Below are 54,920 nucleotides of genomic sequence, written 5' to 3'. Positions count from 1 at the left end.
TGTCGTTCTCGACGCGCTTTTGCGCCTGCGCCTGCTCGCCGCCGATCTGCGCGGGATTCAACGCCGGATTCAGCGACGGATTGAGCGCGAGATTGCGCTTGGGATTCAGCGCATCGCCGGACGTGGCCGCTTGCGTCGCGTCGCGCGGCGCGCTCTTTGTGGGCTTGGTGGACTTCGTCGGCTTCGGCGCGGTTTTCGTCGACCTCGCAGCCGTCGCCGCCTTCGCGGGCGGCACGAGCGAGAGCGGATCGAAGTTCGTGAGCGCCGCCTTCAGCGTGTAGCTGGAATTCGCGTCGTGCTTGAGCGCGCCCGACAGGTCGATGTGACCCGCGCCCGAAGTCAGCCGCACGTCGTTGAACGAGAGCCGCGCCGGGTCCTGCGTGATCTTGCCTTGAAGACGCAGCGCGGCCTTCGGATCGGCGAGATCGAGCGTGACGCTCTGCGTGTCGCTGTTCAGACGCACGCCGATCGGACCCGCCAGCTGCGTCGGCAGCACGCTCGCCTCGATGGCGTTGAGGTCGAGGCCCGCCACCTTGAGGTCGAAGCGCCCATTGCCGCCCGCCAGCGCGCCGCCGCCCGTGATCGTCGCGTTCTTGACGAGCCGCACGTTCAGATTCGAGAGGCGCTGCGCCTTGGCGTCGAGCACGACGTCGGTGTGCGCGTCGATCAGCGGCAGCAGTTGCTGGTCGATGGCGCCCGGCTTCGCGTTGACGATGGAGACGCTGCCCGCGACCGTGAAACCGGCCGCGTCGCTGTGCGCCGCGGCGGCGGACGCGGCAACCGGCGCCGACGCCATCGCCACCGCGGAAGCCGCCGAAGCGACCACTGCACCGGACGCCGCCGACGCCACGGAAACCGAAGCCATCGCCGACACCGAGGCCGCCCGCACCGCCGACGCCACCGCCTGCGGGCTCGCCGCCGCCCCACCCTGCGCCGTCTGCACCGGCTGCAACTGCGCGCGCAGCGCGAGGTCGGCGAACGGCGCGCCGGGCGCAAAAGCTTGCGGATTGACGTGATCGAAGGCCAGCGTGGCGCGCTGCAAAGGCACGGCGGCGAACGGCGTCGCTTCCACGTGCGCATGGCCCGTGAGCTTCATCCCGGTCGCCTCGATCTCCGCGGTGAGCGCCTCGAGCGAGCCGCCGAGCCTCGCGTTCACCTGCACGTCCTCGCCGTTGACCTTGCCCGCGTAGCCCGCGTCGCCCGAGAGCGCGAACGGTTTGACGCCGTCGAGTTTCGCGCTGGCGCTCACCGCGCCGAACGGCGTATCGAGGCGCTCGACGGCGGCTTCGTGATGGCGTCCGTCGCTGCGGCCATGAAACTGGAAGCGCGAAAATTCGGTCGCCGACGTGCCCTGATGCAGCGTGAGCTTGTCCACCTGCACGTCGCGGATGTCGATGGCGAGCGGCAGACGCAGATCGTCGGGCAGCGACATCGGCCCGGACGACGGCTCGTTCGACGGCACGATGCGCAGATCGACATCGCCCACGTGCAGATAGTCGATGACGAAGCGCCAAGGCTTGCCGTGCGGCATCTCCAGCACCCACTGGCCGCCGAGGCGATCGACGCTCGCCGTGGTGCCGTCGCTGCCGCGCCAGGCGACGTTGGAGAAGCGCACGCCGCTCGCGAGCGTGCCGCCTTCGAGCGTGCCCGACAGCTTGCCGTCGAGGATCTTCACGGCCGCGCGCCACGCGTAAGCGGTGCCTCGCTCGGTCGTCAGCACGCCATACAGGAGTCCCGCGACGAGCGCGACCAGCAGCACCGGCACGGCAATCGCCCAGGCCAGCGCTTTCCAGAGCCGACGCGGGCGGCGCGGCGGCGGGGGCGTGTCGCCACGTTCGCCGCTTTCGCCCGCTGCGTCACCATTGCGATCTTCATCGCGCGGCGATTCCGGCGACGGCGCACCGCCGCCCGGCGGCGCGGCCATCGGCGTCCAGGCTCGCGAACCGGCGGGCAGCAAGAAGGAAAGGATCGCGCGCATCGTCATCAGAAGGCGATCCCCAGCGTCAGATACGGCCGCACGCGGCGTTCGCGGAAGCCATAAGCGAGGTCGAGATTGACCGGGCCGACGGGGCTGCGCCAGCGTGCGCCGAGACCCGCGCCCGGATAGAACACTTTCTCGCCCCAGGTATCGGTCGCGGTGCCGACGTCGAAGAACGCCGCGCCGCCCCAGTCGTGCGTGAACCAGTGCTGATACTCCGCCGAAGCGGTCACGAGATATTTGGCCGGCAAGATCGAGCCGTCGACATCGTTACCGATGCTCTGGAAGCCGTAACCGCGCACCGAGTTCGAGCCGCCCGCGCGGAACAGCAGCGACGCGGGCACATCCTGCGAACTGCTCGACGTGAACACGCCGCCCAGCTCCGCGCGGAACAGCATGAGGTCGCTATGGCCGATCGGCAGGTATTGCTGGCCGCGCATGTAGCCGCGGAAGAAGGTGGCGTCGGCGAGCGCGCCCTTCACGGCGAAGCCCGCCTCCACGCGAATCAGGTTGCCCGAGCGCGGAAACAGCGGGTCGTCGACGTTGCGGCGCGTCCACGACCATTGCGGCACCAGCGCGCGGCTCGTGGTCGGCGGCCCGGCGTTCTGGTCGAGCCGGTCCTGGTAGTAGAGCAGCGAATACGCGTAGTCGATGTTCTGCGAGGTGCGCGTGCGCTGCACGCCCGCGCGCAGGCTGTAGATCCGCGTGTCGGACACATCCGTCGTGGTGTAGGACGCGAGCGCGCTATTGGTCCACGCGCGCGGCCCCGGCGGCATCGACAAGGTCACCTGCCCGTACTGCTGGATCTGGTCCAGACGCCCCTGCACCTGGAACGGCCAGGCCTTGCCGAAGGTATCGAGATACGAATACGAGCCCTGCACGTGCGCGCCCGTATCAGTCGAATAACCCACGCCGCCACGGAAATTGTTGTACGGATACTCGCTCACCTTCACGTGCAGCGGCGTGTTGAGCGGCTTTTGCGTGTTGTCGTCGACGTCGATGGCGACGCTCGCGTAGTACGGCGTGTTCTGGAGCTGACGCTGTAGCTCGGTTACGCGGTTGACGTCGTAGATCTCGCCGGGCGACAGCGGATTCACGTCGGTCACGATCTTTTCCGGATAGCGGCGCGGTCCGGACACGTCGAGCGCGCCCATCGTGAAGGTCGGGCCGCTGTCGAACGTGACGGCCAGTTGCGCGTCGTGCTTGAGCGGATCGACGCGCGCTTCCGAACGCGCGATCTTCGCGCCCAGATAGCGCCGCGCCTGCAAGGCCCGCAGCGACGCGTTCTTGGCGTCGTCCCAGCCGGACTGCGTGAAGGCGTCGCCCGTGTGCAGCGAGAAGGCGAAGCGCGTGGCGTTTTCCTGCGCCTTGTCCTCGGTCAGCACGGGGCCGCGAAACGTGAGCGTGACCGCCGAAATCGTCGTGCGCGGCCCCGGATCGACGCTCACCGTCACATGGCGGCGGCCGTTTTCGTCGCTGCCGACGTCGGTGCGCACGACCGGCGTGAAATAGCCGTCGGTGGACGCGAGATCGCGCACCTGCTGCGGCGTGGCCGTGACGAGGAATTCGAACTGATCTTCGCTGATGTCGGCGCGCGTGGCGAAGCGGGCGATGTCGAGGTGCGCTTCGAGCAGCTTGCGCAGTTCGCGCGGCGAGGCGTCGACCTTGACGTCGTAATAGGTGCGCGCGCGCGACCAGGGCAGCAGGCTCGCCAGATCCGCGTGCGCGGGCGTGGCGGTCAGCGCGCTCAGCGCCGTGCCGAGAGCAAAGCACGCCGCGACGCGGCGAGCAAAGTGATGGGGTCGATTGACGGAAAAACTCGCGAAGATTTTTGCGATAGCGTGGCCGGAAGCGTGGGTCGAGTGGCGTGTGGCGAGCGGTTTGTCACGCTGTGCGCGCTCTGCCACACGGCGGGCGGCGTGCCACGGCCGCGCCGCCCATACGGGACGCCGCCATGCGCGCAATGCTTCGATCAGCCATCCCGCCAAACAGGACCTCCAGACGTTATTTCGTTCACTTCGGTTCGCTTCGCTGCGGTTCGCTGCGGTTCGCTTCGCATCGGTTCGCTACGGTTTGCTTTCGTGCGGCTCGCGCCGCCGCGCGGACTGCGCGCAGACCCAAACGCGCTATTTCACCACATCAGCGCTCCAAAACCCCAGGACGAGGCGCAAAGTGGACCGCAAGCCACGCGGACGGCCAATGCCGCCCTTCCTGCGCAGACGCATCGCGTGCCTTCGACGCGCCGCCCGCCCGGATGTTCCGCGCCCGCCGCTTGCGGTAAAATTGCCGCCGACACGAACATCGGCGGCTGTCAGAAACAGCTGCCTCACTCGACGGACGTCAGCCATGTATCAGTCGGACATCACCCAGTTCCTGACCCAACTCAAGCAGCAGAAGCCGCAGCTCGAAGAGCAGCAGCGCAAGGGCCGCTCGCTCCTGTGGGACAAGCAGCCGATCGACCTCGACGAACGCGAGCGCCAGCAGGCGTCGCGCGTCAAGCAGACGCCCTACGTCTACTACCAGAACTTCTGATGGCTGAAGCCGACGGGGCCGAAGGCGCCAAGGAGGCCTTGACGCCTCCACCCGGCGCCGAGGCGGCGCATTCCGCGGCGCACGCGGCCGGCCATCCGGCCGCGCCGGCGAATCCGCAAGCGCTGGCCGCCCCCGCCACCGACTCGACGCCCGACACGATCGACGGCGTCGCGTTCGCTCGCCTGTACGGCGAGCCGCTTTTCAAGCTGCCGCAGGATCTCTATATCCCGCCCGATGCGCTCGAGGTGTTCCTCGAAACGTTCGAAGGTCCGCTCGACCTGCTGCTCTACCTGATCCGCAAGCAGAACTTCAACGTTCTCGACATTCCGATGGCGGAGGTCACCGTGCAGTATCTCGGCTACGTCGAGCAACTGCGCAAGACCAATCTGGAACTGGCGGCGGAGTATCTGCTGATGGCGGCGATGCTGATTGAGATCAAGTCGCGCATGCTGCTGCCGGTCAAGAAGGCCGACACCGGCGAGGAAGCCGAAGATCCGCGCGCCGAACTCGTGCGCCGCCTGCTGGAATACGAGCAGATGAAGCTCGCCGCGCAGCGCATCGACAAGCTGCCGCAACTCGGCCGCGACTTCATGCGCGCCGAGGTCTATATCGAGCAGAGCATCACGCCGCGCTTCCCGGACGTGGACGCCGTCGACCTGCGCGCCGCGTGGGCCGACGTCATCAAGCGCGCGAAGCTCGTGCAGCACCACAAGATCTCGCGCGAGGAACTGTCGGTGCGCGAGCATATGAGCACGATCCTGCGCAAGCTCCAGGGCGCGCGCTTCATGGAATTCTCGGAACTGTTCGACGTCACGCGCGGCGTGCCGGTCGTGGTCGTGAACTTCATCGCCATGCTCGAACTGTCGCGCGAATCGCTGATCGAAATCACCCAGCCCGAGCCGTTTGCGCCCATCTACGTGCGCCTCGCCTATCTGCCGGTTTAACCCGGTTTAAGTCGCGCCAAATTCCGCTCAAGCAGCCAAAATCACGCCTCGCCACGCACCTTCCCGGTGCGCGCGAAGCGGCTGCGCGCGCCTGCGACGTTCCGTCCCCATCAATATTTCACGCCGCCGGGCCAGGATAATCCCGTAGCCGAAGGCGCTGCGCGGCCCGGTCAAATCCTCTACAATCGCCCGCGCCTGCTCCTGACAGGGGTTGGCACGCCATCCGGCCGGCTCGCCCGCGCGAGCGCCGGTTGCCGCAACCTACGTCTTGCCCCGCGCGAGGCATAACGCATCCGATCATGAAAGTCATCAGCTCGATTCAGGAACTGCGCGACCAGCTGCGCGGCCAAAACCGCACCGCGTTCGTGCCGACCATGGGCAACCTCCACGAAGGCCACCTCTCGCTGATGCGCCTCGCGCGCCAGCATGGCGATCCGGTCGTGGCGAGCATCTTCGTCAATCGTCTGCAGTTCGGTCCGAACGAGGATTTCGACAAATACCCGCGCACGCTGCAAGACGACATCGAGAAGCTGCAGAAGGAAAACGTGTACGTGCTGTTCGCGCCCACCGAGGCCGACATGTACCCGCAACCGCAGGAATACCGCGTGCATCCGCCGCATAACCTCGGCGATATTCTCGAAGGCGAATTCCGCCCCGGTTTCTTCGAGGGCGTCTGCACGGTCGTGATGAAGCTGATGTCGTGCGTGCAGCCGCGCGTGGCCGTGTTCGGCAAGAAGGATTACCAGCAGCTGATGATCGTGCGCGCGATGTGCCAGCAGTTCTCGCTGCCGACCGAAGTAATCGCCGCCGAAACCGTGCGCGACGACGACGGCCTCGCGCTCAGCTCGCGCAACCGCTATCTCACGCAGCCGGAACGCGCCGAGGCGCCGCAACTGGCGGCCGTGCTGCGCGCGATTCGCGAGTCGGTGCTCGCGGGCCGCCACGATTATCCGCAACTCGAACTGGACGCCATGGCCACGCTGGCCGCGCGCGGCTGGAAGCCCGACTACATCTCGATCCGCAAGCGTGCGAACCTGCTGCCGCCCGCACCGGGCGAGACCGGCGCGCCGCTCGTCGTGGTGGCCGCCGCAAAACTCGGCGCGACGCGCCTGATCGACAACCTGGAAATCTGAGCGCCACGCCGCTCGGACATCCGCTCCGGTTCCAACCCATCGAATGCCGTGCGGCGGGCCGCCTGCCCGTCCGCCTGAGGAGACGCACCATGCAACGCCACATGCTCAAGTCGAAGATCCACCGCGTCGCGGTCACGCACTGCGAACTGCACTACGAAGGTTCGTGCGCGATCGACGAGAATCTGCTCGAAGCCGCGAACATCGTCGAAAACGAGCGCATCGACATCTGGAACATCAACAACGGCGAGCGCTTCACGACCTACGCGATCAAGGGCGAACGCGGCAGCGGCATGATTTCGCTAAACGGTTCGGCCGCGCGCCGCGCGCAACTGGGCGACCTTGTGATCATCGCGGCCTTCGCGAACGTCGAAGAAGAAGAACTCAAGGCGGGCTGGAAGCCGGACCTCGTGTTCGTCGACGAAAACAACCGCATCAAGGGCAGCCGCGACCACGTGCCGACCCAGGCCTGGAGCTGAACGGCGGCGGATTGTGATCCGCTTCCGGGCGATGGCTGGCTAGCTGACTGAGTGACTCACTAACAGATTGGCTGGCTTTGCTACGGCAAACGGCGCGCGTTCTGCGCGCCGTTTGCATTTCCGGCGGCGCGTGCGGATCGGCGCGCGGGTGCGCTTATGCGCTTATGCGCTCACTTCGCGTTGAGCCAGCTGATGATCGGCTGCCACTGGTCCAGATCCTTCTCCACGCGGCTTTTCGCGACGTCCCAGAGCGTGAGCCCGTGCGCGGCGAGTTGCACGTAGTTTTGCGTGTCGCGCAGATAGCCGAGCACCGGCAAGTCGAGCCCTTCGACGAAACGCTGCAACTGCTCCGCCGAGCGCGTGCGCGCATCGACGCGCATGCCCACCACGCCCACCTGAATCGCGCCCTTGCGCACCGCCTTTTCCTTCGACAGCCGGTCGAGGAAGTCTTTCGTGGCGAGAATGTCGAACATGGACGGCTGCAGCGGCACGATCACCTTGTCCGCCAGTTCGATCACCGTGGCGAGCCGGTTGCCGTGCAGACCCGCGGGCGTGTCGATGACGGCGTGCTCGAGGCCCTTGGGCGGCTTCTGTGGATGGTCCAGATCGACCGGCCAGCTCTCGATGGCGGGCAGCGTCGCGGGCCGCAGGTCGAGCCACGCATGCGACGACTGCTGCCGGTCGAGGTCGGCGAGCGCGACCCACTCGCCTTGCGCCGCGAAATAGCCGGCCAGATTGGTGGACAGCGTGCTTTTGCCGACGCCGCCCTTGGGGTTCGCCACCACGATCACCGTCATGAATGCTCCCGTCAGGAAGGCTGGCACACGGGCCAGCCGGTTTGCCGATTCTGCTGCTTGTGCGTGTTGATACGTGCCTATACGTGCCGATATGAGCGTGCGCGTGCTCGTACCGACAGTGCGCATCCCGCGGACTTCGGCACGCTTGCGGGCCGCCGCCAGGCGCCCCACGGTCGCGCCGCGTGGCCTGGAGCCGTCTGCAAAGCTGGCCGCGCAGCAGCGCAACCGTCCGATAATATCGGCAAATGCCGTGGCGCCGAAGCCCCCGACGGCGTCAGGGTGGCGCAGCATCGAGCCTCAAACCGGCTTTCCGTGCGCATCCGGACCGCATGAAAACCGTTGCGGCGCCCCGCCTGGCCGGGCTCCGGCCTTGCCTCGACTTCACTTCCCCCCCCATCCAAGGAGACATGCCCCCATGAGCACGCTGCGCCCCGAGATCACCCTCGCCTCCCTGCACGAGCGCCAGCAAGGCCGGCTGCCCGACCTGCTCGGATTTCGCGCGGTGGCGCTCGAGCAAGGCATCCTGCGCGCCGAGCTCGATATCCGCAGCAATCTGCTTGCGCCCAACGGCTTCCTGCACGCCGCCACCGTGATTGGTCTCGCCGATACGGCCTGCGGCTACGGTTGCTACGCGCATCTGCCGCCTACGGCGAAGAACTTCACGACCGTCGAACTCAAGAGCAACTTCGTCGGCACCGCGCGCGAAGGCACGCTGAGCGTGGTCGCGACGGGTGTGCATCTGGGCCGCAGCACGCAGATCTGGGACGCCACCGTGACCGGCCCGGACGGCAGGACCACCGCGCTGTTCCGCTGCACGCAGATGGTGTTGTACTGACTGATGCTGACCGACGCGCCCTCGTTCAGCGCATCGCGCCGTACAGGCGGTCGAGGTCGAGGCTTGCGGCCAGCGTGTCGGCAAGCCGCTCCAGCGACGCCTCGCGCAGCGCCGGGTAATCCACGCTCTGCGCCGCGTCGAGCCCGGCCCAGCGCAGCAGCGCGGCGCACGCCTCGGGCGTGTCGAACAGGCCGTGCACATAGGTCGCGAGAATCTGGCCGTCCGCCGATTGCGCGCCGTCCAGGCGCGGTTCGCGCTGCGCCTCCGGCGTTTCTTGCACCTCTTGCGCCTCTTGCGCCTCGCCCTCGATCGAGTCGATCCGCAGCGCCGGTTGCGCCAGCGCCGCGCCGCGCGTCACGCCCATGTGAATCTCGTAGCCGCGCACGGGTGCACCGGCTTGCGCGCCACCCTCGCCCAGCCCCAAGGCAAGCCGCCCCGTCACATTGCGCAGCGCCTTCTCGCGCGTAAGTTCCGTTTCGTAGTCGAGCCAGCCGAAACCCGCCGTCGCGCCGGGCTCGCCTTCCACGCCATGCGGATCGGCGATCGCGCGCCCGAGCATCTGCATGCCACCGCAAATCCCGATCACGCGGCCGCCATAGCGCAGATGCCGCGCGAGCGCGCTTTCCCACCCCTGCGCGCGCAGCCACGCGAGGTCGTCGCGGACGTTTTTGGAACCCGGCAGTATCACCAGATCGGCGGCCGGCGGCGCTTCGTTCGTGCGCACGTAACTGAATTCGACCTGCGGATGCGCGCGCAGCGCGTCGAAGTCGGTGTGATTGCTGATGTGCGGCAGCGCGGGCACGACCACACGCAGCGTCTGCCCGCCCGCCTGCGCGTGGGTATGGGCAGCGCCCGGCAGCATGTCCTCGGCGTCGAGCTTGAGGCCGTGCAGATACGGCACCACGCCGAGCACGGGCTTGCCCGTCTGCGCCTCGAGCCAGTTCAGGCCGGGCTTGAGCAACCCCGGATCGCCGCGAAACCGGTTGATGATGAAACCCTGCACGCGCGCCCGCTCGCTCTCCGACAGACACGCGAGCGTGCCGATCAGATGCGCGAACACGCCGCCGCGGTCGATGTCGGCGACCAGCACGACCGGGCAATCGACGGCTTCGGCAAAGCCCATGTTGGCGATGTCGTTGGCGCGCAGATTGATTTCCGCCGGGCTGCCCGCGCCCTCGACGAACACCGTGTCGTAGCCCGCGCGCAGTCGCCCATACGATTCGAGCACGGCCACGCGCGCCAGCGGCTTGTAGTCCTGATACGCGCGCGCGTTCAGATTCATGCGCGCCTTGCCGTGGATGATGACCTGCGAGCCCAGATCGCTGTTCGGCTTGAGCAGGACGGGATTGAGGTCGGTGTGCGGGGCGATGCCCGCGGCGACCGCCTGCAAGGCTTGAGCGCGGCCGATCTCGCCGCCGTCGGCGGTCACCGCGCTGTTGAGCGCCATGTTCTGCGGCTTGAACGGCGCGACCCGCACGCCCGCGCGGCGCGCGAGGCGGCACAGGCCGGCGACGAGCGTGCTCTTGCCGGCGTCGGAGGTCGTGCCCTGGATCATGAGCGTGCCCCTCGGCACGGCGGGCACGGCGGGCACGACAGGCACGACAGGCACGGCGGACTCGGCGGATTTCGAAGCGGACATGGTCGATACGGAGTGCGGTTGCGGCGCAAGGCCGATAAAACGAATGCGCATTATCCCATCGCCTGCGCAACGGCCCGGCTGGCCGAACGGCCGATCCGCCATTCGGCCAGCCCCGTCCACGCCGGAAGTCGCGCGCCCAAACGCTACAATCACGCGATGAATTCGCGCGACCTCACCTTCATCGTCGGCGGCGCGCGCTCGGGCAAGAGCGCGCACGCCGAACGCCTCGCGGCCGACAGCGGCCTGCCGGTCACCTACATCGCCACGGCGGCCACGCCAACGGGCGCGCACGCCGACGCCGAATTCGCCGCGCGCATCGCGCATCACCAGGCGCGCCGCCCCGCGCACTGGGGCTTCGCCGCCGCGCCGCTGGCCCTCGCCCAAGCGCTGGACGCGCATGCCGCGCCCGGCCACTGCGTGCTGATCGACTGCCTCACGCTCTGGCTCGCGAATCTGCTCTGCCCGCCCGGCTCCGACGCGCCGCGCGCCGACTGGCAAGCGCGCCTCGACGCGTTCGCCGCCGCCTGCGAGCGCGCGCAAGGCACGGTGCTGGTGGTCAGCAACGAGATCGGCATGGGCGTGGTGCCGATGGGCGCGGCCACGCGCCTCTACGTCGACGAACTGGGCCGCCTGAACCAACGCATCGCCGCGCTCGCCGACCGCGCGACACTCGTCGCCGCCGGCCTGCCGCTCGTGCTCAAGGCGCCGCGAGCATGACGATGTTGAGCCTGCCCGTCACCGCCGCCCTCGCCGTCGCCGGTGTCGCCGTCGACCGCTGGTTCGGCGAACCGCGCCGCGCGCATCCGCTGATCGCCTTCGGCAACTACGCCCAACGCCTCGAAAAACGCTTCAACACGGGCCGGCGCGGACGTCCGCTCGGACTCGTCGCGTGGCTCGCCGCTGTCGCGCCGCCGGTGCTGATCGCCCTGCTGCTGTGCGCGCTGCTGCCCTGGCCGCTCGCCTGGGCGCTGCACGTCGCGCTGCTGTGGTTCGCGCTCGGCGCGCGCAGCCTCGAAGAACACATCGCGCCCATCGCCCGCGCGCTCGCGCAGCGCGATCTGGCCGCCGCGCGCGAACTGACGGCGCGCATCGTCTCGCGCGACACCGCCCAAGCCGACGCCACCGCGCTCTCGCGCGCGGCCTGCGAATCGGCGCTCGAAAACGGCAACGACGCGATCTTCGGCGCGCTGTTCTGGTTCGCGCTCGCGGGCGGACCGGGCGCGCTGGCGTTCCGGCTCGCCAACACGCTCGACGCGATGTGGGGTTACCGCACGCCGCGTTTCCTGCGCTTCGGCTGGGCCGCCGCGCGCATCGACGACGTGCTGAACTTCGCGCCCGCGCGCCTCACCGCGCTGAGTTACGCGCTGCTCGGCGACACGCGCGTCGCGCTGCGCTGCTGGCGCGAACAGGCGCCGCGCTGGGACAGCCCGAACGCCGGTCCGGTGATGGCGGCGGGCGCGGGCAGCCTGAACGTGCTGCTCGGCGGCGCGGCCGTCTATCACGGCGCGATCGAGGAGCGTCCGGCGCTCGGCGCGGGTTCGCCGCCGCGCGCGCAGGATGTCGACGCCGCCTTGCGCCTCGTCGAGCGCACGACGCTGCTGTGGCTCGCGGTGATCGTCGCGCTGGCTTTCGTGAACGTGGCGACCCATGTCTGAACCAACGATGACTTCGGCAACAACCGACACCGTAGCGCGCACGATCGCGCACGGCGGCAATCTGCACGAGGCGGCGCGCCGCTACGGCATCGCATGGGAAACGTGGATCGATCTCTCGACGGGCATCAATCCGCATGGCTATCCGGTGCCGCCCGTGCCCGCTTCGGCGTGGCGGCGCTTGCCCGAGGATGGCGACGGTCTCGCCGACTGCGCCGCGCGTTACTACGGCGCGCCCGACGCCGCGCACGTGCTGCCGGTCGCGGGCAGCCAGGCCGCGATCCGCGCGCTGCCCGCGCTGCTGCCTGCCCTGTCGCCGCGCGCGCGCGTGGCCATCGCGCCGCTCACGTATGGCGAGTACGCGCCCGCCTTCGCGCAGGCCGGTCACACAGTCGTGCCGCTCGACGTCACGCACGCCGATCTCCCCGCCGACGCGACGCACGCCGTCGTCGTGAATCCGAACAATCCCACCGCCGCATTGATCGACCGCGACACGCTGCTGCGCTGGCACGCGCAACTCGCCGCGCGCGGCGGCACGCTGATCGTCGACGAAACCTTCGCGGATGCGTTCGCCGACACGTCCGCGCGCTCGCTTGCGAACGCCACCGATCGCGCGGGCCTCGTGGTGCTGCGCTCGCCGGGCAAGTTCTTCGGTCTCGCGGGCGCGCGCTGCGGTTTCGCGCTCGCGCAGCCCGCGCTGCTCGCGGCCTTGCGCGAACGGCTGGGCGCGTGGACGGTGAACGGCCCCGCGCGTCACGCCGTCATGCACGCTTTCGCCGATACCGCGTGGCAACACGCGATGCGCGAGCAACTCGCGCGCGAGGGCGCACGGCTCGCCGCCCTGCTGCGCGCGCACGGTTTCGCGCCGCGCGCCACGCCGCTGTTCGCGTGGATCGACGACGCGCGCGCCGCGCCATTGCAGGACGCGCTCGCCCGCCATGCGGTGTGGACGCGCCGCTTCGACGCACCCGCGAGCCTGCGCTTCGGCCTGCCCGCATCGGAGGAAGAATGGCAGCGCTTCGAGATCGCGCTGAGTCACGCGATGGCCACGCTGGAGGCGTCGCGCTGATGCGCCGCTTCGCCGCCTTCATCGCGTACGCCGCGTGCGTCGCGTGTTCAATCGGCACGGCACACGCCGGCGTCAGCGCCACCGACGACGCCGGCAACACCGTCACGCTCGACGCGCCCGCGCAGCGCGTGATCAGCCTCGCGCCGCACGCCACCGAATTAATCTACGCAGCGGGCGGCGGGGCGAAACTCGTCGGCACCGTGAGCTATAGCGATTACCCGCCGGCCGCGCTGAAGGTTCCGCGCATCGGCGACAATCGCGCGCTCGACCTCGAACGCATCGCCGCGCTCAAGCCCGACCTGATCGTGGTCTGGCGGCACGGCAACGCGCAGCAGCAGATCGATCGCCTGCGCGACCTGCATATCCCGCTGTTCTTCAGCGAGCCGCATCGTCTCGACGACGTGGCCACATCGCTGACACGGCTCGGCACGCTGTTCGGCACCGACACCGCCGCGCGGGCCGCCGCCGACGCCTATCGCCGCGACATCGCGCAACTGCGCACGCGCTACGCGCAGCGCGCGCCCGTGCGCGTGTTCTATGAAGTCTGGGATCAGCCGCTCATGACGATCAACGGCGAGCAGATCATCAGCGATGCCATCACGCTCTGTGGCGGCCGCAATGTGTTCGCCGCGCTTCGCCCGCCCGTCCCGACGCTCTCGACCGAAGCCGTGCTCGCCGCGAATCCCGAGGCGATCGTGACCGCCTCGCCGGGCGCGACCGCGCCGGACCGGCCCTTGCCCGCGCTCGACCGCTGGCGCGCGTGGCCGCAACTCGCGGCCGTCGCGCAGGGCAACCTGTTCGCCATCGACGGCGATCTGCTCTCGCGCGCGGGTCCGCGTCTCGCGCAAGGCGCGGAGCAGCTTTGCAGGGATCTCGATCAGGCGCGCGTGCGTGACGCGACCGGCAAGACAAATTGATTCGCCATCCGAATCAATTCAAAACAACGAATCGATCAGGCGTTCCAGCGCGCCAGTTGCCACTCGCCGCTGTGCAGGTCGCGGCGTAGCCACACGATCGCGGCCATCTCCAGCGGCCAGTTCGAACAACGCGCAAGCGTCAGCCCTAGCGCACGCGCCGTAATCGCGCGGATCACGCCCGCATGCGCGACGGTCCACAGGCACGCGCGCGGCGCCAGTCCCAGCGCATCGAGGCCTTCGAACCACGCCGTCACGCGCGCGTCGAACTGCGCGACGCTCTCGCCGCCATGCGCGCGTGCATGCTCGAAATCGGCGGCCCAGGCGTCGAGCTGCGCGCGCTCGATCGCGTCCCAGCGCTGCATTTCCCACGCGCCGAAATCCATCTCCGCGAGACGCGCATCGTGTTGCGGCACAAGCGTTTCATGCTGTTGCGCGAGCGCTTCCGCGATCCCCGCACAACGCGACAGCGGACTCGATGCGATGCGATGCGGCGCGCGCACGCCGAGCGCCGCAAGCCGCGCGGCAATCGCCGCCGCGCCCGCTTCGACGGACGCGGCGAGCGGTACTTCGGTGCTGCCGTAGCAAACACCCGGCTCGACCGCGACGGCCGGATGGCGGATCAGTACGAGATCCATGCGAGCCCCACGAGATAGATCGCCAGCTCGAACACCTGCTGCGCGAAGCCGAGACAATCGCCCGTGTAGCCGCCGATGCGCCGCACGAAATAGCGGCCGAGCGCATGGCGCAGCGCGATCAGCACGACAAACGTGACGATCGCCGCGCGCCAGTCTGGCCACGCGGGCCACAGCAGCCACGGCAGCCCGAACAGCAGCGCGCAGCCGAGCGCGGCCGCGCCCATGCGCTGCGCGACCGGCTTGGCCTTGCCCTCGGGCCGGACATACTCGAGCGTGACGAGATAGCTGATCGCGAACGCACGGCTCGCCGCGTGGCCCGCGATCATCAGCGTGGCCGCGCGCAGCGGCGGCAGCGCCGCGAGCGTCTGCCACTTGATGAGCAGCGCAAGCACCGCGCCAATCGCGCCGAACGCGCCGATCCGCGAGTCGTGCATGATGCGCAGCACGTCCTCGCGCGTGTAGCCGCCGCCGAACGCATCGAGACAATCGGCGAGACCGTCTTCGTGGAAGGCGCCGGTGGCGAGCAGCGTCGCCGCCATCGACAACAGCACCGCCACGCCGGGCGGAAACACGCGCAGCGCCGCCAGATAGACGAGCGCCGCGAGCGCCCCGATCAACGCGCCGACGAGCGGAAAATAACGCGCCGCCGCATTGAGCCACTGCGGCTCGAAGCCGACCCAGCGCGGCACCGGCACGCGCGTGAAATAACCGAGCGCCGTGAAGAAGTAACGCAGTTCCGCGAGCGGATTCATCGCGGGATCAGTGGCCTGCGCCGGGCGTATTGGCGCTGTGATCGGCGCTGTGATCGGCGCGGTCGTCCACGCCCGCCGACTCGAAGCTCGCCATCTCGTTGAGGAAGGCCACGGCCGCACGCAGCAGCGGCACCGCGAGCGCCGCGCCCGTGCCTTCGCCGAGGCGCAGATCGAGCGCGAGCAGTTCGCGTCCGCCGAAATGATCGAGCATGCGGCGATGGCCCGCTTCGTTCGACGCGTGCGCGAACACGCAGTAATCGCGCACGTTCGGCGCGAGCGAATCGGCCACCAGCAGCGCCGAGGTCGCGATGAAGCCATCGACGAGAATCGCCATGCGCTGACGCGCCGCTTCGAGAAACGCGCCCGTCATCATCGCGATTTCGAAGCCGCCGAACGTGGCGAGCACGTCGAGCGGCTCGCGCACCTGAGCGTGCTTCGCGAGCGCCGCCGCCAGCACGTTGCGCTTCTTCGCGAGACCGGCGTTGTCGAGTCCGGTGCCGCGCCCGACGCATTCGTCGATGGGCACGTTGCACAGACGGCTCATCAGACACGCCGCCGCCGACGTGTTCGCGATGCCCATCTCGCCGAAGCCGATCACGTTGGTACCGAGCGCCGCATGATGACGCACGCGCGCCGCGCCCGCCGCGAGCGCGCGCACCGCTTCGTCGCGCGTCATCGCCGGTTCGTGCGCGAAATTGCGCGTGCCGCGTGCGATCGGCACGCTGACGAGTTGCGCCGATTCGGGCAACGGCGCGGCCACGCCCGCATCGACGATTTCGAGTTCGAGCCCGCTCACGCCGCTGAACGCGTTGATCGCCGCGCCGCCTGCGAGGAAGTTCGCGACCATCTGCACCGTGACCGCTTGCGGATACGGGCTCACGCCTTCGTGCGCGATGCCGTGATCGCCCGCGAACACGATCATCGCGGGACGCGTCACGCGCGGCTGCGTGCTCCGCTGGATCATGCCGAGCTGGCGCGCGAGCGTTTCGAGGCGGCCGAGGCTGCCCGGCGGCTTGGTCTTGGTATCGATCAGATGTTGCAGCGTGTCGCGCAGCGAGACGTCGAGCGGTTCGATGGTCAGCAGATCGGAAAGCGTCGTGGTCATAGGTCGTTCGTTAGCGTTCGAAGCGCGCGGCGCGTGGGTGTTTGTCGCCGCGCGCGAATCATTTGTGATGGGCGAAATCAGGTCAATGCGGATCAGCCGGGCGCGTGCGTGGAGCCGAGCGCCGGCACGAGCGCTTCGTGCGGGCCGTCGCGGATCAGCACCAGCGCGTGGCCGAAGGCGTCGCTCGCGCGCTCCGCCGTCAAGACGTCGCGCACGGGGCCGGCGTAATAGCCGCCGCGTCCGTCGAGCAGGAGCGCGTGGGTCGCGAATCGGCGCGCGAGATTGAGATCGTGGCACGAGAGCACGACGGCGCGCGGGTCGTCTGCTGTCCCGGCGCGAACCCATTGCGTGAGCGCATCGAGACACGCAATCTGATGATGCAGATCGAGATGCGCGAGCGGTTCGTCGAGCAGCAGCAGCGGCGCGTCCTGGCACAGCACCGCCGCGAGCGCGACGCGCTGACGCTCGCCGCCCGAGAGCGAGAGCACGTCGCGCCCGACGAAGGCTTCGAGGCCGAGCGTGGCCAGCGCTGCGTACGCGGCAGCGCGATCGTCTTCGCTTTCCCAGCCCCAGCCCGCGAGATGCGGATAGCGGTTGAGCAGCACGGTGTCGAGCACGCTCGCGCTGAACGCGTCGCGCACGTCTTGCGGCATCAGCGCGCGACGTTGCGCGAGTCGCACGGGCGGCCAGTCGCGCAGTGTCACGCCGTCGACTTCGACATGGCCCGACGCGGCGTCGCGCAAACCGGCGAGCGCGGAAATCAAGGTGGTTTTGCCCGCGCCGTTCGCGCCCGCGAGGCACCAGATTTCGCCCGCGCCAATGTCGAGCGTGAGGTGTTCGACGAGCGTGCGCGAACCCGCGCGTAAGGTGAGCGCGCGCGTGGCGAGTAATGACGATGCACCCGGCGATGCACTCGACGGCGTGATCGGCAAGGCGCTCATCGCGTGCGCCTCCGCAGCAGCATCCACAGGAACACGGGCACGCCCGCGAGCGCCGTCACCACGCCGACCGGCAATTGCGTCGGCGCGGCCACGGTGCGCGCGACGAGATCGGCGCCCATCACGGCGAGGCCGCCCGCAAGCGCGGCGGCGGGCACGAGCATGCGCTGGTCGTTGCCGAACGCGAGCCGCAGCATATGCGGCACGACGAGCCCGACGAAGCCGATGGTGCCGCCCGTCGTCACCGCGGCGGCGGCGGCAAGCGACGCGGCAAGATACACGCCCACGCGCAGACGCCGCACCGGCACGCCGAGCGCTTGCGCCGCGGCGTCGCCGCGCAGCAGCACATTCAGACGCGGCGCGGCATGCACGGCGAACGCGAGCACCACCGCGAGCGCCGCGAACGCGGGCCACGGCGCGGCGATGCCGTTGAGATCACCGGTCAGCCAGAACAGCATGCCGCGCAGACGCGCGTCGGGCGCGAGCGTCAGCAGCAAGGTGATCAGCGCGCCCCATCCGGCCGCCGTGACCGCGCCCGTGAGCAGCAGACGCGGCGCGCTGTCCTGCGGCTCGCCGCGCCACAACTCGCGGCGAGCAAGACCGAGCACGAGCAGGATCGACACGAACGCGCCCGCGCAGGCGCTCGCCTGCACGGCCCACGTCGCGAGACCCGCGATCATCGCGCACAACGCAAAGGCCGCCGCGCCGCCCGACACGCCGAGCACATAAGGTTCCGCGAGCGGATTGCGCAACAGCACCTGCAGCAGCGCGCCCGCGAGCGCGAGCAACGCACCGCACGCGAAGCCGCCGAGCGCGCGCGGCATGCGCAACGTGCGGACGATTTCTGTGGTCATGTCGTCGGCCGCCGCGTTCGCGACAGCGGTATGAAGCGACGTCGAAGGCATGAGCGCATGCAGTGCCTGCGCGAACGACACCGGCACGCTGCCGATCAGCACCGACGCCGCGAACACCGCGACCGCCGCAAGCGCGAGCCCGCACCAGATCGCCGCTGCGCGGCGCGCGTGCATGCCGCGCAGCGGCGGCGCAACACGAACGCCCGGCGCGTGCGTCGAGCGTTCGCGCGCGTGGCGCGGTTCATCGGGACTGACGGTTTGCATGCTGGGTTCGGCGTGGCTCGGACGTGGCTGGAGTGTGGCTGCGCTCGCGTGCGTATCGATCGTTGCACGTCGCAAATTTGAGATGTCGAGATGTTATAACGCGCGCGGCGCGTTTGGCCGCCGATTCCCCATCGCATATGCAGTTCTCGCGGCAGTTCGAGCGCCTGCACTTCGCGCCCTCTTTCGCGTGACGCGCTGCACGAAGCAACTGACTGCCGCGAACCGCAACATAAAACGACGCGCAAAAAAAGTACTGGGAGCGTACGAATCAAGCGTCAAGAAAGCGCGATTATTGCCGTAAACGTGGCGATCGAGCGTGAGCGCGCATCGGACAACGCCCGGCAAAATATGTTCCCGCAGCACGACGCGCAACACGCCAACCGTTAAAAACCGCAAGATGCAGGCACGAAGCAGGGCTGTTACGTCTGGAAACGACGCAATTATCGGAATACGCCGCAATCCGCGCTAGAATGCCTGTCTTTAGAGGACGCAGCACATGCTCAACGAACTCGAAACACTCTCACAAAACATCGGGCGGCTGATCGAGATCAATCAGCGCCATCACGAAGCACGCGTGGCGCTCGAAGAGCAACTCGCACAACTTCAAGCGCAATGCGAAGCCACGCGCACGGAACTCGAGCAGGTGCGCGAAGAGCGTAACGCGCTGCAGGCCGAACGCGATGGGCTGTCGGCGAAGATCGACGACGCACAGGTGCGCCTGAACGCGATCCTCGAAAAGCTGCCGCGCGCACGCGCCGGCGCCGATCGCGACAATCAGCTCGACCTGCTCGAACCGCAGCAAAGCGCCGACGACGACAACGCCGCTCGCCACGGAGAAAATGCATGACGACCAAGCAGATCGAAGCGACCATTCTCGGCCAGAGCTATCGCCTCGCCTGTTCGCCTGAAACCGAAGGCGCGCTGCTCGAAGCAGTGGCACGCGTGGACGCGGAAATGTCGAAGATCCGCAATCACAGCAACGTGCGCGGCCAGGATCGCATCGCCGTCATGGCGGCGCTCTCGCTCGCCTCGGAACTGCTGCGTTTGCAGACCAGCGTGCGTCACGGAGAAGCATTCCCAGCCGAAGAAATCCGTCGTACAATGCGCCAAATGAATGATCAGCTTGGCGCAGTGATCCAGCAATATGGCGTGCAATAAAAACGCCGCTGCATAATGCGCTAAAATGGATTCATCGAAACGTAGGAAGTGAATACGTTTCTAAACAGGTTTAAGCAGCTGTGGTTGTCATCAACGGCAGTTGCAATCAGTTCAGCTTCCCTGCCTGGTTCGCCAAGGTCATATATTCCTTGAACCAATGCCATGTGCACGGTTGCGGAAATTTGTAGCACGGGTGTGCGCGTCACTTGTCTGATGTACCCGAAGTGCTGCTAACTGCGACCAATTCTGAACCTCAGGTTCAGGATGCCGGCCTAGCGGCTAAGGCGGGGACCTATTCGAACGGCATCGGACACGCGTCCGATGCCGTTTTCCTTTTGTGCTCTCCAAATCGATCTTCACGTCATGCGCTACTGGCTGATGAAGTCCGAACCCGACGAAGCGAGCATCGACGACCTCGCCAACGCGCCGCAGCACTCGCTGCCCTGGACCGGCGTGCGCAACTATCAGGCGCGCAATTTCATGCGCGACACCATGCAGATCGGCGACGGCGTGCTCTTCTATCATTCGAGCTGTCCCGAACCCGGCATCGCGGGGCTCGCGCAAGTGTCCTCCACCGCGTATCCCGATCCCACACAGTTCGATCCGAAAAGCCCTTACTACGACGCGAAATCCACGCAGGAAACGCCGCGCTGGATGCTCGTCGACGTCGTGTTCAAGAAGAAGTGCGCGCTGATTCCGCTCGCCACGCTGCGCGAGCACGACGAGCTTGCCGAGATGCGCGTGCTCGCCAAGGGCAATCGCCTTTCGATCACGCCGGTCACGCGCGCCGAGTGGGAGTTCATCACGAAGCGGCTGATGTAGCCTGTTTCAGGCGCTCGATCTTCAAAGTGTGCAAAACCGCCAGCGTGCGGGAACCCCGCGCGCGGCGCATCGCCTAACGAACACGCCGGCCGCCACGCAGCAGACCGTGCCTTCGTACAGGCAGCCGACACGCGTGCGCGAAGTTCAGCACAATCATGCGCTCGTGCCGGTACGCGTCAGTCCAGGCAGTCGCGCGATGTGCAGCGCTGCCACGTGCTGCAACGACCCGCCGGCGCATTCGTTCTGCAAGGAGCCACAATGAAGAAAAGAACCGCCGTCACGCTCGCCGCCGCCCTTTCCGCTGCGATTCCGCTCGCCTTGACGCTCGCGCCCAGCGCCGCCTTCGCGCAGAGCGATGCGCGCTATCAGCCCTCGGGCGTGCTCTCGCTGTCGGCCCAGGCGAGCGCCGAGGTGCCGCAGGACGTCGTCACGATCACGTTGTTCTACGAGCAGGAAGCGAGCGATCCCGCGTCGCTGACCAGCACGCTCAATCAGCGCGCCGACTCCGCGCTGCAAAAAGCCAAGGGCGTCAACGGCGTGACCGCGCGCTCGGGCCAGTTCTCGATCTACCCGTCCACCGACCGCGACGGCCGCATCTCCGCCTGGCGCGGCCGCACCGAGGTCGTGCTCGAATCGCGCAACTTCGCCGCCGCGTCGAAACTCGCGGGCGATATCTCGTCGGTCATGCAGGTCGGCAACGTGGCGTTCTCGCTCTCGCCCGAAGCGCAGCGCGCCGCCGAACAGAAGCTGTCGAGCGAAGCGATCGCGTCGTTCCGCGATCAGGCGTCCGCGAATGCGCGCGCGTTCGGCTATAGCGGCTACGCGATCCGCGACGTCAACGTGGGTCACTCCGGCGTGCCGCCGCGTCCGATGATGATGATGAGCGCGCGCGCCGCCAGCGCCGACGCGAAGATGGCACCCATGCCGCTCGAAGGCGGCACCTCCACCGTGACGGTCAACGTCTCGGGCTCGGTGCAGATGAAGTAACGCGACAGCGCCTGCGAAAGCACGTTTTAACGCGCTGCCAAACAAAAAAGCCACGGCAAACACCGTGGCTTTTTTCATGGGACTTCAGCGTGGGCGCTGTGCGTTTCAGCTTTTCGCGGCAGCCGTCTGCTGCGTGCCGTTCGCACCGCTGTCACCGTTGGCCCGCTTCGCGCGGCGATACGCCCAGATCATCAGCAGCACGCCCACGATGATCATCGGCAGCGACAGCCATTGGCCCATCGACAGACCGAGCGCGAGCAGGCCGAGGAAGTCGTCGGGTTCGCGCGCGAATTCCACCGTGAAGCGCGCGAGGCCATAGCCGATCAGGAACATCGCCGAAATCGCGCCGACGGGGCGCTGCTTGCGCGAGAACAGGATCAGCACGAAGAACAGCGCGATGCCTTCGAGCGCGATCTCGTACAGCTCGGACGGATGGCGCGGCAGCAGATGATATTGCGCGAACACTTCGTTCAGATGCCACTTCGCGGCCAGCGCGGGATGCGTTTGCAGCCACGCGGCGTCGTCGTTCGCGGCGCCCGGGAACATCATCGCCCAGGGCGAATCCGGCGAGGTCACGCGGCCCCACAGTTCGCCGTTGATGAAGTTGCCGAGACGCCCGGCGGCGAGACCCGTCGGCACCATCGGCGCGACGAAGTCGGTGACCTGCAGCCACGTGCGGCCGCGTTGCCACGCGAACAGGATCATCGCGAAGGTCACGCCGAGGAAACCGCCGTGGAAGGACATGCCGCCTTCCCACACCTTGAAGATGTCGAGCGGATGCGCGAAATACCAGCTCGCCTTGTAGAACAGCACGTAGCCGAGACGCCCGCCGAGGATCGTGCCGAGCACGCCGTAGAACAGCATGTCGTCGATGTCCTTGGCGGTCCAGCCCTGCGCGGCCACATACGGCAGACGCAGGCGCAGACGGCCGATCACGATCGCGAGAATAAAGCCGACGAGATACATGAGGCCGTACCAGCGCACGGCGAGCGGCCCCAGATGGATGGCGACGGGGTCGAAATTCGGATGGATGAGCATCGTGAAGTGGATTCTTGTCGGCGGTGAGCTTGAAAGCGGGTTGCAAGATACGCCACGCGGGTTGCACGTTACGCGGCGCCGAGGGGTGACATTATCGCCGACGCCGGGGCGCGCGAGCCAAAATGCACATTTCTCGCTGATCGTGCTGATCCGCGATTTTAAGGGACAGAGATGAAGGCGCCGTGCACACGCGTCGGCCGCCGGGACTTCACGCGTGCGGCTGCGCATTCACCGTGGCCGCGTGCGCGTGCGCGCGCACGATCTCGATGAACGCCGCCAGCACCGGGCTCACCTCCTGCACGCGCCAGACGAGGCCGGTTTCGATCGTCGGCACGGCCTGCGCGAGCGGCCGGTAGACCACGCCCGTGCGCCGCAGATGCCGCAGCGACTGCGGCACCAGCGCCACGCCCATGCCCGCCGAGACGAGGCTCACGATCGTCTGCATCTGGATCGCTTCCTGGCCCACGCGCGGCGCGAGACCGGCCGCGCCGTAGCAGTCCATGATCGTGTCGTGAAAACCGGGGGCCAGATGGCGCGGAAACACGACGAGCGGCACGTCGGCGAGATCGCGCAGGTTCACGGGCGTGGCGCACCAGCCGTCGTCGGCGTCGGCTTCGGCTTCCGCGCCGCCGAGTTGCGCCGAGAGCGCCGCCGGCATCGCGATCACCAGCGGCTCGCGCGCGACCGGCAGATACGCGAGCTGCGCCGCGTGGCGCGGCGGCACGGGCGCGACCACGAGGCCCGCGTCGATGCGCCCCGCCACCAGTTCGTCCACCTGCACGTCGCTGGTCGCTTCGGCCAGTTGCAACCGCACGCGCGGATAGCGCGCGCCGAAGTCGCGCAGCAAAAGCGGCAGCAGGCCGTAATCGGCTGTCGAGACAAAAGCCAGCGCCAGCACGCCCGCCTCGCCGCGCGCGAGACTCTGCGCGAGCGGGCGCAAGGCGTCCGCCGAAGCCAGAATGCGCCGCACCTCCGGCAGCAGATCGGCACCCACGGCCGTCAGCTCGACCGAGCGGCGCGTGCGCGCGAACAGCTCCACGCCAAGCGCCTCCTCCAGCGCGCGGATCGCCTGCGAGAGCGGCGGCTGCGTCATCGACAGGCGCGCGGCGGCGCGGCCGAAATGCTGCTCCTCCGCCACCGCCACGAAGTAGCGCAACTGGCGTAGATCGGGACTCGCGAGACTCATCGTGACCACTCCATTGATATGTTTTTCGACTCAATAAGCCACGAATAATATATTGGACATTGCGCTCGCGACACACCATCCTGACACGCACGTCCCCTCATCCCCACAACAATCGAAATCGAGACACGGAGCGTCCCCATGGCATACAACCGTCGTTCGAAGCACATCACGCAAGGCGTCGCGCGCTCGCCGAACCGTTCGATGTTTTACGCGCTCGGCTACGAGAAGGCCGACTTCGACAAGCCGATGATCGGCGTCGCCAACGGCCATTCGACCATCACGCCTTGCAACGCGGGCCTGCAACGGCTCGCCGACGCCGCCGTGGGCGCGCTCAAGGACGCCGACGCCAACGCCCAGACTTTCGGCACGCCGACCATTTCCGACGGCATGTCGATGGGCACCGAAGGCATGAAGTACTCGCTCGTCTCGCGCGAAGTGATCGCCGACTGCATCGAGACCTGCGTCCAGGGCCAGTGGATGGACGGCGTGGTCGTGATCGGCGGCTGCGACAAGAACATGCCCGGCGGCATGATCGCGCTCGCGCGCATCAATGTGCCGGGCATCTACGTGTACGGCGGCACGATCCGGCCGGGCCACTGGAAGGGCAAGGACCTGACGATCGTCTCGGCGTTCGAGGCCGTCGGCGAATTCACGGCGGGCCGCATGAGCGAGGAGGATTTCGAGGGCGTCGAACAGAACGCGTGTCCGTCGACCGGCTCGTGCGGCGGCATGTACACGGCCAACACCATGAGTTCGTCGTTCGAGGCGCTCGGCATGTCGCTGCTCTATTCGTCGACGATGGCGAATCCCGATCAGGAGAAGGTGGATTCGGCGGCGGAGTCGGCGCGCGTGCTCGTCGAAGCGGTCAAGAAAGACCTCAAGCCGCGCGACATCATCACGAAGGCATCGATCGAAAACGCCGTGGCGCTGATCATGGCGACGGGCGGCTCGACCAATGCCGTGCTGCACTATCTGGCCATCGCGCACGCCGCCGAAATCGACTGGACCATCGACGACTTCGAGCGCATGCGCAAGAAGGTGCCGGTCATCTGCGACCTCAAGCCCTCGGGCCAGTATGTGGCCACCGACCTGCACGCGGCGGGCGGCATTCCGCAGGTGCTCAAGCTGCTGCTCGACGCGGGTCTGCTCAACGGCGACTGCATGACCATCACGGGCCGCACGATCGCGGAAGAACTCAAGGACGTGCCGTCGCAACCGCGCGCCGACCAGAAGGTGATTTATCCGATCGACCAGGCGCTCTACAAGGAAGGCCACCTCGCGATTCTCAAGGGCAATCTCGCGACCGAGGGCGCGGTCGCCAAGATCACGGGGCTGAAGAATCCGGTGATCACCGGCCCGGCGCGCGTGTTCGACGACGAGCAGAGCGCGATGGACGCGATCCTCGCCGACAAGATCCAGGCCGGCGACGTGGTCGTGCTGCGCTACCTCGGGCCGAAGGGCGGACCCGGCATGCCGGAGATGCTCGCGCCGACGTCGGCGATCATCGGCAAGGGGCTCGGCGAAACGGTCGGGCTCATCACCGACGGTCGCTTCTCGGGCGGCACGTGGGGCATGGTGGTCGGGCACGTCGCGCCCGAGGCGTTCGAGGGCGGCACGATCGCGCTCGTGCAGGAAGGCGATTCGATCACCATCGATGCGCACCGGCTGTTGCTGCAACTGAACATCGACGACGCCGAACTCGCGCGCCGCCGCGCCACGTGGAAGCAACCCGCGCCGCGTTATACGCGCGGCGTGCTCGCGAAGTTCGCGGCGCTCGCGCGGCCCGCGAACAAGGGCGCCGTGACGGGCTGAGGGCGCGCCGGCAGGCATCGCGGCGAACTGGGCCAAACGCAATCCACGCAGCAATCCACACAGCAATGCGCGCGCGATAACACAGGCGGCAACCCGGCAAAGGGCGCACGGAAAATCCGCGCGCCCTTTGCTCTTATAATGCGTCGACACAGCCGGCGCCTACGCTGGCGGAGACCAGCATGAAACAGAAGTCGCAAGCGAAGAACAAGACAGCGACGCTCGCCGCCGCGCTCACGTTTCTCCTCGCCGCGTCGCACGTACAGGCACAAGCGCAGGTGCAGAACGCGCCCGGCGGACTCGCCCTCGCCCAGCAGCAGAACTGCATGAGCTGTCATTCGGTCACGCGCACCTTCATGGGTCCCGCACTGCGCGACGTCGCCGCGAAGTACGCCGGCAAGCCGGACGCGCAGAACTATCTCGCCCACAAGATCGCGGAAGGCAGCAGCGGCGTCTGGGGCGTCGTGCCCATGCCCGCCAACACGCAACTGAGCCCCGGCCAGGCGGCCACGCTCGCCGGCTGGATTCTCACGCTCAAGTGATGCGCTAACGCGCGCGTGGCAAACCCGCGCGCTATCGATACGCGTGCAGCGCGCACCGGTCGTGACGCGCCGCAGAGAAAGCATTCAAGAATTCAGAAAACACGAACGCGCGCCGCTCAGGCTTTGTGCAAACCGCTGTGTGCGGCGCGCGCGGCAAGCTCCTCGCGCACCGCGGCCTTCACCCAGCCCTTCAGTTCCGTTTCGAGCGCGAGACCGATCTCGCGCGACACCTGCCCGACGATCCAGTGTGCGTGCTCCTGCATCGCGGCACTGCAACGCGCCTCGATCACACCGCGCCCTTCGCCGGTGAGCCAACTCAGCGCGCGTCCCCGCAGACGCTCGACGAGCGCGTCGGCGTCATGGGCGAAGAGGCCTTCGGGTTCGTAAGCGGTGGATTGCGCGGGTGTTTGAACCGGAGTCTGCGCTTCGGCATGCGCCGACAACCGCGGCTCCGGCACGGCGTTCGCGGCTGCGAGCGCGGCTGCCGCACTGGCGGGCGTCATCTGCACCAGCGGCTCGAAGCGATCGACCAGTTCTGGCAGATCGTCGTGATCGATGTGATCGAGCGGATCGAGACGGCTGCCTTGACCGGCATCGCCGCTCAATTCCGCGTGCTCGCCATGACCGGCTTCACCCGCTTGAACGTGAACGGCCGCAGCCTCGCCCTGCGGCGCTTCGGCGCGCTCGAACGGCGAACGCGCACGCAGCAGGTTGCCGTTGACCAGCACCTCGTCCAGCATGGGAATCGGCGCCTCGTCGACGTCGTGGAGATCGGGCATGATCGCCTCCTTCGAAAGTCGGTCAAGCAAGGCGAGGCGCGTCAACTGCCCTGCTTGTAGTTGTTCAGCGCATAGCCGCGATCGCGATAGAAGCGGTAGCGCTCGCGCCCGGACGCGAGTTCCTCGGGCGCATCGCCGATCACTTCGAGCAGGCGCTCGAAACGGGCGAACTGCGGCGGCACTTCGGCGCCGAGATTGAGCAGCACGCGATGATGCGGCGCGCGCTCGAGGTCCGTGGCCAGCACGATGGGCGTCTCGGCCGCGTGCGCGCTGTCGGCCATGCAATGCGGCACGAAGTCGAGCGGCGAGAACGTCCACAACATCTCGTCGAAAGCGCGCAGGCGCCCAGGCTCGGCCAGCACGACCGCCTGCTGGCCCGCCTGATACGCCTTGCGCACGAGACGGCATGCGTACAGCAGCGAGTCGCCGACATTCGTATGAAAGTCGATGCGCGTCATGCCCAACCCGCCGCTATTTTCATGCCTGCCCCGCTTTCCAGCATGGTTTGCAACACCTGCATCACTGCGCGGCGCGATCGATCAGGAATTGCGCCAGCAGCGGCACCGGACGGCCCGTTGCGCCCTTCGCCGCGCCGCTCTTCCATGCGGTGCCCGCGATGTCGAGGTGCGCCCACGGATACGCTTCGGTGAAGCGCGAGAGGAAGCACGCCGCCGTCACGCTGCCCGCCGGACGCCCGCCGATATTGGCGAGATCGGCGAAATTCGACTTGAGCTGATCCTGATACTCGTCGTCGAGCGGCATACGCCAGGCCGGGTCGGAAGCTTCGCGCGACGCGTCGAGCAGTTCGCCCGCGAGCGCGTCGTCCTTCGAGAACAGGCCGCTGTTGTGATGGCCGAGCGCGATGATGCACGCGCCCGTGAGCGTGGCGATGTCGATCACCGCTGCCGGCTTGAAGCGTTCGGCGTAGGTGAGCGCGTCGCACAGGATCAGACGGCCTTCGGCGTCGGTGTTGAGCACTTCGACCGTGAGGCCCGCCATCGTCGTGACGACATCGCCCGGCTTGGTGGCGTTGCCCGCGGGCATGTTCTCGCAGGCCGGGATGATGCCGATCACGTTGAGCTTCAGGCCCATTTCGGCGACCGCGCGAATCGTGCCGAGCACCGAGCCCGCGCCGCACATGTCGTACTTCATCTCGTCCATGCCCTCGCCGGGCTTGAGCGAAATGCCGCCGGTGTCGAACGTGACGCCCTTGCCGACCAGCACGATCGGCGCGGATTTCGCGCTGGCGCCCTGGTAATGCAGCACGATGAACTGCGGCGGTTCGACCGAGCCCTTTGTTACAGAAAGAAACGAACCCATCTTGAGCGCTTCGATCTGACGCTGGCCCAGCACTTCGACCTTGAGCTTCCAGTCGCGCGCGAGCTTCTTCGCGGTGGCGGCCAGATAGGTGGGCGTGCAGACGTTGCCCGGCAGGTTGCCGAGGTCGCGCGTGAGGTCCATGCCGTTGGCGAGCGCCACGGCCTGCTTCGCGGCGACCTTCGCCACCTTCTCGTCGGCGGCGTCGACGCTGAACACCACGCGCTTGAGCGCGCGCTGCGTGACGTCGGGCTTGCTCTTCATCTGCGTGAAGCGGTAGGTCTCGGTGCGCAGGACCTGAATCGCGGCGCGCACGCCCCAGTCGCTCGTGCGCTCCTTGATGGGCAGTTGCGCGAGCGTGAAGGTCACCTGGGCGATGCGCGTGCCGAGGATCGCGCGCCATGCCGCACGGGCTGCGTCGTTATAGGCTTTCTGGCCGAACGCATCCTGCTTGCCGAGACCGACGAGCAGCACGCGCGACGCGCCGATGCCCGTCACTTCGGGCAGGAACAGCGTGGAACCGGCCTTGCCGTCGATATCGCCGGCCTTGACGACGCGGGCGATCGTGCCGCCGAGCGCCGCATTGAGCGCGAATGCCGCGCCGGAGAGGGTTTGGGCCTCGAAGACACCCACCACGACGCAATCCGACTTGCCGGTCAGGAAGGGGCCTTCCCCGCCTTTGCTCCAATCACAGGCTTTTATGCTAAAGTCCATCGCGCTTGTCCTCGGATAAAATCAGGGCTTAGGATGAAAGCCGCAATTATCCGCTATTTTTCCCGCGGCGGCTCCTCGGCGGTTGCGCGAAAGGCGCGGCGCCTGGTCCGAGCCGCCCGCCCTGCCCATCTAGAATGATCTTCGAACGTTCCCTGCAGCGCGAACTCGCGTACACGGCCGGCGCTGTGTTCATGGTTCTGCTCACGATCATGCTGACGACGATGATGATCCGCATCGTCGGTTTCGCGGCTTCGGGCCAGATCGACCCGCGCGACGTGCTGGTCCTGATCGGCCTCACCGTGATCGGCTATCTCGCCGTGATGCTCATCGTCACGCTCTTCGTGTCGATCCTGTTCGTCCTCACGCGCTGGTACAAGGATTCCGAAATGGTCGTCTGGCTCGCCTCCGGGGTGAGCCTCACGCGCCTGATCAAGCCGATCGCCGTGTTTTCCACGCCGATCATCCTGCTGATCGTGTTTTTCGCCTTCATCGGCTGGCCGTGGTCGAACGCGCAGAGCAAGCTCATTCGCGCGCGCTTCCAGCAGCGCGACGAGGTCTCGCTGCTCGCGCCGGGCCAGTTCCGCGAATCGCCCACCACGCACCGCGTGTTCTTCATCGAGTCCATGAGCCCCGACCAGGCGCGCGTGGAGAACGTGTTCGTCACGAGCACGGAGAACGGCAAGGTCAACGTCATCGTCTCGAAGACGGGGCACACGGAAACCGAGAAGAACGGCGACCGCTTCGTGGTGCTCGAAAACGGCCGCCGCTACGACGGCGAGCCGGGCCATCCCGACTTCCGCATTTCCGAATTCCAGCGTTACGGCGTCAAGATCCAGAGCCAGCCGGTCGTGAACACGCCGTCGGCCAGTTCGACCTCCACGCCCGACCTGCTGCGCCAGCCCACCGACGACAATCTCGGCGAATTCGCCTGGCGCGCGGGCCTGCCGCTGATCGCGATCAATCTGATGCTGCTGGCGATCCCGCTTGCGTATCAGAATCCGCGCCGCAGCCGCACCATCAACCTCGTGATGGCCGTCCTGATCTACCTCACGTATTCGAATCTGCTGAACGTCATTCAGTCGCAGATCGAACAAGGCAAGATGTCGTTCGGCCTCGGGCTCGTGGTGCTGCACGTGGTCGTGCTGGCGCTCGTTGTTTTCATTTTCTGGCTGCGCGTGCGCAACCGGCCGCTCTTTACACGCGCGATGTTCCGCCGCGCGTCGCAGGGGAACTGACCGATGCGCATTTACGAGAAATACTTCGCGCGTCAGGTCTACCTGACGTTCGTGTTCATCCTGTTCGCCTTCTCGGGTCTGTTCTTCTTCTTCGACCTGATCAACGAGCTGAACTCGGTCGGCCACGGCAACTACAAGTTCGGCTACGCGGTGCTGCGCGTGGGCTTGCAGGCGCCCTCGCGGCTCTATGAAATCATTCCCGTCGCGGCGCTGATCAGCGCGATCTACGTGTTCGCGCAGATGGCGGCCAGCTCGGAATTCACGATTTTCCGCGTCTCGGGTCTCGCGACCGGCCAGGCGCTGCGCTCGCTGCTGAAGATCGGCGTGCCGCTCGTGCTGCTGACCTATCTGATCGGCGAAGTCGTCGGTCCGTACACCGACCAGCTTTCCGAGCGCGTGCGTCTCGAAGCGCTCGGCTCGGCCGTGTCGACCAACTTCCAGTCGGGCGTGTGGGTGAAGGACACGCTCACGGCGCGCCTCGACGGCGAGCAGGTCACGCGTTTCGTCAACGTCGGCAAGCTGCAGCCGGACGCCACCATCACCGACGTGCGCATCTACGAATTCGACAAGCAGTTCAAGCTCTCGAACGTGCGCATCGCGAAGAGCGGCACGTACCAGCCGCCGGGCCACTGGCTGCTCAAGGACGTGACCGACACCGAGCTGGTCAGCGTGCCGCCGCCGCCGAACCAGCCGACCGACGCGCTCGCGCCCGTCTATCGCGCAAGTCAGAGCGCGCTGCCCGAATACTCGCTGCGCTCGGAACTGACGCCGCAGATTCTCTCGGTGCTGCTGGTGTCGCCGGATCGCATGTCGATGTTCAACCTGTTCCGCTACATCCAGCATTTGCAGGAAAACCATCAGGACACGCAGCGCTACGAAATCGCGCTCTGGCGCAAGCTGCTCTACCCGTTCGCGGTGTTCGTGATGCTGGTGCTCTCGCTGCCGTTCGCGTATCTGCATACGCGTGCGGGCGTGGTCGGCGTGAAGGTGTTCGGCGGCATCATGCTCGGCATGAGCTTCCAGCTCGTCAACACGCTGTTCTCGCACATCGGCAATCTGAGTAGCTGGCCCGCGCCGCTCACGGCGGCCACACCCGCGCTGATCTATCTCGCGCTCGGCCTGATCGGGCTGAAGTGGGTCGACCGGCACTAGCGGCCACGTAGATCACGGAGAATCGACGATGAGCACGCACGGCATGATTCTCTTCGGCCACGGCGCGCGCGACGCGCGCTGGAAAGAGCCGTTCACGCGCCTCGCCGCTAAACTCGCGGCGGCGCGCGGTGCCAGCGACGCCGGCGGCCCGGTCGCCCTCGCCTTCCTCGAACTCATGGAACCGAGCCTGCCCGACGCCATCGCCGCGCAGGCCGCGCAAGGCTGCACGGTCATCACCGTGGTGCCAGTGTTCTTCGGCCAGGGCGGCCATATTCGCCGCGATCTGCCCGCGCTCATCGCGCAATGTCAGGCCGATCATCCGGACGTGCAGATCCGCTGCGCCACCGCCGTCGGCGAAGACGATGCCGTGCTCGACGCCATCGTCGGCTATTGCCTGACTCACGCATCGCAGCACGCGTCGCCCGGCGACGCCTGAATCCGTCGCGCAACCGCACAAAAGAAAAGGGCCGCTTCTCAGCGGCCCTTTCCCTTTCTGCTTTCGTGCTCGTACTACGCACAACCCCCGTTTTTTTATACTTTACGCGGCGGCGCGGCGCGGATCCTGTTCGTCCTGCGAGGCGTCTTCCTGCGCGGCGCGCGCACGAAACGCTTCGCCGATCATCAGCAGGCTCGGCTGCGCGGCGTCGAGCCAGTCCTGCGCCTCGCCCGCCTGCAGCGCCGCCAGCGTGAGCGTCAGCGTGCGCTCGCGCGCGGTGCTGCACGCCTCGACGATCGCCACCGGCGTCTCGCCCGCGCGGCCCGCTTCGATCAGCTGGCGCGCGATCTCGGGCGCGCTGTCGCGGCCCATATAGAACACCAGCGAATCGGCGTTCACGTGCTCGCGGATTTCCTCGCTGCCCGCCGCGCGCGAATACGTCGCGAGCGCGACGCTGCGCGACACACCGCGCAGCGTGAGCGAGCGTTGCAGCGTGGCCGCGCTCGCGAGCGCCGCCGTGATGCCCGGCACGATTTCGTACTCGATGCCCGCCGCTTCGAGCGCGCGCATTTCTTCGTCGGCGCGGCCGAACAGCATCGGGTCGCCGCCCTTCAGGCGCACGACCACGTCGTGCTCCAGCGCGGCATCGACGAGTTGCTTGTTGATGAAGTGCTGCGCCGTCGAGCGTTGCCCGCAACGCTTGCCGACCGCGATGAACTTCGCATCGGCCGGCGCGTACTCGAGCATCGCCGGTTCGACGAGCGCGTCGTGCAGGACGACCTGCGCCTGCCCGAGCAGACGCGCGCCGCGCACCGTAATGAGATCCGCGGCGCCAGGACCGGCGCCGATCAGATAGACCTTACCCATTTGCTAGAAGACTCCCATACCGCACGCTCGAAACGCGCAAGCCCGGCGCACCGCCGCGCGCCGCCACATGACGTGGATGGCGCGGGCGTGGCGCGCTGCGGCGTCAGGCGGCGACGGCGCGGATCATGCCCGCGGCCACCGTGTGGTGCGTGGCTTCGTCGATCAGGACGAACGCGCCGGTGCCCGGATGCACATCATACAGGTCCGCGACGAGCGGCTTTTGCAGCGTGAGCGAGACGCGGCCGATGTCGTTCATCGCCAGGTCGTGACGGTCGACGGCGTGCGAAAGCGTATGCACATCGAGCACTTCCTTGATCGCGCCGATCTTCGCGAACACCGTGCTGGTGGTCTGCTTGAGCAGGTACTTGCGCTGCGGCGAGAGCGGCTCCTCGTCGAACCAGCAGAGGTCCGCTTCGAGCTTCTTGGCCGGTTGCGTGTCGTCGCCGGCCGGCACGAAGGTGTCGCCGCGCGAGACGTCCACGTCTTCCGCGAGACGGATCGTGACGGTCTGGCCCGCGAACGCGCGGTCGACCTGCGCCGTGCCGCCCGGCACCGGCGCGATGATTTCCGCGACCGTGGCCGCGCGGCCCGCCGGCAGCACCGTGATGGCGTCGCCGAGCTTCACTTCGCCCGCTTCGATACGGCCCATGTAGCCGCGGAAGTCGTCGGCGCTCGAACCGTCCTGGCGCGCGACCCACTGCACCGGGAAGCGCAGCGCTTCGCCCGTTGCCTGCGCGACCGGCAGTTGTTCGAGCACGTCGAGCAGCGCTTCGCCTGCGTACCACGGCATGCGCTCGCTCGCGCCGACGATGTTGTCGCCCTTGAGCGCCGACACCGGCACGAAACGCACGTCTTCCAGGCCGAGCTGGCGCGCGAGTTCGACGTAGGCTTCGCGGATCAGGTTGAAGGTCGCTTCGCTGTAATCGACCAGATCCATCTTGTTGATCGCGACGATCACGTGTTGCAGACCGAGCAGCTTGACGATCGCGCTATGGCGCTTGGTTTGCGGCAGCAGTTGCGTCACGCCGTTCTCGACCGTCACGCGCGTGGGGTCGATCAGGATGATCGCGGCGTGCGCCGTCGAGGCGCCCGTGACCATGTTGCGCGTGTACTGCTCGTGGCCCGGCGTATCGGCGATGATGAACTTGCGCTTGGCCGTGGCGAAATAGCGATACGCCACGTCGATCGTGATGCCCTGCTCGCGCTCGGCTTCGAGGCCGTCCGTGAGCAACGACAGGTCGATTTCGTCGCCGACCGTGCGCTTGTTCTTGGCGCGCGAAAGCGCCGAGAGTTGATCCGAAAGGACTGCCTTGCTGTCGTACAGCAGGCGGCCGATCAGCGTGCTCTTGCCGTCGTCCACGCTGCCCGCCGTGATGAAGCGCAGCACGCCGAGGTCTTCAGGTTGATGCGTCGTAACCATGTTCAATTCTTCCTCTGCGTGCTCTTTAGAAATAACCTTGCTTCTTGCGCTGTTCCATCGCGGCTTCCGACGCCTGATCGTCCATGCGCGTCGCGCCGCGTTCCGTGATTTCGGTCACGGCCGTTTCGGCGATGATCTTCTCGACGTTGTCGGCATCGCTCGCCACCGGGCACGTGCAGCTGATGTCGCCCACGGTGCGGAAACGCACTTGCGCCATTTCGCTGACTTCGCCTTCCTTCATCGGCGTGAGCGGCGTGACCGGCACGAGCAGGCCGTTGCGGCGCACGATCTCGCGCTGGTGTGCGTAGTAGATCGACGGCAGTTCGAGCTTTTCGCGCTCGATGTATTGCCACACGTCGAGTTCGGTCCAGTTCGAGATCGGGAACACGCGCAGGTGTTCGCCGTTGTGCAGACGCGCGTTGTACAGGCTCCACAGTTCCGGGCGCTGCGCCTTCGGGTCCCACTGGCCGAATTCGTCGCGGAACGAGAAGATGCGCTCCTTCGCGCGGGCCTTCTCTTCGTCGCGGCGCGCGCCGCCGATCATGGCGGTGTAGCCGTATTGCTCGATGGTTTCGAGCAGCGTGACCGCTTGCGCGGCGTTGCGCGAATCGGTTTCGCGGCGCAGGCGCACGGTGCCCTTCTTGATCGAATCTTCGACGTGACCGACCACGAGTTCCGCGCCGATTTCAGCCGCGCGGCGATCGCGGAAGTCGATCACTTCCTCGTAGTTGTGGCCCGTGTCGATGTGAACGAGCGGGAACGGCAGCGAGGTCTTGCGGTTCGCGCCCAGACCGAACGCCTTGAGGGCGAGCGCCAGCACGACGACCGAATCCTTGCCGCCCGAGAACAGCAGCGCCGGCTTGCTGCATTCGGCGACCAGCTCGCGCAGGATGTGGATCGACTCGGCTTCGAGCCAGTCGAGATGGTCCATGCGGTTCGCCGTCACCTGAAGCGGGGCGTTCACTGCGGAATCGAGCGTCGTGCTCATGTTCGGAATCCTTCGTCTGATCGCGCCCTTTGCATCGGGCGCGTTACTCTGTATTCGACTTCGCTGCCGTTCGGCGTTCGTTAAAACGTCGAAAGCGGCGCGAAAACTTCAATCTTAGCTCGCCTGGCCGATCGGCGACACCGCCACCACCGGAATCGCGGACACCGACGTGATGTGCAGCCCGCATTCCTTCGTATCGCGCGACTCCCACCACCAGCGGCCCGCGCGGCTGTCTTCGCCGGGACGGATCGCACGCGTGCAGGGTTCGCAGCCGATGCTCGGATAGCCGCGCGCATGCAGCGGATTCACCGGCACCGCGAAGGCGCGCAGGTAATCCCACACATCGGCCTCGGTCCAGTCCGCGAGCGGATTGAACTTGTCGATGTTGCGCGCTTCGTCGCGTTCTTCCTCGTGCAGCTCCGCGCGCGTGACCGACTGCTCGCGGCGCTGGCCCGTGACCCACGCCGACACGCCCGACAGCGCGCGGTTGAGCGGCTCGACCTTGCGGATTTCGCAGCAGCGCTTGCGCAGATCGACGCTCTCGTAGAACGCGTTCAGGCCGTGCTGCGCGACATATTCGTCCACCGCGTCCTGCTGCGGATGGAACTGCTCGATCGCGTAGCCGTAGCGCTCGCGCACCGCGTCGAGCATGCCGAGCGTTTCGGCGTGCAGGCGGCCCGTGTTCAGCGAGAAGATGCCGATCTTCACGCCGCGCGACAGGATCGCGTGCGTGAGCAGCATGTCTTCGGCGGCGAGGCTGCTGGCTAGCTTGACGTCGGCGTGACGCGCGGCGATCGAGTCGAGCAGCGCATCGAGCCGCTCGATCTTCGCCTGCAGGTCAGCCGTGATCTCGCTGGCTGCGGTAGGGGCGGTGCTCATGCTGCCGCGCCCGATTCGGCCGCTTGTGCCGCGCGGCGGCGGAACAGCGGCGACGGTTCGTCGAACGCGCCCTGGTACTGCACCGTGAATTCCGTGAACGCCTTCAGCGCGTCGTGGATGTCCTTGTCGGCGCGCAGCGCGTAGGCGTCGAAGCCGCAGCGCTCGTAGAAGCGCAGCTGGTCGCGCAGCACGTCGCCGATCGCGCGAATCTCGCCCTTGTAGCCATAACGCTCGCGCAACAGACGCGCGATCGAATAGCCGCGGCCGTCGCGGAACACCGGGAAGTCGATTGCGATCAGCGCGATCTTGTCGAAGTCGGCGACCACGTCAGCCGGTTCGCTGTCCGGCGCGAGCCACACGCCCAGTTCGTCCTTGCCGCGCGCGGCCAGCGCGTCGCGGTTGGCCTGCCAGTACGCGAACGGGACCAGCACCTTGCCGGCCGGCAGCGCGGCCACGTCGGGCAGCGCGCCGTCTTCGGCGGCACGCACGACCTGCCAGTTGTCTTCGACGATCTCGCGGTTCTTGATGATCAATGCCATTGCTTAACTCTCGATTCGTTGCGTGCGGCTCAGGCGTGCGCCGTCTGGCGCGAGGCGTACACGCGCTCCTTGAAGGGCGCGATGCCGAGGCGGTCGTAGGTGTCGATGAAACGCTCGCCGTCGATGCGCAGTTCGACGAACGTGTCGATCACCTTCTGCATCACGTCGGGCATCTCTTCCGCCGAGAACGACGGGCCGATCACGCGGCCAAGGCGTGCGCCGTTGGCGCCGTTGCCCTGCTCGCCGCCGAGCGACACCTGGTACCACTCCGAGCCGTCTTTATCGACGCCCAGAATGCCGATGTTGCCGACGTGGTGGTGACCGCACGAGTTCATGCAGCCCGAGATGTTGAGCGAGACGTCGCCGAGGTCGTAGACGAAATCGAGGTCGCTGAAACGTTGCTGGATCGCTTCGGCGATCGGCAGCGACTTGGCGTTCGCGAGCGAGCAGAAGTCGCCGCCCGGGCACGCGATGATGTCGGTCAGCAGGCCGACGTTGGCCGTCGCGAAACCAACTGCCTTCGCCTTTTCCCACAGCGCGAACAGGTCCTGCTTTTTCACGTCCGCGAGAATCAGGTTCTGCTCGTGCGAGACGCGCACCTGGCCGAACGAGTAAGCGTCGGCCCAGTCGGCCACGGCTTCCATCTGCACGTCGGTCGCGTCGCCCGGGGCGATGCCCTGCGGCTTGAGCGAGAGCGTGACCGAAGCGTAGCCCGGCACGCGGTGCGGACGCACGTTGCGCTCGACCCAGCGCGCGAACGCGCGGTTTTCGAGCAGATGCTTTTCGTACGAGGTGTCGGTGTCGGTCAGCTTTTCGTAGGCCGGCGGCGCGAAGTATTGCGACACGCGGTCCACTTCGGCCTGCGTGATCGTCGACGGGCCGTCCTTCAGGTGCTGCCACTCTTCTTCCACTTGCTGCGCGAACTTCTCGGGCGAAAGCGCCTTCACGAGAATCTTGATACGCGCCTTGTAGAGGTTGTCGCGGCGGCCGTAGCGGTTGTACACGCGCAGCACGGCTTCGCAGTAGGTCAGCAGATGCTGCCACGGCAGGTCGCGCTTGATGATCGCGCCGATGATCGGCGTACGGCCGAGGCCGCCGCCCGCGAGAATGCTCGCGACGACTTCGCCCTGCTCGTTGCGGTCGAGGTAGACGCCCAGATCGTGGATCTGCACGGCGGCGCGGTCTTCCTTCGAACCCGAGACGGCGATCTTGAACTTGCGCGGCAGCCACGCGAATTCGGGGTGGAACGTCGACCACTGACGCATGATCTCGGCCCACGGGCGCGGATCGATGACTTCGTCGGGCGCGACGCCCGCGAACTGGTCGGCGGTGATATTGCGGATGCAGTTACCCGAGGTCTGGATGCCGTGCATCTGGACCGACGCGAGCTTGCGCAGGATTTCGGGCGTTTCTTCGAGCTTGATCCAGTTGTACTGGATGTTCGAGCGCGTCGAGAAGTGGCCGTAACCGCGGTCGTGCTCGCGCGCGATGGTGCCGAGCATGCGCATCTGGTCGCTGCGCAGATTGCCGTACGGAATCGCGATGCGATGCATGTAGGCATGGCGCTGGTAGTACAGGCCGTTCTGCAGACGCAGCGGACGGAACTCTTCTTCGCTCAATTCGCCCGACAGGCGGCGGCGAACCTGGTCGCTGTATTGCGCGACGCGCTCGTCGACGATGGTCTGGTCGTACTGATCGTATTGGTACATTCGGGGACCCCAGGGTTGTATCAATCGCGGCGTTCCGGTTACGCCGCGTTCTCCGACTTCGACTTCGCTATTTCTGTTCCAGCCCGACCGGCGCCTTCAACTCGCCGGTCATTTGCTAATGACCAAAACAGATATCCATATTGGAAAAGTTGGGGAAATGGTAATAAACTCGCCTTATATTTCAAACGATTCAAAAATCAGGTTGATATGCCAAGGGGTTATATATGAACCTGCACCAGTTCCGCTTCGTACGCGAGGCCGTGCGCCAGAATTTCAACCTCACGGAGGCCGCGAAGGCCCTGTATACCAGCCAGCCCGGCGTCTCGAAGGCGATCATCGAGCTCGAGGATGAATTGGGGGTCGAAATCTTCACGCGCCACGGCAAGCGCGTGCGCTCGCTCACGGAACCCGGCCGCATCATCCTCGCCTCCGTGGAGCGCATCCTTCAGGAAGTGGAAAGCCTCAAACGCGTAGGTAAGGACTATGCGGCCCAGGATCAAGGCAATCTGGTGATCGCGGCCACGCATACGCAGGCGCGCTACTCGCTGCCGGCCGCCATCGCCGAGTTCAAGCGGCGCTTCCCCAAGGTCCACCTTTCGATTCTGCAAGGCAGCCCGACCCAGGTCGCCGAAATGGTGCTGCACGACCAGGCCGACCTCGCGATCGCCACCGAGGCCATCTCCAACTATAAGGAACTGGTCTCGCTGCCCTGCTTCACCTGGCATCACGTGGCCGTGATGCTACCCGATCATCCGTTGCTGGAACGCAAGCCGCTCTCGCTCGACGATCTGGCCCAATTTCCGCTGATTACCTACGACAACGCGTTTGCGGGCCGCACCAAGATCAACGAGGCGTTCCGTTTGCGCGGGCTCTCGCCCGACATCGTGCTCGAAGCCATCGACGCGGACGTGATCAAGACCTATGTGGAACTGGGCCTCGGCGTGGGGATCATGGCCGATATCGCCTTCAACGCCGAACGCGACCGCCATCTGCGCGCCGTGCCGGTGGGGCATCTGTTCGGCAGCAACGTGACGCGCGTGGCGCTCAAGCAGGGCGCGTATCTGCGCAGTTATGTGTATACGCTCGTCGAGCTGCTTTCGCCGAGCCTGAACCGCAAGCTGATCGAACAGGCGCTCAAGGGCGAGCACGAGACGTACGAGCTGTAATACGCGCTGTAATGCGCGCTGTAATGCGAACTGTAAGCGGACGGCGCGTGCCGCATTCAACCGCGCGGATTCACCCGCAGATTCACCCACAACTAACTAGATAGAACGCTTCTCGCTTTTTTCCTTCCTGGAGACCGCTGCATGAAGTCGTATCTGCGTCTGCATCATCTGAATCCGGGCTTGCGCCCTGCCTTGCGTCCGCTCGCCCTCGCCGCCGCTGTCGCGCTGGGCATTGCCGCCCCCGCCGCGCACGCGGACCTCAAGGTAGGCATCGACCTGTCGAGCACCGGCCCCGCCGCCGCCATCGGCATCACCAGCAAGAACGCCATGCTGATGTGGCCCCCGACGATCGCGGGCCAGAAAGCCGATTACATCGTGCTCGACGACGGCTCCGACCCGGGCGCGGCGGTGCGCAACATCCGCAAACTGGTCAACGAGGACCATGTGGACGTGATCGTCGGGCCGAACATCACACCCGCCGCGCTCGCGGCGCTCGACGCCGTGGCCGAAAGCAAGACGCCGATGATCACGCTGGTCGGCTCGGCCTCGGTGGTCGAGCCGCAGCAGGGCGCGCGCACCTGGGCGTTCAAGATGGCGCAGACCGACGCCGCCATGGCCGACGTGATGACGCGCTACATGGCCGCGCACGGCGTGAAGACGGTGGGCTTCATCGGTTTCGCCGACAGCTACGGCGACAGCTGGCTCAACGCGTTCACGAAGTTCGCGAAGGAGCGCAACCTTCAGATCGTGGCGACCGAGCGCTTCAACCGCACCGACGCGAGCGTGACCGGCCAGATCCTCAAGCTGATCGCCGCGAAACCCGACGCCGTGCTGATCGCGGGCGCGGGCACGCCGACCGTACTGCCGCAGCGCACGCTGGTCGAGCGCGGGTACAAGGGCGCGATCTATCAGACGCACGGTATCGCCACGCCCGAGTTCATCAAGCTCGGCGGCAAGGACATGGAAGGCACGCTGTTTCCGACGCAGCCGGTGGTGGTGGCGCGCACGCTGCCCGCCGACCAGCCCGCGCAGAAAGCGGCGCTCGCCTTCGTGGACGCCTATGAGGTCAAATACGGTCCTGGCACCGTCACGCAGTTCGCGGGCGACGCGGCCGGCGTGTACCCGCGCCTCGCCGACGCCGTGACGCGCGCGCTCAAGACCGCGCAGCCCGGCACCGAGGCGTTCCGCGTGGCGCTGCGCAGCGAACTGGAGCACGCGCACGAACTGGTCGTGCCCAACGGCGTGGTCAACACGAGCGAGAAGGACCACGTGGGTCTGGACCAGCGCGCGAGCGTGATGGGCACGATACGCGGCGGCAAGTTCGTGTATCTGGCGCAGTGAGTTCGCGCAGTGAGTTCGAGGAGTGAGTCGGCGCAGCGCGTGCTAATCCATAACGGCAGGCCAGCGCCGCGCGCCGTGCAGCACGCGTAGCACCGTGAGCGTTTGCCGTTCGACACGGTAAGCGATGACGAACGGCGCGCCATGCACGACCAGTTCGCGCGTGCCGCTTACCCGGCCACGACGGCCGATCTCCGGATAGAGGCGCAGCCGACGGACCGCGGAGGCGATGCACTCGTCCACGCTCACGGCTGCATGCGCGCCGCGTGTCTCGTTGAAGTCGAATATCGCTTCGCGGTCGGCCAGCGCGAGCGGCGACCATTCGAGTTTCAATTTTTGCGCTTGCGAACGGGGTTCAGCTTCGGAGCCGCCGGCTCGGCCTCGTCCACGTGCCTCGCCGCCGCCGCGCGCCGCTTCGCGAAATGCGCCTCGACCGCGTCCGCCTCCACGGCCGGGCGCGCGTCTTCCAGCGCTTCCAGCACTTTCGCGCGGAACCACGCGTCGTGCGTGGCCGGATCGACCGCGAAGCCGACGGGCAGCGCGCCCTCGTTCGCCACCCGCGTGAGCAGGATGCGCACCGCGTCCGACACCGTGAGTCCCATCTTTTCCAGCACCGCCGTGGCGCGTTCTTTCAACGCCGGGTCGATGCGGACCTGTACCAATGCGCTTGCGCCCATCGCCTCACTCCCTCGCGTGGTGATCGAAGCCGCATTGTAATTCAACTGTATTACATTAGACATGAGCATCCTTGAAGTGCGTTAAACACACTGCAAGTTTTGTCGCGTCCGGAAATCCGCGCCATTCATCCGAATGGCTAACGCAGCGCGCTGCCCGCCACCGTCGGCGCTCGCCCCAACCCTCAACCCAGCGCGCGCCAGGCGCCATCGGCGGCGCTGCTGGCCAGCACCGCTTCGATAAAGCGCAGCCCGGCCACGCCATCGTCGACGGTCATGAGCAACGTACTTTCGGGCGGCGGCGGCACGCCCATGTCGCGCGCACGAATCTGCGCCGCCGCGTCGCGATAAAGCTGCGCGAACGCTTCCAGATACCCTTCCGGATGCCCCGGCGGCACGCGCGTCGCGTGCGCGGCGGCCGCGCCCGTCACCCGTCCGCGCGTGAGCCGCTGCGCCTCGCCGCCCTGCGGCGTGAACCACAGTTCGTTCGGCGCTTCCTGATCGAACCCGAGCCCGGCCTTCGTGCCGTACACCCGCAAGCGCAGCGCATTCTCCGCGCCGCTCGCGACCTGGCTCGCCCACAGCATGCCGCGCGCGCCGTTCGCGTAACGCAGCATCGCCTGCACGTGATCGTCGATACGCCGTCCGGGCACGAAGGTATGCAGCTCCGCGGCGACCGCCACCGGCTCCATGCCGCTGACAAACGCCGCCAGCTGATACGCGTGCGTGCCGATATCGCCGAGACAACCCGCCGGACCCGCCAGCGCCGGATCGGTGCGCCAGCTCGCCTGACGATTGCGGCCGTCCGCGCCGCCCTGCTCGATCGGATGCGCGAGCCAGTCCTGCGCGTACTCCACCTGCACGACGCGCACCTCGCCCAGTTCGCCCGCCGCCACCATTTCTCGCGCATGGCGCACGAGCGGATACCCGGAATACGTGTGCGTGAGCGCGAACACCACGTTCGCGTCGCGCGCGTGCTGGGCGAGCGCGCGCCCTTCGTCGAGCGAGACGGCCAGCGGCTTATCGCAGATCACGTGGATGCCCGCCGCCATGAACGCATGCGCCACCGGCGCGTGCAGATGATTGGGCGTGACGATCGCGACCGCATCGATGCCGTCCGCGCGCACGCCTTCTTCGCGCGCCATCTCGCGCCAGTCGGCGTAACTGCGCGCGAGGCCGATGGCGTCGGCGCTCGACTGCGCGCGCGCCGCATCGGACGACAACGCGCCCGCCACCAGTTCGAAATCGTCGTCGAGGCGCGCGGCGATCCGATGCACCGCGCCGATGAACGCGCCCTCGCCGCCGCCCACCATGCCGAGTTTCAGTCTGCGTGTCATCGTCGTGCTCCGCGTTGTGCGTCACTGCGTATCAGAGGCCCAGCACGCTTTTGAGTTGCGCGTCGTCCACGCCGCTGCCCGCGAAGTCGTCGAACGCATGCTCGGCCACGCGGATCAGATGCCGCTTGATGAACTCCGCGCCCTCGCGCGCGCCGTCGTGCGGATGCTTGAGCGCGCATTCCCATTCGAGCACCGCCCAGCCCGGAAAGTCGTACTGCGTGAGCTTCGAGAAAATCGCGCCGAAGTCGATCTGCCCGTCGCCGAGCGAACGAAAACGCCCCGCGCGCTCGACCCAGTCGCTATAGCCGCCGTACACGCCCTGCCGCCCCGTGGGCCGGAATTCCGCGTCCTTCACGTGAAAGGCCTTGATGCGCGCGTGGTAGAGGTCGATGAACGCGAGGTAATCGAGCTGCTGGAGCACGAAATGGCTCGGGTCGTAGAGAATGTTCGCGCGCGGATGATCGTCCACGGCGGCCAGAAAACGCTCGAAAGTCACGCCGTCGTGCAGATCCTCGCCCGGATGCAGTTCGTAGCAGACGTCCACGCCCGCTGCGTCGAATGCATCGAGAATCGGCCGCCAGCGACGCGCAAGTTCGTCGAACGCGGCCTCGACAAGACCGGGCGGACGCTGCGGCCACGGATACACATAAGGCCACGCGAGCGCGCCCGAAAACGTCACATGCGCGCTCAAGCCCAGATTGCGCGACGCGCGCGCGGCGAGCTTCAGCTGCTCGATGGCCCACGCCGTGCGCGCCTCGCGATTGCCGCGCACGTGCGGCGCGGCGAAGCCGTCGAACAGCGCGTCGTACGCGGGATGCACGGCCACGAGCTGACCTTGCAGATGCGTCGACAACTCGGTGATCGCGATCCCCGCGTCGTCGGCGGTCTGGCGCAGATCGTCGCAATACGCCGGGCTCGCGGCCGCCTGTTCGAGATCGATCAGGCGCGCATCGGTCGGCACCTGAATGCCTTTGTAGCCCAGTTGCGCGGCCCATTGCGCCATGTGCGCGAAGCTGTCGAACGGCGCTTCCTCACCCAGAAACTGGGCGAGAAAGATCGCCGGACCCTTGAGGGTTTTCATCGGTCCGAGTCCTCAGCAAAGCCACCGCGGCGCGGCGGCGGTTGACGAACGATGCAGGCCAGCGTGATGCGCCGCGCTCAGAACGGCGAATCCGGGAAATAGAACTGTTTGGCGTTCTCCTTCGTGATCAGCACCGAAGGAATGATCGTCGTGGGCGGCAGCGCCTTGCCCGCGAGCCGCGCCTCGGCCGTGAGCTTGATCGCGTCGTAGATGAACTTCGGCGAATACGACACGTCGGCCTGAATCAGCGGATCGCCGTCCATCACGCGCTTGACCATGTCCTTCGAGCCCGCACCGCCGAACACGATCTTGATGTCGCTGCGTTTGGCCTGATCGATCGCCTTGAGCACGCCCACGGCCATGTCGTCGTCGGCGGCCCAGACGGCGTCGATGTGCTTGAAGCGCGTCAGGAAGTCCTGCATGGTCTTGAAGGCGTCGTCGCGATTCCAGTTCGCGTACTTCGCGTCGAGAATCTTCATGTCCGGATAGTTCTTCAGCACCGCCGTAAAGGCGTTCCAGCGCTCGTTGTCGAGCGTGGTCGGAATGCCGCGCAGCGCGACGATGTTGCCCTTGCCGTTCAACTGCTTCGCGAGATACTCGGCGGGAATGCGGCCGAACGCGGTGTTGTCGCCGGCCACGTAGGCGTCCTGCGCGCTCTTGTCGGTCAGGCCGCGATCGACCACCGTCACGTACACGCCCTTCTTCTTGACCTGCGCGACCGGCTGCGTGAGCGAGGCCGATTCAAACGGGAAGATCACCAGCGCGTTGATCTTGTTGACGGTCACAAGGTCCTGCAACTGGTTCGCCTGATCGGGCGCGTTGGCCGCCGTCTTGACGATGACTTTCAGGTCCGGATGCGCCTTCTCCAGCTCTTTCTTCGCCTCGTTGGCCCACCAGACGATGCCGCCCGTGAAGCCGTGATCGGCCGTGGGAATGGCGACGCCGAGCGTGACCTTGTCCTCGGCGTGCGCCGGGCTTGCCGTGAAAGGCGAAGCGAACATCGCCGCCACGCCGAGCGTCAGCGCGCCCGTCCACATCGCACGAATCGTATTCTTCATGATGCCGTCTCCGATGATTGTTGTGCGGGCGCGCACGCCCGTCCTTTGACCACGCCTTGCACCGACTATTAATTCGCCATCTGAACAAAATACCGCTCACACGACTACCGCCTGCCGCGTTGCAGGAAGGCCACGGCAATGATCGCCACGCCCTGCACCGCCGCGTTCAGATACACGCTGATGATGCTCGTGAGATTCAGAATGTTCGCGATCACCGAGAGCAGGATCGCGCCCACCACCGTGCCCGCCACGCGTCCTTCGCCGCCCTTGAGCGCCGTGCCGCCGACCACCACGGCCGCGATCGCTTCGAGTTCCCACAAGATGCCGGTGGTCGGCGTGGCCGAGCCCAGACGCGGCACGTAGAGCACCGTCGCCACGCCCACGCACACGCCGAGCAGCACATAGGTCGCGCACTTCACGCGATCGACGCGAATCGCCGCATAACGCGCGACCTGTTCGTTCGAGCCGATCGCCTGCACGTGCCGCCCGAACGCCGTACGGTTGAGCACCAGCGCGCCGCCCGCCGCCATCAGCGCGAACACCCACACGGGCACCGGCACGCCGAAGAGGCTCGCGTAATACACGGGACCGTAGAGATCGACGAGATTGTTTTGCAGCGTGAGCGCGCCGCCGTCGGCGAGCCACGTGAGCACCGAGCGGAAAATGCCCAGCGTGCCGAGCGTGACGATGAACGGCTCGATGCGTCCGCGCGTGATGAGCAGCCCGTGCGCGAGACCGAACAGCGCGCCCAGCACGAGCGCGATCGCCATGCCGATCGCGATGATGGCGAGCGGCGCGAACGCGTGGCCGTTCACGCCCGCCGCGAGCGCGTTCATCACCCAGATCATCACGCCCGCGATCAGCGCCGCCATCGAGCCCACGGAAAGATCGATGCCGCCCGAGATGATCACGAAGGTCATGCCCACCGCGATGATGCCGATGAACGACGTGCGCGTGAGCACGTTGAGCAGATTGTCGACGGTCGCGAAGTCGCGGTTGAGCAGCGTGCCGACCACGCACAGCGCGACGAGGCCGATCAGCGGCCCCACGCCCGCGAGCCGGTGCGCGAGCCGCACGACGAAGCGCCGCGTGCGCGCCTGGGCGCTCGCCGCTTCAGTGGGTGCCGGTTGCATGGGCGATCAGCTCCTCTTCGTTCAGATGGTCGCGGCCGAGCGTGGCGACGAGCCGCCCCGCGCGCATCACCGCGACGCGATGCGCGAGGCCGATCAACTCGATCAGCTCCGACGAAATCACCACCACCGCGCGTCCCGAGGCCGCGAGCCGCTCGATCAGGAAATAGATGTCGCGTTTCGCGCCGATATCGACGCCGCGCGTGGGTTCGTCGAGCACGATCACGCGCGGATCGGGCTGCAGGAATTTGGCGAGCGCGAGCTTCTGCTGATTGCCGCCCGAGAGCATGCGCGCGCGGCTCGACAGGTCGCCGGTGCGAATGCCGAATTCGCGCACCGCCGTTTCGAGCGCGCCGCGCGCGGCCTTCAGATCGAGCAGCGGACGGCCGTAGCGTTCGAGCGTCATCAGCGTGAGGTTGTCCTGGAGGTTCAGATTCAGATGCAGGCCTTTGCCCTTGCGGTCCTCGCTCAGATACGTGAGGCCGTGGCGCATGGCCTCGCGCGGATGCTTGAGCGTCACCGCCCGCCCGCCGATCTCCACCTCGCCCGCCAGCTTGCGGCGCAGCCCGACGAGCGCCTCGAAGGCTTCGCTGCGCCCCGCGCCCACGAGTCCCGCGAAGCCGAGAATCTCGCCCGCGCGCACCTCGAAGCTCAGGTCCTCGACCCAGCCCGGCACGGCGAGGCCGCGCACCCGCAACGCGACGGGCGCGTCGGCGGCGACGAGGCGCTTGTCGGGAAACATGTCGGAGACGTCGCGGCCCACCATCAGGTTGGCCATCTGCTGACGCGCGAGGCCCGCTGTCGCGCTCGCGGCCACGAAGCGGCCGTCGCGCATCACGATCACGTCGTCGGTGATGCGCTCCACTTCGTCGAGCTTGTGCGAGATGTAGACGATCGTCGCGCCGTCCGCGCGCAGCTTCGTCATCAGCGTGAACAGGCGCGCGGTTTCGCTGGGCGTGAGCGTGGCCGTGGGTTCGTCCATGATGAGCAGGCGCGCGCGGCGCGCGAGCGCCTTGGCGATTTCCACGAGCTGCTTTTCGGCGACGATCAGCTCGCGCACGAGCGTGTCGGGATGCCGTTCGAGCCCGACCTGGGCGAGCAGCGCGCGCGCTTCGCGGCGCATCGCCGTGTCGTCGACAAAGAGGCCGCGCTTCTTTTCGTGGCCCAGAAAGATGTTCTGCGCGATCGTCAGATGCTCGGCGAGATTGAACTCCTGATGGATCAGCACGATGCCCGCGGCTTCGGCGGCGCGCGAGCCGTCGAACTGGCAGGCGCGGCCGTCGACGAGCATCTCGCCCGCGCTCGGGCGCTCGTAGCCCGCGAGGATTTTCATCAGCGTGGATTTGCCCGCGCCGTTCTCGCCCAGCAGTCCGTGAATGCGGCCCGGCGCGAGGTCGAAGCTCACGCCGTGCAGCACGCGCACGGGGCCAAAGTCCTTGCGGATATCGTTGAATCGCACGGCGACGCTCATGGCCGCTCGCTCCTCCAATTCGCGCGGGGTCCGGCGGGCCGCGTGCACGTCGACTTGCCGTGCGGCGCTGCCCGCCTTCTCTCGCTGGTCTCCCCTGCTAATAAGCGTTTGTCTTGCGATCCAGCATGTTCAGCCGACCCCGCGCGTTCAGGCGCTGCGCCGCACCACCAGCCGATGCGGCAACAGCACGCCCGGCACGTTCGCGCGCGGATCGGCGAGCCGCTTCAGCAGCAGACGCGCGGCCGTTTCGCCGAGTTCGCGCATCGGCTGCGCGATAGTCGTGAGCGGCGGATCGATCTGCGCGGCCAGCGCGATATCGTCGAAACCGACCACGGCGACGTCGTCGGGCACCGCCCAGCCGCTGCCGCGCAAACCATTGACGACGCCCACCGCGAGCGTGTCCGAAACCGCGAAAATCGCGTCCGGCTTCGCCGCGCGCGCGCCGCCGCGTTGCGCCATGAGCGCGGCGGCGGCCTGCGCGCCCGCGTCGTAATCCAGACAGTTCAGATTCACGCGCCACGCTTCGCGCGCCTCGATGCCCGCTTCGGCGAGCGCGGCGAGGTAGCCGTCGCGGCGCTGCTGCGCATACAGATAGTGATCGTCGGAATTGATCAGCGCGATGCGCCGCCGCCCGCGCGCGATCAGATGGCGCACCGCGTCGCGCGCCGCCCCGAAATTGTCGATGCCCACGTAAGGCACGCCCGCGGCCGGATCGAACTCGCAGCACGCGACCCACGGCAGCGCCGGTTCGTGCGCGGCGGCGCGGTTGGCCTGCTGCACCGTGGCCGGATCGAGGCAGATAGCGCCGTCCGCGCGATGGCGGCGCAGCAGGTCGAAGTAACTACGCTCGCGGCCCGCGTCGGCGCCCGTGTCGCAGAGCAGCATGAAATAGCCGTGCTGGCGCGCGACGCTGTCGATGCCGCGCACGATCTCGGCGTAAAACGGATTGCCGAAGTCCGGCACCATCGTCAGCAGCAGGCGGCTTTCCGCCGTGCGCAGATTGCGCGCCAGCTCGTTGACGCGATAGCCGCTCGTTTCGACCTCGGCGAGCACACGTGCGCGCGTGGCGGGCCGCACGTTGGTGTGGCCGTTGAGCACACGCGACACCGTGGCCACCGAGACGCCCACGCGCCGCGCCACTGCCGCGATGGAGCCGCCGCGCGCGTCGCCGCCGGCGGCCTGCGCTGCGGCCTCGGCCGCTTCGGCTGACGCCGCCGGATCGGCTTGTGAGGCGTGCGGCTGGGCGGTGGTCGTCATGAAAAAGGCGATCGGTGGCAGGGTCGAGGCTGTCGAAGATGGCCGCGCGGGCGCGTCGGCAATGTAATCGATTACATTCTTGGTTCGCGAACGGCGAAACTTCAAGGCGCACGAAGCCAGGACAAATACTGATCCCGCGCCGGCCCCGCGCTGCCGGCGGGCGGACGCCGCCGCAAAGGCCTTTGGTACAATCTCGCGATTGCCTGGCACCGTTTTTCGGGGCGTCCGCAGCGGCACGCGGCCGCCAGGACAGCCAGTCCCCGCCAGTCCCCCTTACGTATCGCCCGAACTTCGAACCGAACCATAACGCCGAGTCACCATGAACATCGAACAAGCGCGTTTCAACATGATCGAACAGCAGATTCGCCCCTGGGAAGTGCTCGACCAGGACGTGCTGAATCTGCTCTCGATCGTCAAGCGTGAGCATTTCGTCCCCGCGGCCTATGTCGATATCGCGTTCGCCGACCTGGAACTGCCGCTGCCCAATGGTCAGCACATGCTCGCGCCGCGCGTCGAAGCGCGCGTGCTGCAGGAACTCGCGGTGAAGAAGCACGAGAGCGTGCTCGAAATCGGCGCCGGTTCGGGCTACATGGCCGCCCTGCTCGCGCACCGCGCGCAACAGGTGCTGACGGTGGAAATCGACACGGAACTGGCCGAATTCGCGCGCGCCAACTTCGTGAAGAACGGCGTGCTGAACGCCGAAGTCGCGGTCGGCGACGCGGCACGCGGCTGGGCCGCGAACGCGCCGTACGACGTGATCTGCGTCTCGGGCGGCCTGCCGGTCGTGCCGCAGGAACTGCTGGAGCAGCTCAAGGTGGGCGGCCGTCTGGCGGCGTTCGTCGGCAGCGCGCCGGTCATGGAAATGCAGATCATCACGCGTATGGACGAGAAGCAGTACCGCATTGCGGGCGTGTTCGAAACCTACGTCGAACCGCTGCAAAACGCCGTGCAGCCGTCGCGCTTCAAGTTCTAAGTGGTCGCCGGGCCGCGTGTGCGGCCCCGCGCCCTGCATTACGTCCCTGTGTTACGTTTATCTTCCGTTTTTCTCCGCTTTCTCCGACTGAGTCTTCCATGCAGATCCTGACCGCCCCCGCCCTCGCCGAATGGCTCGCCGACTCCGCGCGCCCGGCGCCCGTCCTGCTCGACGTGCGCGAGCCGTGGGAAATCGAGACCGCGAAGATCGACGGCAGCATCTCGATTCCGATGGCGCAGATCCCCGCGCGCAGCGAAGAACTCGACGACGACGCGCAGATCGTCTGCATCTGCCATCACGGCGCGCGCAGCGCCCAGGTCGCGATGTTCCTCGAATCGCGCGGCCACACGCAGGTGTTCAACCTGCAAGGCGGCATCGACGCGTGGTCGCGTCAGGTCGATCCGAAGGTGCCGACGTACTGATTGCGGCAAGACCGGTCCATCACCGGTCAAGATGATGTCTTCGTCGAAGGGCGCGGTTCACACCGCGCCCTTTCGCATTTCTGCGCGCTTCGCATTCATGCGTGCAGCGCCTCGTCGCACTTCGATCGGAATGCGTGCTTGCACAACGATGTAGCGCGCGCGCCGACTTCTCCGCCTGCCGCATGCACCCCGCATGCACCTGATCGCATCGTCATGCACTGCGCGCGACGCATGCACCGCGACGATCATCGGCTTTCATGCACGCGCGCACTGCAACGATGCAGCGCGCCCGAACATGCGTCCCGCTGCACCAGATTCGCCCGCCCGCCGCACGTCGCGTTCGCGTACGTCCGTCTCGTCTTGCTTCGCCGGAAGCCCGCCCCGCGCTCGGCACGCGTCGACAGCACGCGCATCGCGCTTCTCACGCGCGCTGGCATAGCCTTTGCAGTAACAACCCCGCAAGGCTGGACACACCAACGGGGGCGCGTAATCAGACGCGCCGAGACCCACGACTTCACCCATAGGGGCATCTACATGAAACGTCGCAGTCTGTTGAAACTCGGGACGATGTCGGGCGCGCTCGCCGTAGCGGGGCGCGTGCCGTTCGCGCATGCCGACACGGGCAGCGGGCCGATCAAGGTCGGCATCCTGCATTCGCTCTCGGGCACGATGGCGATCTCGGAGACGTCGCTCAAGGACACCGCGTTGATGACGATCGCCGACATCAACAAGAACGGCGGCGTGATGGGGCGTCAGATTCAGCCCGTGGTCGTGGACCCCGCATCGAACTGGCCGCTGTTCGCGGAGAAGGCCCGCCAGCTGCTCACGCAGGACAAGGTCGCGTGCGTGTTCGGCTGCTGGACCTCGGTGTCGCGCAAGTCGGTGCTGCCGGTGTTCGAGGAGCTGAACGGCCTGCTCTACTACCCGGTGCAGTACGAAGGCGAGGAAATGTCGCGCAACGTGTTCTACACGGGCGCCGCGCCGAACCAGCAGGCGCTTCCCGCCGTGGAATATCTGATGAGCGCGGAAGGCGGCGGCGCGAAGCGTTTCTTCCTGCTCGGCACCGACTATGTGTATCCGCGCACGACCAACAAGATCCTGCGCGCCTTCCTGCATTCGAAGGGCGTGCAGGACGCCGATATTCAGGAGGTCTACACGCCGTTCGGTCATAGCGACTATCAGACCATCGTCGCGAACATCAAGACCTTCTCGCAGGGCGGCAAGACCACCGTCGTCTCGACCATCAACGGCGACTCGAACGTGCCGTTCTACAAGGAACTCGGCAACCAGGGCATCAAGGCGACCGACGTGCCCGTTGTCGCGTTCTCGGTGGGCGAGGAAGAACTGCGCGGCATCGACACCAAGCCGCTCGTCGGCCACCTCGCGGCGTGGAATTACTTCATGTCGGTGAAGGGCGCGCAGAACACGAAGTTCAAGGAGCAGTTCGAGGCGTGGGTGAAGGCGAACAATCTGCCGGGCGGCAGCAAGCGCGTCACCAACGATCCGATGGAAGCGACCTTCGTCGGCATCCACATGTGGAAGCAGGCCGTCGAAAAAGCGAAGAGCACCGACGTCGACAAGGTGCGCACGGCGATGATCGGCCAGACCGTGGCGGCGCCCTCGGGCTTCACGCTGACGATGGACGGCAACCATCACCTGCACAAGCCGGTGATGATCGGCGAGATTCGCGGCGACGGTCAGTTCAACGTCGTGTGGCGCACCAAGACCGCGATCCGCGCGCAGCCGTGGAGCCCGTATATCGCCGGCAACGAAGGCAAGCCGGACGTGGTCACGCAGGACGTGTTGCCGAACTTCCTGCGCCGTTCGCGCACGGCCTGATCGTCGCGATCGCACGGCCATCCTGCGCGCCATGCACGTCATGCAAGCCACGCGCGGCGCACTCTGAGCGCCGCGCGCGTTCTGCCCACGGGCCGCCGCTTGCGCCCGCGTTCGCGCGACGCGGCGGCCCGCATCATAAAGACCTCATCATGGCTCTCTCATTCCCGAGGTACGCCCGCCTGGGCTTGCGGCGCGCGATTGCCAGCGTCACGCTGTGCATGACGCTGTTCGCCACCTTCACGACCGCCGCGCACGCGCTTGAAGCCGCCGACGTCGCCCCGCTCGGCGGCGACGACTTCGACGCCAAGTCCGCCGCCGTCGACAAACTCATTGCCCTCCACGACGCCGCCTCGCTCGCGCTGCTCAAGGCGCTCGCCGAGGACAACGTGAGCGCCACCGACGCCGGCGAAGTGCTCGTCACCGACGGCGACACCGCGCGCGACGCCGCCACCGGCAAACCGGTCGCCGCCGACGTCGCGTCGAGTGCGCAGCCCATCACGCTGAACAATCTGCTGCGCTCGAAAGTGGCCGGCGCGGTCTCGGGCCTGCAACTCGCGTCGCCCGATCTGGCAACGCGCCGCGCGGCCATCGCCGAGCTGCTGAAGAATCCCGATCCGTCGATGAAGCCGATGATCGACGCCGCCCGCGCGAAGGAAACCGACGCCGCGCTCAAGCGCCGCCTCGATACGCTCTGGGCGATGACCGCGCTGCGCGACCCGAACGCGGCGACGCGCCTCGAAGCGACGAAGCTCGTCGCGGCGCGCCACGATCTCGACATGTACGAACTGCTGCGCCCGCTCGTCGCGAAGAATGCGAGCGGCGCATTCAACGAACCCGATGCCGATGTGCGCGCCGTCGCGCAGCAAGGCATCGACGCGCTCGACTCGATCCAGCGCCGCAGCGAAATCGCGGGCACGCTGTTCGCGGGTCTCTCGCTTGGCAGCGTGCTGCTGCTCGCGGCGCTCGGCCTCGCGATCACGTACGGTCTGATCGGCGTGATCAACATGGCGCACGGCGAGTTTCTGATGATCGGCGCGTACGCCACCTATGTCGTGCAGACGCTGTTCCAGCGCTACGCGCCGGGCGCGTTCGACTGGTATCCGCTGCTGGCGATTCCGGCCTCGTTCGTCGCCGCCGCGCTCGTGGGCGCGGTGATCGAGCGCCTCGTGATCCGCCATCTGTATGGCCGCCCGCTCGAAACGCTGCTCACCACCTTCGGCATCAGCCTGATCCTGATTCAGGCCACGCGCATGATCTTCGGCGCGCAGAACGTGCAGGTCGAAAACCCCGCGTGGATGAGCGGCGGCGTGACCGTGATGCAGAACCTGATCCTGCCGTACAACCGCCTCGCGATTCTCGCCTTCGCACTGATCGTGGTCGGCATCGCATGGACCGTGCTGACGAAAACGCGCCTCGGCCTGTTCGTGCGCGCCGTCACGCAGAATCGCCGCATGGCCGCCTGCGTGGGCGTGCGCACCGCGCGCGTCGATGCGTGGGCGTTCGCGTTCGGTGCGGGCATCGCCGGGCTCGGCGGCTGCGCGCTCTCGCAGATCGGCAACGTCGGTCCGGACCTCGGCCAGAGCTACATCATCGACTCGTTCATGGCCGTGGTGCTCGGCGGCGTGGGCCAGATCGCCGGCACCGTGATCGGCGGCTTCGGGCTCGGGCTCGTCTCGAAGGCCATCGAGCCGTTCTGGGGCGCGGTGCTCGCGAAGATCGCCGTGCTCGTGCTGATCGTGCTGTTCATCCAGAAGCGTCCGCAGGGCCTGTTCGCCCTCAAGGGCCGCAGCGCGGAGGCTTGACCATGACGACCGCCACCTCCACATCGCCGCGCTCGGCGCTCGCGCCGCACGACGGCAACACCGACACCTTCGCGCTCGGCCTGCCCGCGCGCCCCGCTCTGCTCTCGCGGCGCGCGTGGCTCGCGCTCATCGCGCTGATCATCGCGATGGGCGTGGGCGTGCCGCTGTGCGCGCTGGTGCTGCCGCAAACGAGCGCGCTGCATCTCTCCGCCTACACGATGACGCTCGCGGGCAAGCTCATGTGCTACGCGATCGCCGCGCTGGCGCTCGATCTCGTCTGGGGCTACTGCGGCATCCTGAGCCTTGGCCACGGCCTGTTCTTCGCGCTGGGCGGCTACGCCATCGGCATGTACCTGATGCGCCAGATCGGCCACGACGGCAAGTACGGCAGCGATCTGCCCGACTTCATGGTGTTTCTCGACTGGCACAGCCTGCCGTGGTACTGGAGCGGCACGCAGCATCTCGGCTACGCGCTGCTGCTCGTCGTGCTCGTGCCCGCCGTGGTCGCGTGGGTGTTCGGCTTCTTCACGTTCCGCTCGCGCGTGAAGGGCGTGTATCTGTCGATCATCACGCAGGCCATGACCTTCGCGGCGATGCTGCTGTTCTATCGCAACGAGACCGGCTTCGGCGGCAATAACGGCTTCACCGATTTCAAGCGCATCGCCGGCATGCCGATCACGCATCCGGGCACGCGCACGGTGCTGTTCCTGCTGACCTTCGCCACGCTCGTGCTCGCGTTTCTCGCGGCGCGCGCGATCGTCACCTCGAAGCTCGGACGCGTGGTCACCGCCGTGCGCGACGGCGAAACGCGCCTGATGTTTCTCGGCTACAGCCCGCTCGGCTACAAGCTGTTTATCTGGACCGTGTCGGCGATGCTCTGCGGCATCGCGGGCGCACTCTACGTGCCGCAGGTGGGCATCATCAATCCGAGCGAAATGTCGCCGGGCAACTCGATCGAAATGGCGATCTGGGTGGCCGTGGGCGGACGCGGCACGCTGATCGGCCCGATCATCGGCGCGTTCGCGGTGAACGGCGCGAAGAGCTTCTTCACCGCCTATTTCGCCGAATACTGGCTGTTCTTCCTCGGCCTCATTTTCGTGCTCGTGCCGCTGTTGCTGCCCAACGGCATCATGGGCCTCATCGAACTCGCCGTGCGGCGCATGAAGCTCGCGGCAGGAGGCAAGCGCTCATGAACGGACACATCCTGCTCAACGATCCGCTCAATCACAATCCGTTCGACGAGGAAGGCCTCACGCTCTCGGGCGTCGCCGACAT

55 protein-coding genes and 1 other RNA gene (2 of these 56 cut by a window edge) are annotated in these 54,920 nt (G+C 67.0%); 28 read left to right on the top strand and 28 right to left on the bottom strand.

The genetic code is table 11. From position 1 onward, the window contains the following. Positions 1–1,978, bottom strand: the beginning of a protein-coding gene (locus SB764_RS15185) for a translocation/assembly module TamB domain-containing protein (RefSeq protein WP_410864065.1). Its footprint begins 2,582 nt before the window's first position; only the first 1,978 of its 4,560 coding nucleotides appear in the window; its start codon is at positions 1,976–1,978; the stop codon falls past the left edge of the window. A gap of 5 nt (positions 1,979–1,983) precedes the next feature. After that, positions 1,984–3,729, bottom strand: a complete 1,746-nt coding sequence (locus SB764_RS15180; protein WP_221224629.1) for an autotransporter assembly complex protein TamA — start codon at positions 3,727–3,729, stop codon at positions 1,984–1,986. 595 nt (positions 3,730–4,324) lie between these two features. On the opposite strand from SB764_RS15180, the gene SB764_RS15175 reads away from it, so the two are divergent. The 4 genes from SB764_RS15175 to panD all read left to right on the top strand — a co-directional run bounded on the left by SB764_RS15175 (position 4,325) and on the right by panD (position 7,063). Further along, a complete protein-coding gene (locus SB764_RS15175; RefSeq protein WP_065057339.1) occupies positions 4,325–4,510 on the top strand; it encodes a DUF3460 family protein in 186 nt (61 codons plus the stop codon). Next, complete coding sequence (locus SB764_RS15170; RefSeq protein ID WP_258365486.1) at positions 4,510–5,454, top strand: segregation and condensation protein A; 945 nt, start codon at positions 4,510–4,512, stop codon at positions 5,452–5,454. Before SB764_RS15175 ends, SB764_RS15170 begins: the two co-directional genes overlap by 1 nt. Positions 5,455–5,753: 299 nt before the next feature. Next, positions 5,754–6,587, top strand: a complete 834-nt coding sequence (panC, locus tag SB764_RS15165; protein WP_065057338.1) for a pantoate--beta-alanine ligase — start codon at positions 5,754–5,756, stop codon at positions 6,585–6,587. Between the two features lie 89 nt (positions 6,588–6,676). Next, entirely contained in the window at positions 6,677–7,063 is a 387-nt protein-coding gene (panD, locus tag SB764_RS15160; RefSeq protein ID WP_069265442.1) for an aspartate 1-decarboxylase, read from the top strand. 170 nt (positions 7,064–7,233) lie between these two features. Here the strand turns inward: panD and SB764_RS15155 are convergent, their stop codons facing one another. Continuing rightward, positions 7,234–7,860, bottom strand: coding sequence for a ParA family protein (locus SB764_RS15155; protein ID WP_065057336.1), 627 nt, complete (start codon positions 7,858–7,860; stop codon positions 7,234–7,236). Between the two features lie 415 nt (positions 7,861–8,275). On the opposite strand from SB764_RS15155, the gene SB764_RS15150 reads away from it, so the two are divergent. Beyond that, a complete protein-coding gene (locus SB764_RS15150; RefSeq protein ID WP_065057335.1) occupies positions 8,276–8,695 on the top strand; it encodes a PaaI family thioesterase in 420 nt (139 codons plus the stop codon). Positions 8,696–8,720: 25 nt separating this feature from the next. Here SB764_RS15150 and SB764_RS15145 read toward each other — a convergent pair whose 3' ends face one another. Continuing rightward, positions 8,721–10,250, bottom strand: a complete 1,530-nt coding sequence (locus SB764_RS15145; RefSeq protein ID WP_410864063.1) for a cobyric acid synthase — start codon at positions 10,248–10,250, stop codon at positions 8,721–8,723. A 240-nt stretch (positions 10,251–10,490) separates the two neighbouring features. On the opposite strand from SB764_RS15145, the gene cobU reads away from it, so the two are divergent. The 4 genes from cobU to SB764_RS15125 are packed head-to-tail and all read left to right on the top strand — an operon-like array spanning position 10,491 to position 13,972. Further along, a complete protein-coding gene (gene cobU, locus SB764_RS15140; protein ID WP_110327638.1) occupies positions 10,491–11,051 on the top strand; it encodes a bifunctional adenosylcobinamide kinase/adenosylcobinamide-phosphate guanylyltransferase in 561 nt (186 codons plus the stop codon). Next, the gene (locus SB764_RS15135; RefSeq protein ID WP_074984697.1) at positions 11,048–11,989 is read left to right on the top strand and encodes a CobD/CbiB family cobalamin biosynthesis protein; all 942 of its coding nucleotides are present in this window, start codon (positions 11,048–11,050) and stop codon (positions 11,987–11,989) included. Before cobU ends, SB764_RS15135 begins: the two co-directional genes overlap by 4 nt. Beyond that, positions 11,982–13,055, top strand: coding sequence for a threonine-phosphate decarboxylase CobD (gene cobD / locus SB764_RS15130; RefSeq protein WP_410863963.1), 1,074 nt, complete (start codon positions 11,982–11,984; stop codon positions 13,053–13,055). Before SB764_RS15135 ends, cobD begins: the two co-directional genes overlap by 8 nt. After that, positions 13,055–13,972 carry a cobalamin-binding protein gene (locus tag SB764_RS15125; protein WP_410863961.1) on the top strand — a complete coding sequence of 306 codons (918 nt, stop codon included), beginning with the start codon at positions 13,055–13,057 and terminating at the stop codon, positions 13,970–13,972. Before cobD ends, SB764_RS15125 begins: the two co-directional genes overlap by 1 nt. 35 nt (positions 13,973–14,007) lie before the next feature. Here SB764_RS15125 and cobC read toward each other — a convergent pair whose 3' ends face one another. From cobC to SB764_RS15100, 5 genes are all read right to left on the bottom strand, one after another. Continuing rightward, positions 14,008–14,607 carry an alpha-ribazole phosphatase gene (gene cobC / locus SB764_RS15120; protein WP_410863959.1) on the bottom strand — a complete coding sequence of 200 codons (600 nt, stop codon included), beginning with the start codon at positions 14,605–14,607 and terminating at the stop codon, positions 14,008–14,010. Further along, a complete protein-coding gene (locus tag SB764_RS15115) occupies positions 14,592–15,359 on the bottom strand; it encodes an adenosylcobinamide-GDP ribazoletransferase (RefSeq protein ID WP_183715268.1) in 768 nt (255 codons plus the stop codon). Before SB764_RS15115 ends, cobC begins: the two co-directional genes overlap by 16 nt. 7 nt (positions 15,360–15,366) lie before the next feature. After that, positions 15,367–16,464 carry a nicotinate-nucleotide--dimethylbenzimidazole phosphoribosyltransferase gene (gene cobT, locus SB764_RS15110; protein ID WP_074984690.1) on the bottom strand — a complete coding sequence of 366 codons (1,098 nt, stop codon included), beginning with the start codon at positions 16,462–16,464 and terminating at the stop codon, positions 15,367–15,369. Between the two features lie 92 nt (positions 16,465–16,556). Next, positions 16,557–17,405: an ABC transporter ATP-binding protein gene (locus SB764_RS15105; protein ID WP_410863957.1), complete on the bottom strand. Its 849-nt coding sequence runs from the start codon at positions 17,403–17,405 to the stop codon at positions 16,557–16,559. After that, positions 17,402–18,430 (bottom strand): FecCD family ABC transporter permease, encoded by a 1,029-nt coding sequence (locus tag SB764_RS15100; RefSeq protein WP_410864061.1) that lies wholly within the window; start codon positions 18,428–18,430, stop codon positions 17,402–17,404. The genes SB764_RS15105 and SB764_RS15100 overlap by 4 nt, the downstream gene beginning before the upstream one ends. Before the next feature lie 586 nt (positions 18,431–19,016). Between SB764_RS15100 and SB764_RS15095 the strand changes: the two genes are divergently transcribed. The 5 genes from SB764_RS15095 to SB764_RS15075 all read left to right on the top strand — a co-directional run bounded on the left by SB764_RS15095 (position 19,017) and on the right by SB764_RS15075 (position 21,487). After that, complete coding sequence (locus tag SB764_RS15095) at positions 19,017–19,367, top strand: ATPase (RefSeq protein WP_074984688.1); 351 nt, start codon at positions 19,017–19,019, stop codon at positions 19,365–19,367. Continuing rightward, the gene (locus SB764_RS15090; RefSeq protein ID WP_065057327.1) at positions 19,364–19,678 is read left to right on the top strand and encodes a cell division protein ZapA; all 315 of its coding nucleotides are present in this window, start codon (positions 19,364–19,366) and stop codon (positions 19,676–19,678) included. Before SB764_RS15095 ends, SB764_RS15090 begins: the two co-directional genes overlap by 4 nt. A 114-nt stretch (positions 19,679–19,792) precedes the next feature. Further along, positions 19,793–19,973: non-coding RNA, 6S RNA (gene ssrS / locus SB764_RS15085), on the top strand. A 68-nt stretch (positions 19,974–20,041) separates the two neighbouring features. Next, positions 20,042–20,500, top strand: coding sequence for an EVE domain-containing protein (locus SB764_RS15080; RefSeq protein WP_074984686.1), 459 nt, complete (start codon positions 20,042–20,044; stop codon positions 20,498–20,500). A gap of 258 nt (positions 20,501–20,758) precedes the next feature. Further along, on the top strand, positions 20,759–21,487 hold the full coding sequence (locus SB764_RS15075) for an SIMPL domain-containing protein (RefSeq protein WP_074984685.1): 729 nt from the start codon (positions 20,759–20,761) through the stop codon (positions 21,485–21,487). A 105-nt stretch (positions 21,488–21,592) separates the two neighbouring features. Here the strand turns inward: SB764_RS15075 and lgt are convergent, their stop codons facing one another. Continuing rightward, positions 21,593–22,525 carry a prolipoprotein diacylglyceryl transferase gene (gene lgt, locus SB764_RS15070; RefSeq protein WP_410863954.1) on the bottom strand — a complete coding sequence of 311 codons (933 nt, stop codon included), beginning with the start codon at positions 22,523–22,525 and terminating at the stop codon, positions 21,593–21,595. Between lgt and SB764_RS15065 the strand changes: the two genes are divergently transcribed. After that, entirely contained in the window at positions 22,518–22,700 is a 183-nt protein-coding gene (locus SB764_RS15065) for a hypothetical protein (RefSeq protein WP_124261103.1), read from the top strand. The two genes, lgt and SB764_RS15065, sit on opposite strands and share 8 nt — an antisense overlap. A gap of 33 nt (positions 22,701–22,733) precedes the next feature. Here SB764_RS15065 and SB764_RS15060 read toward each other — a convergent pair whose 3' ends face one another. Beyond that, on the bottom strand, positions 22,734–23,711 hold the full coding sequence (locus tag SB764_RS15060; protein ID WP_410863952.1) for a LysR family transcriptional regulator: 978 nt from the start codon (positions 23,709–23,711) through the stop codon (positions 22,734–22,736). A 138-nt stretch (positions 23,712–23,849) separates the two neighbouring features. Here SB764_RS15060 and ilvD point away from each other — a divergent pair, with 138 nt between their 5' ends. Next, positions 23,850–25,523, top strand: coding sequence for a dihydroxy-acid dehydratase (gene ilvD / locus SB764_RS15055; RefSeq protein ID WP_065057324.1), 1,674 nt, complete (start codon positions 23,850–23,852; stop codon positions 25,521–25,523). A gap of 179 nt (positions 25,524–25,702) precedes the next feature. Then, positions 25,703–26,062 carry a c-type cytochrome gene (locus tag SB764_RS15050; RefSeq protein ID WP_065057323.1) on the top strand — a complete coding sequence of 120 codons (360 nt, stop codon included), beginning with the start codon at positions 25,703–25,705 and terminating at the stop codon, positions 26,060–26,062. 116 nt (positions 26,063–26,178) lie between these two features. Here SB764_RS15050 and SB764_RS15045 read toward each other — a convergent pair whose 3' ends face one another. From SB764_RS15045 to SB764_RS15035, 3 genes are all read right to left on the bottom strand, one after another. Next, positions 26,179–26,841: a DUF2486 family protein gene (locus SB764_RS15045; RefSeq protein WP_410863950.1), complete on the bottom strand. Its 663-nt coding sequence runs from the start codon at positions 26,839–26,841 to the stop codon at positions 26,179–26,181. Positions 26,842–26,882: 41 nt separating this feature from the next. Then, positions 26,883–27,299 (bottom strand): DNA polymerase III subunit chi, encoded by a 417-nt coding sequence (locus SB764_RS15040; protein ID WP_065057321.1) that lies wholly within the window; start codon positions 27,297–27,299, stop codon positions 26,883–26,885. Positions 27,300–27,360: 61 nt separating this feature from the next. Continuing rightward, positions 27,361–28,872: a leucyl aminopeptidase gene (locus tag SB764_RS15035; RefSeq protein WP_065057320.1), complete on the bottom strand. Its 1,512-nt coding sequence runs from the start codon at positions 28,870–28,872 to the stop codon at positions 27,361–27,363. A gap of 134 nt (positions 28,873–29,006) precedes the next feature. Here SB764_RS15035 and lptF point away from each other — a divergent pair, with 134 nt between their 5' ends. The 3 genes from lptF to SB764_RS15020 are packed head-to-tail and all read left to right on the top strand — an operon-like array spanning position 29,007 to position 31,695. Continuing rightward, entirely contained in the window at positions 29,007–30,107 is a 1,101-nt protein-coding gene (gene lptF / locus SB764_RS15030; protein ID WP_065057319.1) for an LPS export ABC transporter permease LptF, read from the top strand. A 3-nt stretch (positions 30,108–30,110) separates the two neighbouring features. Beyond that, on the top strand, positions 30,111–31,259 hold the full coding sequence (gene lptG / locus SB764_RS15025; RefSeq protein WP_110327559.1) for an LPS export ABC transporter permease LptG: 1,149 nt from the start codon (positions 30,111–30,113) through the stop codon (positions 31,257–31,259). Positions 31,260–31,287: 28 nt separating this feature from the next. Continuing rightward, a complete protein-coding gene (locus tag SB764_RS15020; protein ID WP_124261098.1) occupies positions 31,288–31,695 on the top strand; it encodes a sirohydrochlorin chelatase in 408 nt (135 codons plus the stop codon). Between the two features lie 102 nt (positions 31,696–31,797). Here SB764_RS15020 and cobA read toward each other — a convergent pair whose 3' ends face one another. The 6 genes from cobA to SB764_RS14990 all read right to left on the bottom strand — a co-directional run bounded on the left by cobA (position 31,798) and on the right by SB764_RS14990 (position 38,097). Continuing rightward, entirely contained in the window at positions 31,798–32,562 is a 765-nt protein-coding gene (gene cobA, locus SB764_RS15015; RefSeq protein WP_065057316.1) for a uroporphyrinogen-III C-methyltransferase, read from the bottom strand. A 103-nt stretch (positions 32,563–32,665) separates the two neighbouring features. Beyond that, positions 32,666–33,982 carry a sulfate adenylyltransferase subunit 1 gene (locus SB764_RS15010; RefSeq protein ID WP_065057315.1) on the bottom strand — a complete coding sequence of 439 codons (1,317 nt, stop codon included), beginning with the start codon at positions 33,980–33,982 and terminating at the stop codon, positions 32,666–32,668. Positions 33,983–34,007: 25 nt separating this feature from the next. After that, the gene (gene cysD / locus SB764_RS15005) at positions 34,008–34,970 is read right to left on the bottom strand and encodes a sulfate adenylyltransferase subunit CysD (protein ID WP_065057314.1); all 963 of its coding nucleotides are present in this window, start codon (positions 34,968–34,970) and stop codon (positions 34,008–34,010) included. A 114-nt stretch (positions 34,971–35,084) separates the two neighbouring features. Next, positions 35,085–35,849 carry a phosphoadenylyl-sulfate reductase gene (locus SB764_RS15000; protein WP_065057313.1) on the bottom strand — a complete coding sequence of 255 codons (765 nt, stop codon included), beginning with the start codon at positions 35,847–35,849 and terminating at the stop codon, positions 35,085–35,087. Then, positions 35,846–36,388 carry a DUF934 domain-containing protein gene (locus SB764_RS14995; protein ID WP_205992980.1) on the bottom strand — a complete coding sequence of 181 codons (543 nt, stop codon included), beginning with the start codon at positions 36,386–36,388 and terminating at the stop codon, positions 35,846–35,848. Before SB764_RS14995 ends, SB764_RS15000 begins: the two co-directional genes overlap by 4 nt. 29 nt (positions 36,389–36,417) lie before the next feature. Further along, positions 36,418–38,097 carry a nitrite/sulfite reductase gene (locus tag SB764_RS14990; protein ID WP_065057311.1) on the bottom strand — a complete coding sequence of 560 codons (1,680 nt, stop codon included), beginning with the start codon at positions 38,095–38,097 and terminating at the stop codon, positions 36,418–36,420. Between the two features lie 224 nt (positions 38,098–38,321). Between SB764_RS14990 and SB764_RS14985 the strand changes: the two genes are divergently transcribed. Continuing rightward, entirely contained in the window at positions 38,322–39,263 is a 942-nt protein-coding gene (locus SB764_RS14985) for a CysB family HTH-type transcriptional regulator (protein ID WP_065057310.1), read from the top strand. A gap of 141 nt (positions 39,264–39,404) precedes the next feature. After that, the gene (locus SB764_RS14980; protein ID WP_410863946.1) at positions 39,405–40,604 is read left to right on the top strand and encodes an ABC transporter substrate-binding protein; all 1,200 of its coding nucleotides are present in this window, start codon (positions 39,405–39,407) and stop codon (positions 40,602–40,604) included. A 42-nt stretch (positions 40,605–40,646) separates the two neighbouring features. On the opposite strand, the gene SB764_RS14975 is transcribed toward SB764_RS14980, so the two are convergent. The 8 genes from SB764_RS14975 to SB764_RS14940 all read right to left on the bottom strand — a co-directional run bounded on the left by SB764_RS14975 (position 40,647) and on the right by SB764_RS14940 (position 48,609). Then, on the bottom strand, positions 40,647–40,934 hold the full coding sequence (locus SB764_RS14975; protein WP_183715255.1) for a type II toxin-antitoxin system RelE/ParE family toxin: 288 nt from the start codon (positions 40,932–40,934) through the stop codon (positions 40,647–40,649). Beyond that, positions 40,931–41,278 (bottom strand): type II toxin-antitoxin system RelB/DinJ family antitoxin, encoded by a 348-nt coding sequence (locus tag SB764_RS14970; RefSeq protein ID WP_065057308.1) that lies wholly within the window; start codon positions 41,276–41,278, stop codon positions 40,931–40,933. Before SB764_RS14970 ends, SB764_RS14975 begins: the two co-directional genes overlap by 4 nt. Before the next feature lie 182 nt (positions 41,279–41,460). Further along, complete coding sequence (locus tag SB764_RS14965) at positions 41,461–42,612, bottom strand: Gfo/Idh/MocA family protein (RefSeq protein ID WP_410863944.1); 1,152 nt, start codon at positions 42,610–42,612, stop codon at positions 41,461–41,463. A 31-nt stretch (positions 42,613–42,643) separates the two neighbouring features. Continuing rightward, positions 42,644–43,693: a sugar phosphate isomerase/epimerase family protein gene (locus SB764_RS14960; RefSeq protein ID WP_176080459.1), complete on the bottom strand. Its 1,050-nt coding sequence runs from the start codon at positions 43,691–43,693 to the stop codon at positions 42,644–42,646. A 77-nt stretch (positions 43,694–43,770) separates the two neighbouring features. After that, complete coding sequence (locus SB764_RS14955) at positions 43,771–44,751, bottom strand: ABC transporter substrate-binding protein (RefSeq protein WP_065057306.1); 981 nt, start codon at positions 44,749–44,751, stop codon at positions 43,771–43,773. A gap of 104 nt (positions 44,752–44,855) precedes the next feature. After that, a complete protein-coding gene (locus SB764_RS14950; RefSeq protein WP_065057305.1) occupies positions 44,856–45,884 on the bottom strand; it encodes an ABC transporter permease in 1,029 nt (342 codons plus the stop codon). Then, the gene (locus SB764_RS14945; RefSeq protein ID WP_183715253.1) at positions 45,865–47,352 is read right to left on the bottom strand and encodes a sugar ABC transporter ATP-binding protein; all 1,488 of its coding nucleotides are present in this window, start codon (positions 47,350–47,352) and stop codon (positions 45,865–45,867) included. Before SB764_RS14945 ends, SB764_RS14950 begins: the two co-directional genes overlap by 20 nt. Before the next feature lie 147 nt (positions 47,353–47,499). Then, positions 47,500–48,609: a LacI family DNA-binding transcriptional regulator gene (locus SB764_RS14940; protein ID WP_410863941.1), complete on the bottom strand. Its 1,110-nt coding sequence runs from the start codon at positions 48,607–48,609 to the stop codon at positions 47,500–47,502. Between the two features lie 319 nt (positions 48,610–48,928). Between SB764_RS14940 and SB764_RS14935 the strand changes: the two genes are divergently transcribed. The 6 genes from SB764_RS14935 to urtD form a co-directional block, all read left to right on the top strand. Beyond that, positions 48,929–49,582 (top strand): protein-L-isoaspartate O-methyltransferase family protein, encoded by a 654-nt coding sequence (locus SB764_RS14935; protein WP_065057302.1) that lies wholly within the window; start codon positions 48,929–48,931, stop codon positions 49,580–49,582. 98 nt (positions 49,583–49,680) lie between these two features. After that, positions 49,681–50,004, top strand: coding sequence for a rhodanese-like domain-containing protein (locus SB764_RS14930; RefSeq protein ID WP_065057301.1), 324 nt, complete (start codon positions 49,681–49,683; stop codon positions 50,002–50,004). 534 nt (positions 50,005–50,538) lie between these two features. Continuing rightward, the gene (urtA, locus tag SB764_RS14925; RefSeq protein ID WP_065057300.1) at positions 50,539–51,843 is read left to right on the top strand and encodes an urea ABC transporter substrate-binding protein; all 1,305 of its coding nucleotides are present in this window, start codon (positions 50,539–50,541) and stop codon (positions 51,841–51,843) included. A 149-nt stretch (positions 51,844–51,992) separates the two neighbouring features. Further along, positions 51,993–53,645 carry an urea ABC transporter permease subunit UrtB gene (gene urtB, locus SB764_RS14920; protein ID WP_408583519.1) on the top strand — a complete coding sequence of 551 codons (1,653 nt, stop codon included), beginning with the start codon at positions 51,993–51,995 and terminating at the stop codon, positions 53,643–53,645. Positions 53,646–53,647: 2 nt separating this feature from the next. Next, complete coding sequence (gene urtC / locus SB764_RS14915; protein WP_065057298.1) at positions 53,648–54,838, top strand: urea ABC transporter permease subunit UrtC; 1,191 nt, start codon at positions 53,648–53,650, stop codon at positions 54,836–54,838. A gap of 80 nt (positions 54,839–54,918) precedes the next feature. Continuing rightward, positions 54,919–54,920, top strand: partial view of an urea ABC transporter ATP-binding protein UrtD gene (urtD, locus tag SB764_RS14910; protein ID WP_241030491.1) — a 2-nt sliver only. The gene runs 784 nt beyond the window's last position; a 2-nt sliver of its 786-nt coding sequence is all that appears in the window; only part of the start codon is in view: it crosses the right edge, with 2 bases visible at positions 54,919–54,920; the stop codon falls past the right edge of the window.

The organism is Paraburkholderia sp. SIMBA_027, from assembly GCF_046535315.1.
GTDB lineage: Bacteria > Pseudomonadota > Gammaproteobacteria > Burkholderiales > Burkholderiaceae > Paraburkholderia > Paraburkholderia tropica.
This window is presented reverse-complemented; position numbering and strand designations above follow the sequence as displayed.

What these genes read in the sequence shown, in the direction of transcription:
- SB764_RS15105 (WP_410863957.1), bottom strand. Translation starts at nt 17,405, where the DNA reads ATGAGCGCCTTGCCGATCACGCCGTCGAGTGCATCGCCGGGTGCATCG.
- SB764_RS15150 (WP_065057335.1), top strand. Translation starts at nt 8,276, where the DNA reads ATGAGCACGCTGCGCCCCGAGATCACCCTCGCCTCCCTGCACGAGCGC.
- panD (WP_069265442.1), top strand. Translation starts at nt 6,677, where the DNA reads ATGCAACGCCACATGCTCAAGTCGAAGATCCACCGCGTCGCGGTCACG.
- SB764_RS15125 (WP_410863961.1), top strand. Translation starts at nt 13,055, where the DNA reads ATGCGCCGCTTCGCCGCCTTCATCGCGTACGCCGCGTGCGTCGCGTGT.
- SB764_RS15065 (WP_124261103.1), top strand. Translation starts at nt 22,518, where the DNA reads ATGAGCATCGTGAAGTGGATTCTTGTCGGCGGTGAGCTTGAAAGCGGG.
- SB764_RS15040 (WP_065057321.1), bottom strand. Translation starts at nt 27,299, where the DNA reads ATGACGCGCATCGACTTTCATACGAATGTCGGCGACTCGCTGCTGTAC.
- SB764_RS14970 (WP_065057308.1), bottom strand. Translation starts at nt 41,278, where the DNA reads ATGGGCGCAAGCGCATTGGTACAGGTCCGCATCGACCCGGCGTTGAAA.
- urtC (WP_065057298.1), top strand. Translation starts at nt 53,648, where the DNA reads ATGACGACCGCCACCTCCACATCGCCGCGCTCGGCGCTCGCGCCGCAC.
- SB764_RS14955 (WP_065057306.1), bottom strand. Translation starts at nt 44,751, where the DNA reads ATGAAGAATACGATTCGTGCGATGTGGACGGGCGCGCTGACGCTCGGC.
- ilvD (WP_065057324.1), top strand. Translation starts at nt 23,850, where the DNA reads ATGGCATACAACCGTCGTTCGAAGCACATCACGCAAGGCGTCGCGCGC.
- SB764_RS15000 (WP_065057313.1), bottom strand. Translation starts at nt 35,849, where the DNA reads ATGAGCACCGCCCCTACCGCAGCCAGCGAGATCACGGCTGACCTGCAG.
- panC (WP_065057338.1), top strand. Translation starts at nt 5,754, where the DNA reads ATGAAAGTCATCAGCTCGATTCAGGAACTGCGCGACCAGCTGCGCGGC.
- SB764_RS15075 (WP_074984685.1), top strand. Translation starts at nt 20,759, where the DNA reads ATGAAGAAAAGAACCGCCGTCACGCTCGCCGCCGCCCTTTCCGCTGCG.
- lptG (WP_110327559.1), top strand. Translation starts at nt 30,111, where the DNA reads ATGCGCATTTACGAGAAATACTTCGCGCGTCAGGTCTACCTGACGTTC.
- SB764_RS14940 (WP_410863941.1), bottom strand. Translation starts at nt 48,609, where the DNA reads ATGACGACCACCGCCCAGCCGCACGCCTCACAAGCCGATCCGGCGGCG.
- SB764_RS15155 (WP_065057336.1), bottom strand. Translation starts at nt 7,860, where the DNA reads ATGACGGTGATCGTGGTGGCGAACCCCAAGGGCGGCGTCGGCAAAAGC.
- SB764_RS15035 (WP_065057320.1), bottom strand. Translation starts at nt 28,872, where the DNA reads ATGGACTTTAGCATAAAAGCCTGTGATTGGAGCAAAGGCGGGGAAGGC.
- SB764_RS15170 (WP_258365486.1), top strand. Translation starts at nt 4,510, where the DNA reads ATGGCTGAAGCCGACGGGGCCGAAGGCGCCAAGGAGGCCTTGACGCCT.
- SB764_RS15175 (WP_065057339.1), top strand. Translation starts at nt 4,325, where the DNA reads ATGTATCAGTCGGACATCACCCAGTTCCTGACCCAACTCAAGCAGCAG.
- SB764_RS15115 (WP_183715268.1), bottom strand. Translation starts at nt 15,359, where the DNA reads ATGAATCCGCTCGCGGAACTGCGTTACTTCTTCACGGCGCTCGGTTAT.
- SB764_RS15080 (WP_074984686.1), top strand. Translation starts at nt 20,042, where the DNA reads ATGCGCTACTGGCTGATGAAGTCCGAACCCGACGAAGCGAGCATCGAC.
- cobC (WP_410863959.1), bottom strand. Translation starts at nt 14,607, where the DNA reads ATGGATCTCGTACTGATCCGCCATCCGGCCGTCGCGGTCGAGCCGGGT.
- SB764_RS15095 (WP_074984688.1), top strand. Translation starts at nt 19,017, where the DNA reads ATGCTCAACGAACTCGAAACACTCTCACAAAACATCGGGCGGCTGATC.
- SB764_RS14960 (WP_176080459.1), bottom strand. Translation starts at nt 43,693, where the DNA reads ATGAAAACCCTCAAGGGTCCGGCGATCTTTCTCGCCCAGTTTCTGGGT.
- SB764_RS14945 (WP_183715253.1), bottom strand. Translation starts at nt 47,352, where the DNA reads ATGAGCGTCGCCGTGCGATTCAACGATATCCGCAAGGACTTTGGCCCC.
- SB764_RS15135 (WP_074984697.1), top strand. Translation starts at nt 11,048, where the DNA reads ATGACGATGTTGAGCCTGCCCGTCACCGCCGCCCTCGCCGTCGCCGGT.
- SB764_RS15090 (WP_065057327.1), top strand. Translation starts at nt 19,364, where the DNA reads ATGACGACCAAGCAGATCGAAGCGACCATTCTCGGCCAGAGCTATCGC.
- SB764_RS14995 (WP_205992980.1), bottom strand. Translation starts at nt 36,388, where the DNA reads ATGGCATTGATCATCAAGAACCGCGAGATCGTCGAAGACAACTGGCAG.
- SB764_RS15020 (WP_124261098.1), top strand. Translation starts at nt 31,288, where the DNA reads ATGAGCACGCACGGCATGATTCTCTTCGGCCACGGCGCGCGCGACGCG.
- SB764_RS15010 (WP_065057315.1), bottom strand. Translation starts at nt 33,982, where the DNA reads ATGGTTACGACGCATCAACCTGAAGACCTCGGCGTGCTGCGCTTCATC.
- urtB (WP_408583519.1), top strand. Translation starts at nt 51,993, where the DNA reads ATGGCTCTCTCATTCCCGAGGTACGCCCGCCTGGGCTTGCGGCGCGCG.
- lgt (WP_410863954.1), bottom strand. Translation starts at nt 22,525, where the DNA reads ATGCTCATCCATCCGAATTTCGACCCCGTCGCCATCCATCTGGGGCCG.
- SB764_RS14985 (WP_065057310.1), top strand. Translation starts at nt 38,322, where the DNA reads ATGAACCTGCACCAGTTCCGCTTCGTACGCGAGGCCGTGCGCCAGAAT.
- SB764_RS15100 (WP_410864061.1), bottom strand. Translation starts at nt 18,430, where the DNA reads ATGCACGCGCGCCGCGCAGCGGCGATCTGGTGCGGGCTCGCGCTTGCG.
- SB764_RS15145 (WP_410864063.1), bottom strand. Translation starts at nt 10,250, where the DNA reads ATGATCCAGGGCACGACCTCCGACGCCGGCAAGAGCACGCTCGTCGCC.
- cobD (WP_410863963.1), top strand. Translation starts at nt 11,982, where the DNA reads ATGTCTGAACCAACGATGACTTCGGCAACAACCGACACCGTAGCGCGC.
- SB764_RS14990 (WP_065057311.1), bottom strand. Translation starts at nt 38,097, where the DNA reads ATGTACCAATACGATCAGTACGACCAGACCATCGTCGACGAGCGCGTC.
- lptF (WP_065057319.1), top strand. Translation starts at nt 29,007, where the DNA reads ATGATCTTCGAACGTTCCCTGCAGCGCGAACTCGCGTACACGGCCGGC.
- cobT (WP_074984690.1), bottom strand. Translation starts at nt 16,464, where the DNA reads ATGACCACGACGCTTTCCGATCTGCTGACCATCGAACCGCTCGACGTC.
- urtA (WP_065057300.1), top strand. Translation starts at nt 50,539, where the DNA reads ATGAAACGTCGCAGTCTGTTGAAACTCGGGACGATGTCGGGCGCGCTC.
- cobU (WP_110327638.1), top strand. Translation starts at nt 10,491, where the DNA reads ATGAATTCGCGCGACCTCACCTTCATCGTCGGCGGCGCGCGCTCGGGC.
- SB764_RS14980 (WP_410863946.1), top strand. Translation starts at nt 39,405, where the DNA reads ATGAAGTCGTATCTGCGTCTGCATCATCTGAATCCGGGCTTGCGCCCT.
- SB764_RS14950 (WP_065057305.1), bottom strand. Translation starts at nt 45,884, where the DNA reads ATGCAACCGGCACCCACTGAAGCGGCGAGCGCCCAGGCGCGCACGCGG.
- SB764_RS15045 (WP_410863950.1), bottom strand. Translation starts at nt 26,841, where the DNA reads ATGCCCGATCTCCACGACGTCGACGAGGCGCCGATTCCCATGCTGGAC.
- cobA (WP_065057316.1), bottom strand. Translation starts at nt 32,562, where the DNA reads ATGGGTAAGGTCTATCTGATCGGCGCCGGTCCTGGCGCCGCGGATCTC.
- SB764_RS15060 (WP_410863952.1), bottom strand. Translation starts at nt 23,711, where the DNA reads ATGAGTCTCGCGAGTCCCGATCTACGCCAGTTGCGCTACTTCGTGGCG.
- SB764_RS14965 (WP_410863944.1), bottom strand. Translation starts at nt 42,612, where the DNA reads ATGACACGCAGACTGAAACTCGGCATGGTGGGCGGCGGCGAGGGCGCG.
- SB764_RS14930 (WP_065057301.1), top strand. Translation starts at nt 49,681, where the DNA reads ATGCAGATCCTGACCGCCCCCGCCCTCGCCGAATGGCTCGCCGACTCC.
- cysD (WP_065057314.1), bottom strand. Translation starts at nt 34,970, where the DNA reads ATGAGCACGACGCTCGATTCCGCAGTGAACGCCCCGCTTCAGGTGACG.
- SB764_RS15050 (WP_065057323.1), top strand. Translation starts at nt 25,703, where the DNA reads ATGAAACAGAAGTCGCAAGCGAAGAACAAGACAGCGACGCTCGCCGCC.
- SB764_RS14935 (WP_065057302.1), top strand. Translation starts at nt 48,929, where the DNA reads ATGAACATCGAACAAGCGCGTTTCAACATGATCGAACAGCAGATTCGC.